The following is a 48,342-nucleotide window of genomic DNA, read 5'->3' on the forward strand; positions in this document are numbered from 1 at the left end:
TCTGGTGTGTCGCCCAGAACCGTTGCAATATTCATGTTATTGGTAACCACCAGCAGCCATCCGCGGGCTAGAGGACCCGTGCTGCCGACGCTGCGCTTGCGGTTCGTGCCCCGCCACCCTGCCACCCCGCCGCTGGGCGGCGTGGTCCCCATAATTCGTTGGGGAAGAAATGAACCATGCCCGAAAACGATTTTCTCAATCCACGCCGGACCATCGATCCGGAAGATGCCGCGCTGGAAGCACCGCCGCGCGCGCCTTTCGTAGAGCTGGGGCTGGTCAGCTGCTTCAGCTTCCTGCGTGGTGCGTCGGACGCGGTGGATCTGGTGCTGACCGCGCGGGCACTGGGATATGATGCCATCGGAATTGCCGACGCCAATACCATGGCGGGGGTGGTGCGCGTGCATACCGAGGCGAAAACGCTTAAATTAAGGCCTGTTATCGGATGTAGGATAGAAACGGTCGAAGGTCTGGCCTTCCTCGCCTATCCCACGGACCGTGCCGCCTATGGCCGGCTCTGCCGCCTGATCAGCGCCGGCCGGATGGGTACGCTGGAAGGCGAATGGCAGGAGAAGGGGGTGTGCGAGATCAATCTCGCCATGCTGGCCGCTCATGCCGAGGGGGTGCAGTTAATCCTGCTTCCTCCACGCGATCTGGATCGACAGGTCTCCATCGCCGTGGATGGCAAGGAGGAAGTCCTGCCTTTCCCGGATCTTCTGGCGCATCTGGCCGCCCTGCTGCCCACGCTGCGCCACATTGCAGCCAGCTTTCTCTACCTGGGGGACGACATGGCCCGGATATCGCGGCTCGATGCGCTGGCACAGGCGAACGGAATGACGATCCTCGCCACCAACGACGTCCATTACCACGCGCCCGACCGGCGTCCCTTGCAGGACGTGATGACCGCGATCCGGCACAAGACCACCGTGGCCGCTGCCGGGCATCTGCTGCACCCCAATGGCGAACGCTATCTGAAACCGCCCGAGGTGATGGTCCACCTGTTCCGGCCTTGGCCTCATGCCATCAAGGCGGGGCGCGAACTGGCCGATTCCTGCCGTTTTTCGCTCGACGAGCTGCAATATGAATACCCCGAGGAGGCCTATCCCGACGGCATGACGCCACAGGAATATCTGGAGGTTCAGACCTGGTGGGGGGCGGAGGGGCGCTATGCAGTCAAGGGGGCGCGCAGCCAGGTTCCCGAAACGATCGTCGATACGCTGGAGCGTGAACTGGCGCTGATCGCCAGGCTGGATCTCGCGCGCTATTTCCTGACCATCAAGGAAATCGTCGATTTCGCCCGCTATGGCGTCGATCCGCCGATCCTGTGTCAGGGGCGGGGCAGCGCGGCCAATTCCGCCGTGTGCTATTGTCTGGGCATCACCAGCGTCGATCCCGCCAAGCACCAGTTGCTGTTCGATCGCTTCATCTCCGAAGAGCGCAAGGAACCGCCCGATATCGACGTGGATTTCGAGCACGAGCGGCGCGAGGAGGTGATCCAGCATATCTACCGCCGCTATGGTCGCCATCGCGCAGGTCTGTGCGCCACGGTCATCCACTATCGCCCGCGCATGGCGATCCGCGAGGTGGGTAAGGCCATGGGGCTGACCGAGGATGTCACCGGCGCGTTGGCGCGCACCGTATGGGGTGGGTGGGGCAAGGAGATCAGCGACCGCCACGCCGCTGAAACCGGCATGGACGTGCGCGATCCCCACCTGAGGCGGGTTCTTAAACTTACTCAGCAAATGATTGGCATGCCAAGGCATTTGAGCCAGCACGTCGGCGGGTTCATTCTCACCGAAAGCGCGCTCACCGAAACCGTGCCGGTGGGCAATGGCGCCATGCCCGATCGCAGCTTCATCGAGTGGGACAAGGACGATATCGAGGCGCTGGGCATTCTGAAGGTGGACGTGCTGGCGCTGGGCATGCTGACCTGCATCCGCAAGTGCCTGAACCTGCTGGAAGATCACCATGACCGCCATCTGACGCTCGCCACCGTCCCGCGCGAGGACCCGGAAACTTATGCCATGCTGCGCAGGGGCGATTCCCTGGGCGTGTTCCAGGTGGAAAGCCGCGCCCAGATGAACATGCTGCCGCGCCTGCGCCCGACGCAGTTTTACGATCTGGTCATCCAGGTCGCGATCGTGCGGCCCGGCCCGATCCAGGGCGACATGGTCCATCCCTATCTCAAGCGCCGCCGCGGGGCGGAGCCGGTGGTGATCCCCGCTCCCAGCCCCGCGCATGGCCCGCCCGACGAGCTTTCCAGCATCCTGGAGCGGACGCTGGGGGTGCCGATTTTCCAGGAACAGGCGATGAAGATCGCGCTCGACGCGGCGCGCTTCAATTCGGCCGAGGCCAACCGCCTGCGCAAGGCCATGGCCACCTTCCGCAGCCGGGGTATGGTGGACGAATTGCAGGACATGATGGTCGAACGCATGGTTACACGCGGTTACGACCGCGAATTTGCACAGCGCTGCTTCAACCAGATCCGCGGTTTCGGCGAGTACGGCTTTCCCGAAAGTCATGCCGCCAGCTTCGCGCATCTGGTTTACGTGTCGAGCTGGCTGAAATGCCACCATCCCGCCGCCTTCGCCTGCGCCCTGCTCAATTCGCAGCCGATGGGCTTCTATGCCCCGGCGCAGATCGTGCGCGATGCGAGGGAGCATGGCGTCACGGTGCTGCCCGCCGACGTCAATCATTCCCAGTGGGACTGTACGCTGGAGGGGGCGAACGATCATTCCTCGAACGGGGCGGGGGAGGATCGGGGGCGCTTCGACCGGCATTGGACGCTGCGCCTGGGCCTGCGCCAGATCGACGGCCTGCCGGAAGCCGTGGCGGCACGGCTGATTGCCGAACGCGAGGCCAATGGCCCCTATGCTGACGTCACGGCGCTGCGCGATCGTGCCCGCATCGGCCCGGCGCATGTGGAGCGGCTTGCCGGCGCGGATGCCTTCGGATCGCTCGATCTGTCGCGGCGTCAGGCGCTGTGGGACGCGCGCAGCCTGGTCGCTGCCGGCGAGCTGCCGCTGTTCGCCCATGCGCGCGAGCGGGAGGAGGGGGCGGAGAAGAGACGCGTCCTGCTGCCCCACATGCCGCTGTCCGAAGAGGTCGTCGCCGATTACCAGACCACCCGTCTCAGCCTGAAAGCGCATCCGATGGCCTTCCTGCGCGCCAGCCTCGCCGAACGCGGTTTCGTGCGCGCCTGCGACCTCAGGGCGCGCAAGTTCCGCAGTATGGTCCATGTTGCGGGCGTAGTGCTGATCCGTCAGCGCCCCGGCAGCGCCAAGGGGGTGTGCTTCATCACGCTGGAGGACGAGACCGGGGTGATCAACCTGGTGGTATGGCCCGATCTCAAGGAGAAGCAGCGCCGCGTGGTGATGGGCAGTCGGCTGATGGAGGTTCGCGGCCGGGTGGAATATGACGACGAGGTCATCCACGTCATCGCCCAGCACATGACCGACGCCAGCCACGAACTCTACCGCCTGTCGGAAGAGATGTTGCAGGCCCCGATCGCGCGGGCCGACCATTGCAACAACCCGCTGCCCAGCAAGCTCAATCCGAGAGACGATCTGCGCGAAGGGGCCGACGATCCCTATCGCCCGCCGGTGGAACCGTGGCAGGAACCGCGCGCTGGAAACCGCGAATGCGGATGGCACGATCCCAATTCGCGCGGCCATCCGCGCGATGTACGGATCATTCCCCGGTCCCGCGACTTTCACTAGCGAATGCCCCGAAGGAAATCTCTGTTCTCCCGCCGCCTGGGGCGTTTCAAGGGCGACCGCCGGGCGATGGCCCTGCTGCTGCTGCTCGCGGCACTCCTGATCGGCAGGACTTGGCTGAATGAGCATCCCGGCGACAATCCCTGGGCGCCGCTGGACCTGAGAGACAAGCCGGGCTGGGCGACGCCCACGAAATTCGGGGAAATGCGCGACGATACGGAGCTGTGCCGGGCCGTGCTTGATCGATCGCAAGTCGCGTTCGAGGCGCTTGAGCCCCAAGGGCAGGGCGAATGCGCCCGGCCGGACCGGACCCGGCTCGGCGACTATCCCCTGGCGCCCGACACCCCGCCCACGACCTGCCCGGTCGCCGCCGCGCTTTCGCTATGGAAAAGCGACACGCTCGACCCGGTGGCGCAGGACGTTTTTGGAAGCGATATTGCTGAAATAGAGCATCTTGGCGCTTATTCCTGCCGCCGGCTCTATGGACGGTCGGAAGGGGCATGGAGCCAGCATGCGACCGGAAATGCCATCGATATTGCGGGCTTCGTGCTTGCCGACGGGACCCGGATCAGCGTGTTGGGCGACTGGGAGGGGGACGACGAGAAATCAGCATTCCTGCGCCGGGCCCGCGATGGGGCCTGCGCCGCATTCTCTATCGTGCTGTCTCCGGACTACAACGCGGCGCACCGCGATCACTTCCATCTCGACATGACCGCGCGCTGGAACGGCGTATGCCGATAATCGATCGGTCGAGCAATCAGCTTTCGAACGCGTAGCCTGCGGACCGAACGGTCCGAACGGGATCCTTGGTCCCCTGCATTTCTATGGCCTTGCGCAAGCGGCGGATATGGACATCGACTGTGCGAAGCTCAATCTCGCTCCCTGTGCCCCACACACCGTCCAGCAGCTGGCTGCGGCTGAACACGCGACCCGGGCTCTCCATGAAGAACTTGAGCAGGCGATACTCCGTGGGACCAAGCTGGAGCATCTGTCCGCGCCTGGTGACCTTGTGAGCCACGGGATCGAGCACGATATCGCCGACCTCCACGGTCTCTCCGGCCAGGGCAGGGCGGATGCGCCGCATGACCGCCGCCACCCGCGCCATCAACTCGCGCGGAGAGAACGGCTTGGTGACATAATCGTCCGCGCCAGTGTCGAGTCCGCGAATGCGGTCCTCCTCTGCCTCGCGCGCAGTCAGCATGATGATCGGCACATGGGCGGTGGCCTTGTCCCGTCGCAGCCGGCGGCAGACCTCGATCCCGCTCGTCCCCTCGATCATCCAGTCCAGGATGACGAGATCGGGCGTATCCTCGGCCGCAAGCATCAGCGCTTCGTCGCCGTCCGGGGTGGACCGGACGTCATAGCCTTCGTTGCGAAAACGATAATCGAGCAGCTCCAGGAGAGCCGGATCGTCTTCAACCAGTATCAGTTTGGCAGCCGCCACGTACATGCCCTCTTTTGGACGATGATGTCCGCGCTGTCGATATGACGGGCAGGCTACGCTTTTGTGTCAGCTTTCCTGGACGCGTTCGTCTTCCGAAGGATACACCCCGGTGGCCGCAAAATGCACCATTTCCGCGACATTGGTGGCGTGATCTCCCACCCGTTCGAGATTGCGGGCGACGAACAGCAGTTGGGCCGCGCTGGTAATGGTGGACGGATTTTCCGTCATATGGCTGACGAGATTGCGGAAGATCGAATTGTAGAAGGCATCTACCTTCTCATCCGTGGCGATGACGTCCAGCGCCAGCTGCGCGTCGCGTGCAGCGTAGGCGGTGAGTACGTCGTGGACCATTTCCGTCGCGATTTCAGCCATCGCAGGCAGCAGGGTCAGCGGCTCGAAATGCTTGCGTTGCGCGTCGATCCGCCTGCTGGCGCGCGCAATGTTCTTGGCATAATCTCCAATACGCTCGACCACGCCTGCGATCTTCAGTGCCGCGATTACTTCTCGCAGATCGTCGGCCAGCGGCGCCCGGAGCGCGATGATGCGCACCGCGAGCTTGTCGACCTCGTCTTCCAGCGCGTCGATTTTCTTGTCCCCGAGCATCGTCTGCTCAGCCAGCGCATCGTCGCCGCGCACCAGCGCTTCCATCGCGTCCTGCACGGCGTTTTCCGCCAGACCACCCATTTCGGCAATCAGTCCGCGAAGACGGGTGATGTCCTCGTCGAAAGCCTTAACCGTGTGTTCCATGCGATCAGCCATAGCGTCCAGTAATATAGTCTTTGGTACGTTCTTCTATCGGATTAGTGAAGATTTCCCGCGTTTTTCCGTATTCCACCAGCTTGCCGAGGTGGAAGAACGCGGTGCGCTGGCTGACCCGCGCCGCCTGCTGCATCGAATGGGTGACGATGGCGATGGCGTAGCTACCCCGCAATTCGTCGATCAGTTCCTCGATCCTGGCTGTGGCGATGGGGTCAAGAGCGGAACACGGCTCGTCCATCAAAATAACTTCGGGGTCTACAGCGATGGCGCGCGCAATACACAGCCTCTGCTGCTGGCCACCCGAGAGCGCGGTGCCGCTTTCGGTAAGGCGGTCCTTCACCTCATTCCACAGGCCCGCGCGGGTGAGTGATTTCTCGACGATAGCATCCATCTCGTCGCGGGTCTGGGTGAGGCCATGGATGCGCGGGCCGTATGCGATGTTCTCGTAGATCGATTTTGGAAAGGGGTTGGGCTTCTGGAACACCATCCCGACGCGGGCTCGCAACTGGACCACGTCCATGCCCGATCTGTAGATATCTTCCCCGTCCAGCTCGATACAACCTTCGACGCGCGCCGACGGGATGGTATCGTTCATCCGGTTGAGCGTACGCAGGAAGGTCGATTTTCCACAGCCTGAGGGGCCGATCAGCGCCGTGACGTAACGGGTCGGCACATCTAGCGAAACCTGATCGATGGCTTTCTTCGGCCCATAGTAGACATCCACATCGCGAGCGCGCAGCTTCACCTCCGTGCTGTCGGATTGCTCGGTATCGGGATGGTAGACTGTCACCACTTCTTCTCGAACTTGTTGCGCAGATAGATGGCAAAGCCATTCATCGCGAGGAGGAACAGCAGCAGCACCACGATAGCGGCACTCGTGCGTTCGATGAACCCTCGATCCACTTCGTCGGACCAGAGGAAAATCTGAACCGGCAAGACCGTGGCGGGCGATGTGAACCCCTGGGGCGGGGCGGCGATGAAGGCGCGCATTCCGATCATTAGCAGGGGAGCTGTCTCCCCTACGGCGCGGGCCATGCCGATGATCGTGCCGGTTAAAATGCCGGGGAGCGCAAGGGGCAGGACGTGATGGAAGACAACCTGTACCGGCGAAGCCCCGATGGCGAGTGCGCCGTCACGGATCGACGGGGGTACGGCCTTGATCGCATTGCGGCCCGAAATGACGATGACCGGCATGGTCATAATCGCAAGAGTGAGGCCTCCGATAACGGGCGCAGATCGCAGATGCGGAAAGAGCCCAAGGAACACGGCAAGGCCGAGCAGACCGAAAATGATCGACGGTACGGCCGCAAGGTTGTTGATTGATACCTCGATAATGTCGGTCCAGCGGTTCTTGGGCGCGTATTCTTCCAGATACAGAGCCGCCAGAACACCGATCGGGAAGGCGAGGGCGAGGGTTACGATGATGGTAAGGATGGTTCCCTTGAGCGCGCTCCATATGCCGACCTGCTGGGGATTGGTGGCGTCCGACCTCGTCAGAAAACCAAGGTCCCAGTTTTTCGAGATGGTGCCGTTCGCGCGCATTTCCGCCGCGAGCGCACGCATCTCCGCCGAGCCCTCACCCGAATAGCCCGCAGCAAGGTCAGGCGTCGCGGGGAGCCCGAAGTCCTGCCGCTCGCCTATCAGTGACGGATCGTCGATGATCTCTTCGGCGATTGTGCGCCAAGCATCGCCATCGACCTGTGCGGCAGCGGCGGGCGGTAGGGCGCCCACGACCGCGGACTGGACGATTTCCCTCACGCCTTGATACTCCAGGTTCTGGATCGCCCTGGCGCGCGTCAGGTCGGCGGGCGGGGCCGTTAACGCGGCGCGGGACAGATCGATCGGAACCGTGACCTCGACCCGCTTGAATCCGCCGATACCGTTGATGAGCATCGTGCCGAGCAGGAAAGCGAGGACGACCAGCGAGAACACCACCGCCGCCAACCCCGCCATTTTGAAGCGTTTTTCCGCTCGATAGCGGCGCGTCAGGCGACGGCGGAATGCGTCGTCCTGCTTGGAAACGTGCCCCGTCTCGGGGTCTGCTGCGAGCGCTGGATTTGCGATCTCATTCATAAGCTTCGCGGAACCTCTTGACCACGCGCAGGGCGATGAAATTGAGCGCCAGCGTCACCAGGAACAGCACGAAACCCAGCGCGAAGGCGCTGAGGGTCGCCGGATGGTCGAAACTGCCCTCGCCCGTCAGAAGGGCCACGATTTGGACCGTCACGGTAGTCATGGCCTGCAGGGGATCGGCGGAGAGCCGGGCAGCGGTGGATGCGGCCATCACCACGATCATCGTTTCGCCGATGGCGCGGCTGATCGCCAGCATCACGCCGGCCACGATACCGGGCAGGGCGGCAGGCATCAGAACGCGGCGGATCGTCTCCGATGTCGTCGCCCCCAGCGCGAGGCTTCCATCGCGCATCGACTGGGGTACGGCGGCTATGCTGTCGTCGGCCATCGACGAGACGAAGGGGATGATCATCACCCCCATCACCACGCCGGCCGCCAGCGCACTCTCGCTGGAGGCGTTGGAAATGCCGATGGCCACGGCCGCGTCCCGCACGGCGGGCGCCACGGTCAGCGCGGCGAAATAACCGTAGACCACGGTGGGGACACCCGCCAGTATCTCGAGCGCGGGCTTTATCAAGGCCCGCGCGCGTGCGCTGGAATATTGCGTCATGTAGACAGCACTAAGCAGGCCGAGCGGAATGGCCACGATCATGGCGATGATCGCACCGATATAGAGCGTGCCCCAAAAGAGGGGGATCGCGCCGTATCGCGATCCATCGACAAAAGCCGGATCGCTCATCGAGTCGGGCGCCCAGAAGGTGCCCAGCAGGAAGCTGACCGGGTCAACCATGCCGAAAAAGCGGACCGTCTCGAAAACAAGGCTGGCGAAAATCCCGAGGGTGATCAGGATAGCCACGAGCGAGGCCGCGATCAGGATCAGCATCACCATCCGCTCCACCCGCTTGCGCGCGGTGAAATCTGGCTTGATACGCAGCCAGGCGTAAGCGCCGCCGGCGAAGGCGATCAGGAAGGCGAGCGTGTAGCCGATCACCTGATAGCGGCCGATGGCGTGACGGAAGGCGTCCACGAGGGGGGCAGCCCGGGGATCGAAGACGGCGAGGGCGTTTCCGCTGGCGACGCTGCGTGCCTCCTCCAGAATGCGCTCCCTGGTGAAGCCGAAGCTGGGCAACCCCTGCGCCGCCGGATCGGCGAGCACCGATTGCATCACCAACTCGGGCGCGATCGCGGACCAGAGGGCCACGAAAACGAGCATCGGCAAGACGATCCACAGGGCGACATACCAGCCATGATAGCTGGGCAGCGCCGCCAGACGCACGTTTCCATCCTTGCTGAAGCCCCACGCACGAGCACGCGCCGCGAGCCAGCCGGCCAGCCCGAGGCCGACCGCGATCAGGAGGAGAAGACTGACGGACACGTCTTAGTCGAGTTGCGAGCCATCGAGGGTGGTCAGATTATCGATGGTCGCGACGTTGCGCGCCATCGCATCCGGCGGCGAAGCGACAAGGCCCATCTTCGCCAGCGGTCCGTCGCGATCCCACATCTGCGCCCATTCTTCGAGAAAACCGCGCAGGCTGGGTATAGCGTCGAGATGAGCCTTCTTTACATAGAGGTACAGCGGGCGGGCACCGGGGTAGCGGAAGGACGAAATTTCCTCGTAGGTCGGCTTGACGCCGTTGACCGAAAGCGCGTTCAGGCGCTCCGCATTCTCCTCGAGATAGGAATATCCGAAGATACCCACCGCGCGCGGATTGTTCTCGATCTTCTGGACGATCAGATTGTCCTGCTCGCCTTGGTCCACGTAATTGCCGTCGGAACGGATTTCGGTGCAGACCCGGTCATGCTCCTGTGGGTCGCTTTCCTTGAGAGCCGACATTGCGGGATCAGCATCGCAGCCTGCCATCAGGATCAGCTCCTCGAGCGCGTCGCGCGTGCCGGATGTCGAGGGCGGTCCGTATACCAGGATGGGTTCGTTGGGCAGAGACGGGTCCACGTCGGACCAGTTCTGCGCGGTCTGTTCCTTGCCATAGGGCCGCGCGGCCAGCGCCCGATAAAGCAGCGCCGGGGTGAGGTTCATGTCGATCCCGCCCTTGGCGGAAGCGATAGCGATGCCGTCAAGGCCGACCTGAATTTCCAGAATGTCGGTCACGCCCGCATTCTGACACGACTGGAATTCGGATTTCTTCATCCGCCGCGATGCGTTTGCGATATCGGGGGTGTCGGAGCCAAGCCCCGCACAGAACAGCTTGATGCCCGCGCCGCTGCCCGTCGATTCGATCAGCGGTGCGCTGACGTTCGGATCGGATTTCACCAGCTCTTCTGCCACCGCCTTGGCGAAGGGGTAGACCGTGGAGGATCCCACGGCGCGAATCGAATCGCGCGACGCGTTCCCTCCGCAGGAGGCGAGCGCGAGGGTGCTCGCGCAGAGCAGGGCGGTGAAGGTTTTCTTGATCATGAGACTCACATCCGTTTGCCTGCCCCAAGAGCGACTGAATATGACTCATTTGCGACAATCGGCATCCCAGCGCTCACGAATCTCTCTTCAGGTTAGAGGCAGGGCCACAGTGACAGTGGTTCCCGTTCCCACGACGCTGTCGATGGACAGGCGCCCACGGTGCCTTTCGACGATATGTTTGACGATCGCCAGCCCGAGGCCCGTTCCCCCGGACGCGCGGCTTCGACCGGGGTCGGTACGATAGAAACGACGCGTCAGGTGAGGCAGATGCTCGGGCGCTATGCCATCGCCTTTGTCCACTACGCTGAGGGTGGCGCGGTCCTCTCCCGATCGTTTCAGACCGACCGAGACCGGGGCGGTGCCGCCGCCGTATTTCAACGCATTGTCGACGAGATTGCGTACCAGTTGCTCCAGCTGCTGGCTGTCGCCCCGCACCTGGATGCCTGGGTCGATCGCCAGAGCCAGCTGCCTGGCATGGTCGGTCCCAGCCGCGTCGCGCGCCGCGCGTTCCGTGAGGATCGACAGTTCGATTTCTTCTACCGGAAGATCGTGCTTTTCCGCCTCGATACGGGAAAGCGACATGAGATCTCCGACCAGCGACTGGAGCCGCCGCGCTTCGCGCTGGATGGTCGATAGGAACTTGTCCGCTGTCTCCTTCTCGAGATGGTCCGATTCCTCGCGCAAGGTCTCGACATATCCGATGATGGAAGACAGCGGCGTGCGCAATTCGTGGCTCGCATTCGCCACGAAGTCGGTGTGAGCGCGGCTGATATCCGCCTCGGCGGTGCGATTGATGAATTCGATGATCCCCAGTTCGCCGGGCAGCGCCTTGCGATTGACCCGCCAGATATCCTTGCGGCGGGTGAGACCGCTGATGGTGACCCCGCCGGTCTCGCCGCTTTCCACCAGCTTCACGGCCTCCGGATCGCGGAGCGACATACGGATGTCCTGGTCGAGCAGGTGAGCGCCGAACAATCGGCGTGCGGAAGCGTTGGCCACCACTACGCGATCACGGCGGGTTATCAGCACCGGATTTTCCGAAAGTTCGAACAGTTCGCCCATCTGGTGGGTATCGAAAGCACGGGCAGCGGGTGCTGAGGTGCGCTTGGGCGGGGCAACGCCGACGATCCAGAGCGATCCGACCCAGATCACCAGGGTCAGCGCCGCCAGGCCTATGGGAAGGCCGGCAACGCCCAGAATCACGCAAACGATCAGGGCCAGAACCGCCGCGCTCAGGGGAAAGGGTTTGCCTCGCAACATTCTGGCGAGCGCCTAGCGCCTGTTTCGGGATCGCGCCACCATCCTTCGGCAAGCTGGTGACCCCTACGGGAATCGAACCCGTGTTTCAGCCGTGAGAGGGCCGCGTCCTGACCGCTAGACGAAGGGGCCACGTCTCGGCTTTTGCCGGCACGGGCCGATCATGCCAATGGTGACCCCTACGGGAATCGAACCCGTGTTTCAGCCGTGAAAGGGCCGCGTCCTAACCGCTAGACGAAGGGGCCATCCCGTTGCCGGGCCGTGGCAAGGCGCGCCCCCTAGGCGGCTACGCTGCCGCCGTCAAGCGCCCCCGTACCGATAAGCCTCAATCAGCCCAGGCGGCGTCTTCCAGCAGCAGCTCGACCCGGGGGACATTGCCCCAATCGTCGAGCTTCGCCCGGCCTGCAAGCCACAGGCGGCGGCCCTGTGCGGCATGGAGTAATTGCTGCCCCATTTCCGTTGCCGCCGACCGAAAGGCTATCGCCTTGAAGCTGCGCCCGTCTTCGCCGTGGCCAATGATCCTGACGTGATCGCTGCCGACCACATCGGCCTTGATTAGCCGCACCGGGCCGACCGCCACCTTGGGCCCAGGCCAGCCGACGCCGAATGGGCCCGCCCCCTCGAGATGGTCGACAAGTTCGGTGGTCATGCCACCCGGCGCAATGGCGAGATCCAGCAACATTTCGCGTCCTTCCGCCGAACGGGAAATCGCGGCCGAAAGTGTCTCATCGAGAAATGCGTGGAACGCGTCCAGGCTCTCGGCAGCCACGGTCAAACCAGCCGCCATCGCGTGCCCTCCACCGGCAACCAAAAGCCCCTTGTCGCGCGCCGCCAGGATCGCCGCTCCCAGATCCACTCCGGAGATGGAGCGCCCAGAGCCCTTGCCCGTCGGTCCGTCCATGGCGACGACCACCGCTGGCTTCCCGGTCTTTTCCTTGATCCGACCGGCCACGATACCGATCACCCCGGGGTGCCAGCCTTCGCCGCTCAGCAGCAGCACGCTGCGATTGCCCTGCGCCGCCAGCTGTTCCTCGGCAGCCTCCTGCACGGCGGCCTCGATCGCGCGCCTTTCCTCGTTGAGCACGTCGAGCTTGGCGGCGATGGCGCGGGCCTCTTCGGGGTCGCGCGTGGTGAGAAGACGAACGCCCAGGGTCGCTTCGCCTACGCGCCCGCCGGCATTGATTCGCGGGCCGAGCGCGAAGCCAAGATCGCTGGCGATGGGCGCGCGGCTCAATCTACTCGCATCGATCAGCGCGGCCATGCCGATGTTCCCCCGTCGGCCCATGATCTTGAGCCCCTGAGACACGAAGGCGCGGTTCAATCCCTTCAGAGCCGCAACGTCCGCCACCGTGCCCAGCGCGACCAGATCGAGAAGACCCATGAGATCGGGCTCCGGTCGCGAATTGAAAAAACCTTTCCGACGAAGGGTTCGCACCGTGGCGATTGCCAGGAGGAACGCCACGCCAACCGCGGCGAGATGGCCATGCGCGGCCCCGTCGTCGCTTTCGTCGAGACGATTGGGATTCACCATCGCCACTACTCTGGGCAATTCGGCGCTGCATTTGTGATGATCGACGACGATTACGTCGATCCCGGCTTCATGCGCTTGCGACAGCGCATCATGCGCCATCGCGCCGCAATCGACGGTGACCACAAGGCTGCTTCCGCGCTGGCCCAAGGCAACCAGAGCCTCTCCCAAAGGGCCGTAACCCTCCAGCAACCGATCGGGGATGTAGTAATCGGCTTCGTGCCCCAGCATCCGCAGAAGGCGGATCAGGACCGCGGCGCTCGTCGCACCGTCGACGTCGTAATCGCCGTAAATGGTTGTCTTTTCCCCGGCGACAACAGCTTGGGCAAGCCGCTCTGCCGCTACGTCCATATCATTGAAAAGGCTGGGATCGGGCAAGAAATCGCGCAGCGTGGGATGGCGGTGCTTGTCCACATCCTCCGCAGCAACTCCGCGGGCGAGGATGAGCTGCTCGAGAATGTCGTGGTCCAGGCTGGCCGCTCCCGCGCCCAGTGCCATATTGCCTCCTCGCCAGCGCCAGCGGCGACCGGACAGGGACCGCTCGACGCCGAATACGGAAAGAGAAGCGGGGGAACTCAACATATATCCGGATTAGCATGAGCCAGGGGTGGGCAGAAGGCTTTGGCGCTTGACAATCGACAGCACAATCCGTCGCATGAGGACATGGCTTCGCCGCTACTCATCCTATGGCACAGCAGAACGGGCGCCAGCGGGGCGATGGCCCAAGCCGCCGCGGATGGGGCTGGGGAGCGCGCCTGCCTGTTGTCCTGCGAGGAAGCGACCGAGAACCAATTCCTATCTGCGAAAGGCTACCTCTTTTGTTGCCCGGAAAATCTCGCGGCCATGAGCGGCGCGATGAAAGAGATGTTCGACCGCCTCTATTACCCTTTGCTCGGGCGCATAGAGGGCCGCGCCTACGCCACCATCATCGCCGCAGGCAGCGATGGCACCGGCGCGCAGGCACAGCTCGATCGGATTGCGAAGGGCTGGCGTCTCAAGCGCGTCGCAGAACCCCAGCTCATAAATTTTTCCGCGCAAACTCCAGAGGCGATCCTGGCGCAAAAGACCGTTCCCGAGGGGGTGCTGGCAACTTGCAAGGAACTGGGAGAAAGTCTCGCCGAGGGCCTTGCGCAAGGAATATTCTGAAGGATCGCTGTCAGGCCGGTTCCAGCGCAGACATCCACCAATCGGAAAAATCCTCTTTTGCTCTGGATGTATAAGCCAGCTTTCGCGCTTTCTTCTTAACTTCGGGCAGCGGCGGGAAGAGCCCGAAATTCACGTTCATGGGCTGGAATGTCTCGGCATCCGCATCCCCGGTGATGTGAGAGAGCAGCGCGCCCATCGCGGTGGTGCGGGGCGGGGCGGTCCACTCGCGTCCGCCCAGCTCGTCCGCCGCTATCAGGCCCGCCATCAGCCCTACCGCAGCGCTTTCGACATAGCCTTCGCACCCGGTCACCTGCCCGGCAAATCGTATATGCGTTGCGGATTTGAGGCGCAGTTGCCGGTCGAGCACCCGCGGGGAATTGAGGAACGTATTGCGGTGCAAACCACCAAGGCGGGCGAACTCCGCCTTCTCCAGCCCCGGGATTGTCCGGAAAAGCCGGACCTGCTCGGCATATTTGAGCTTGGTCTGGAAGCCGACCATATTCCATAGCGTGCCGAGCGTATTGTCCTGCCGCAGTTGGACCACGGCATGCGGCCAGCGCCCTGCGGGGTGTTCTTCCGTCGCCCAATGCGGATTGTCGAGTCCTACCGGCTTCATGGGCCCGAACCGCAAGGTATCTACGCCGCGCGACGCCATCACCTCGATCGGCATGCAGCCTTCGAAATAGGGCGTGTTTTCCTCCCATTCGCGGAATTCGGTTTTCTCGCCATCCATCAGGCCCTGATGAAAAGCGAGGTATTGTTCCTTCGTCATCGGGCAGTTGATGTAATCCTTGCCGCCCTTGTCCCATCGCGCCGCCATCCAGCAGATGTCCATGTCGATGCTGTCGCGATGAACGATAGGAGCGATGGCGTCGAAAAAGGCGAGGCGGTCCTCACCCGTGAACGACACAATGCTTTCTGCGAGGCTCTGCGCGGTGAGCGGCCCTGTTGCGACGATGGTGTGCCCCGCCTGGGGCAATTCATCGATTCTCTCGCGGACGATCTCGAGATTGGAGAGAGAGTGAAGTTCCCTCTCCACGGCCGCCGAAAAAACGTCACGGTCGACTGCCATGGCGCTTCCGGCGGGCACGCGGGCTTCCTTGCCGGCCCGCATGACGAGACTGTCGAGCAACCGCATCTCATGATGCAGAAGGCCGACGGCGTTATTCTCGTGATCGTCGGAGCGAAAACTGTTCGAACAGACAAGTTCGGCAAGGCCGTCACCCTGGTGCGCTGGGGTGGTGTCGCCGCCGCCGCGCATTTCGGAGAGGCGGACGCGGAACCCGCGCCGCGCGAGCTGCCAAGCTGCTTCGCTGCCGGCGAGCCCGCCGCCGATGATATGTATATCGTGGGTCATGGATGCGCGGTCCGTACCCCTTGCAATGGGGTGCCATCAAGCCTTAGCTGCCGAGATGCCGCGGCGCGCCCTTATCGATCATCGCCCCTGGTTGCTGGCAAGCCTCGTCGCATCCATCAGCTATTTCTTCTTTCGGGACAATCCGGTCCCGGGCACCTACCTGATTGCCTGGAAGGGGGCTGGCGTAGCCTCGCTCGCGATCTACGCCGCCAGACGAGGTAAGGGGGCCGACGGTTGGCTGATAACCCTCGTCCTGATTCTGGGCGCGCTGGGAGATATGGCCCTTGAGCTCGATCTGGTGGCGGGCGGGGCGTTTTTCGGCGCGGCGCATCTGGTCGCGATCATCTTGTTTCTTCGCAATCCTCGTGCACGCAGAAGCGGCAGCCAATGGGCGACCGCTATCGTGCTGGCGCTGGCGACGCCGATCATCGCGGCACTCCTCAGTCTGCCCGATCCGCAGTGGCCGCTGGCGGTTGGTTACGCGCTCGCTGTGGGTCTGATGGCGGCAGCGGCCTGGCTGAGCCGTTTTCCGCGGTACAAAGTCGGAATAGGTGCCGTTCTGTTCGTTTTCAGCGATCTTCTGATCTTCGCAGGCGAAGCGGATCGGATACCCGAGGACGTCTCCTGGTGGCTGGTCTGGCCGCTCTACTACAGTGGCCAGTTCCTCATAGCGACGGGGGTCGTCCAGCAGCTGCGACGGGATCGGCGAACACACTGATCCAGACCCGTTGGTGCAATCGGATCAGTCGCTGTCCGGTTCATCCTCCAGATTGTCATCGGAGTGCGCGGCGGTGTGAGGCACCGTCGGGTTCATGCTGCCCCCACGTTCGGTGATTTCCTCCGCGACGGCTTCTTCGGCTTCGTTCTCGGGCTCGGCGGTCTCGTCGATCAGAGCTGCGCCGACGATGTGCTCACCCTTGGCGACATTGAAGATGCGAACGCCCGAAGACCCCCGTCCTGAGATAGAGAATCCCTTCAAAGCGTCGAACCCATCGGGGAGCAGGTGGCGAAATTCGATCGGCAGGCGTATGAGTTTGGCCTGATCGGTAACCAGCATCAGCTGCGAATTGTGCGTTACAGGGAAGCTCGCAACCACGGGTCCGTTGCGGTCCGGCTTGCTGCTGGGTTCGCCGATGTTGGTGAGACCCTGACCCCCGCGCCCGATCGTGCGGTACTCATAGGCCGACGATATCTTGCCGTAGCCATTGGCCGTGATGGTGAGGATGAACTCCTCGTTCGCCTCCATTTCCGCGACCGTGTCTTCGTCCAAGGTGTGCGTGGCCTCGTTGTTCTTCCAACGCGCGGCACGCAGATAGGCCTCACGCTTCTCGCTATTCGCGTCCAGCTTATCCAGCACGGCCATCGAAACGACTTTCGCGCCGTCCTTCAAGGTCATTCCGCGCACGCCAATGCCGGTGCGGCTCTTCGTCTCGCGCGCATCGGTCGCGGCGAAACGGATGGCCTTTCCGGTGTTGGAGGCGAGGAAAATCTCGTCTTCCTCCTTGAGAAGCTCGACGCCGATCAGCCGGTCGCCGCTGCCCTCTACGAACCCCATGGCATATTTGCCATTGGAAGGGACGTTGGTGAAGGCATCCATCGAATTCCGGCGCACCATTCCCTGTTCGGTCGCGAAGACGATGTTCAGCTTGTCCCATTCGCCCTCGTCCTCCGGCAGGGGAAGCACGTTGGTCACGCGTTCCTCATTGCCCAGCGGCAGCAGATTCACCATTGGACGGCCCTTTGTCTGTGGGCTGCCTTCGGGCAATTTCCACACCTTCTTGCGATAGACCCGGCCCTCATTGGTAAAGAAAAGCACCGGGTTGTGCGTGGAAGTTACGAAGAGTTCGACGACGGCGTCCTCGTCTTTGGTCGCCATGCCGCTGCGGCCTTTGCCGCCGCGCGCCTGCGCCCGGAATGTCGAAAGCGGCGTGCGCTTGATATAACCATCATGGGTAACGGTGACGACCATTTCGTCACGCTCGATCAGGTCTTCGTCATCGAGCCCATCCCACGCCGGCGCGATTTCGCTGACGCGCGGAGTAGCATAGAGGGTTTTTATCTCCTCCAGTTCCTCGCGCATCACGCCGTAGAGCTTCACGCGGTCAGCCAGAATAGAGAGATATTCCTCGATCGCCGTTGCGAGCTCTTTCAGCTCGTCGCCGATCTCGTCGCGACCCAGCGCGGTGAGGCGGTGCAACCTCAGGTCGAGAATGGCCTTCACCTGCCGCTCGGACAGGCGATAGGTTCCGCCATGCTCGTCGGAGCTCGGCTCGATCGCTTCCACCAGCGCAATGTATTGTGCGATGTCGCCAATCGGCCACTCCTTGGCGAGGAGCCTCGACCGGGCCTCTGCCGGGTTCGGTGCCTGGCGGATCATCGCGACCACCTCATCCAGGTTCGATACCGCCACGACAAGGCCCAGCAAGATATGCGCGCGTTCACGGGCTTTGTTGAGCTCGTACTTCGTCCGCCGCGAGATCACATCCTCGCGGAAATGGATGAACGCCTGGACGATGTCGCGCAGTGTCAGGGTTTCCGGTCGGCCGCCCCGTATGGCCAGCATGTTCGCCGGAAAGCTCGCCTGAGCGGGCGTGTGCCGCCAGATCTGATTGAGTACCACTTCCGGAGTGGCATCGCGCTTGAGATCGACGACGACGCGCATTCCCTCGCGCGAGCTTTCGTCGCGGATATCGGCAACGCCTTCGATCCGCTTGTCCTTCGCCGCTTCGGCTATCTTCTCTACGAGGCCCGATTTGCCCACCTGGAAGGGTATGGATGTCAGGACAATTGACTGGCGATCGCCACGGCCATCTTCGATCGCATGGCGGGCGCGCTGCAGGACGGAGCCGCGTCCGGTGGTGTATGCCGAATGGGCGCCATGGTTGCCGAGAATGATCGGCGCGGTGGGAAAATCGGGCCCCGGGATGATGGCGAAAAGCTCTTCGCTGGTGATCGCGGGATTTTCGATGAAGGCAAGGCAGCCGTCGATAACCTCGCCCAGATTGTGCGGCGGGATATTGGTGGCCATGCCCACCGCGATCCCCCCGGCGCCGTTTACCAGCAGGTTGGGGAAGCGGGCTGGCAAGACGGTCGGCTCCCGCCGGCTGCCGTCGTAGTTGTCGGCGAAGTCGACCGTATCCTTGTCGAGGTCGTCCAGCAGGCTGTTGGCGACGCGGGCCAGCCGGGCTTCGGTATAGCGCATGCTGGCCGGCGGATCCGGATCGATGCTGCCGAAATTGCCCTGACCATCGACCAGCGGAAGCCGCATGGACCAGTCTTGGGTCATCCGTGCCAGAGCGTCGTAAATGGCGGAGTCGCCGTGCGGGTGGTAGTTACCCATCACGTCACCGACGATCTTTGCGCTCTTGCGATAGGGGCGACCGGCGACGAAGCCACCCTCCTGACTGGCGAAAAGAATACGGCGATGAACGGGTTTCAATCCGTCGCGCACATCCGGTAAAGCGCGGCTGACGATCACGCTCATCGCGTAATCGAGATAGCTGGTCTTCATCTCATCGACGATGTCGATGCGGGCGTATTCCTCACCACCCGGTACGGGCGGATCTATCAGGTCGGTTTCGTCGCTCAATTTCGGTGTTTTCGATTGTTGCGGGCTTTGGCCCCGGATACCTCAGCTCTCTAGGCCATATGCGGCCCGAAGGCCACCTGAAGGGCGGGGGCGGGGCGGACTGCCAAGCCTTTTTCCACATTTCCCGCGTCATTCGACCTGAACGGGCGGAACGCAGGACGTTCAATCGGCATTCAACCCCCGAAACGTATCCACGTTTGCAATGCATGGCTGTTCGGGGCAATCGCGTCAGCCAGCAAGCGGGCAGCCTTGCCTGCCCATGTTTGAAGATCACGGAGAGAGTTTTATGCCATATCGTCAATCCGCAAGCCGCCGCCTGCTTTCGAACGCCGCTGCTGCCACTGCTTTCCTGGGCATGGGGGCCTTTGCGGTGGCGGTGCCGACTGCGCCGGCTGCCGCCCAGAAGAAGGAAAAGGCGCCAAAGGCGGAATATTCCAAGGAATTCATCGCGGCCTATCAGGCCTTTGAGGCTACGAGGAAGGCTGAAACGCCTGACGTGGCGGCGCAACAGGCTGCTTTGTCGCCCTTGCTAGCGGTGACCGCTTCTCCGGACGAAAAGCTTGCAGCAGGTCAGGCGGCGTTGAACGTGGGCACCGCGACCAAGGACATGCAGCTCCAGTTGCGGGGCGCCAAGATGATGCTCGACAGCGGCAAGTTGCCGCCTGAAAGCGCGGGACAGGTGAATTTCGTCGCCGGCCAGCTATCGTATAATCTGGAGGATTTCGCGGGTGCTCGAAATTATGTGCAAGCGGCGATGGACGCCGGTTTCGAGAACAAGGATGCGCCAACGATCATCACTGAATCCTATTTCCGTGAAGGGGATTATGCGGGGGGCCTGAAGCACCTCGGGGATCTGGTGGCGGCTCGTCGTGCTGCTGGGCAGCCGATTCAAGAGGATTGGGTCAAGCGTGCCGTGTCGATCGCCTATCAGAACAAGCTCAACGACGAAGCTCTCAAGTGGTCGCTCATGTATGCCAAGGAGTTTCCGAACCAGACGAGCTGGGGCGATGCGATTGCCATTGCCATCAACTCGAACCAGTTCGACAAGCCCGCCATGCTCGATATTCTTCGCCTGGCGCGCCGGACTGACACGCTGCGAACGGGCAACATGTATCTTGAATACGCTGAGGCCGCGGATGCCCGTAAGCTTCCTCAGGAGGTTGCAAGCCTGCTCGATGCCGGCACCGCCGCGGGCACTATCAGCCCCGACACAGCCATTGTTCAAGAATGGCGCAAGCAGGCCGCTACCCGTATCGCCGCCGATAAGAAGGATCTGCCGAGCCTGATTAGCGATGCAAATTCATCGGGCGCGAAACTGGTAACGGTCATGGCCGCGGCGGATGCACTGCTCAGCTATGGGCGTGGCGCAGAGGCGGAAGCCATGTATGCCAAGGCGCTTCCGCTGGCCGGTGCGAACGCGCCTACCGTGCTGACCCGCATGGGGATCGCTCAGATCGATCAGGGCAAGTACGGCGAGGCCGAGACGACCTTCCAGCGGGTACAGGGCGCGCGCCAGGCGATTGCCAATCTGTGGGCGCTTTATGCCACACAGCAGGCCTCCTAAAACCTTACACCATTGAAGAGATTGGGGCGTCGGGCAGCTTGTCCGGCGCCCCTTTCGTTATCGCAGGCGTTTTACGTAATAGTGATTGTCGTCACGCCGCTCGATGCGGAATTCGTCGAGCTGCTTGAACATGTCCGACAGGCGCTTGAAGCCGAAATTGCGGACGTCGAAACTGGATCGGTTTCCGGCGATCTGGCCGACCTCGCTCATTTCCGCCCAGCCTTCGTCGTCGCGCTTGGCGGCCTTCCAGGCCGAACCGATCAGCTCGACCAGATCGGTATCGACCGGCGGTTTTTCCTTTTGTCTTGAAGGAGCTGCGCCGCCATTATCATCCTTGGCCGCAGCTATCAGCGCGTCGATGTCGATAAAGCGGGTGCACGCGGACTTGAAGGCTTCGGGGGTCTTTTTGCTCGACCCGAAGCCGTAAACCAGCAGCCCGTCCTGCCGCAGCCGCGTGACCAGTGGGGTGAAGTCGCTGTCGCTGCTCATGATCCCGAAGCCATCCACTTTTCCCTGATACAAAAGGTCGATGGCGTCGATCGTCATGGCCATGTCAGTGGCATTCTTGCCGGTGGTGAGATCGAACTGCTGCTGGGGGCGAATGCCGTATTTGTTGGTAATCTTGTCCCATTTGGACAGACCCTGCTTGGCAAAGTTCCCGTAGGCTCTTCTGATGTTTACCTGGCCAAGCTCGGCCATCACCGTAAGCACGGGATCGATCCCGGCGGGACTGGTGTTGTCCGCGTCAATTAGGAGGGCGATGTTCTTCTGTTCGTCGGGCATGCGGGCTCAATGGGGGTGGGAAGGGCACTTGGCAACGGCGCAAACCATGTCGATCACCCGCTTGATCGCTTATCCGAATGTGTTGAACTCTCCGGAATCCTCGTCGAGAACATGCAGGATCCCATCCGAAATCGCGAAGAACGCGCCGTGAAGCTTGAGCGATCCGCGCCGCTCCTTTTCTGCAACGCAGGGGAAGGTCCTGAGGTTGGCTAGGCTCACCTTGACGGCGGCATGTTCCATCGCCCGTTCGGCTTCGCGCCCGGTAGTGCCGAGCTCGCGCGCGATCGGCTCACGCACCTCGTCGAGCAGGCCGATCCACTGCGCCACGAAGCCGCCTTCGCCGGGCTCGGCGCCGTGCATCGACTGGGTAAGCGCCGCCTGGCACCCGCCGCACATGCCGTGGCCCATCACCATGACATGCTTCACCTTGAGGAACTGGACCGCGAATTCGAGCGCGGCCGAAACGCCGTGCTGGCCGGGCGTGGTCTCGAATGGAGGAACCATGGCCGCGACATTGCGGACCACAAAGATTTCGCCGGGATCGACATCGAAGATCTGCGCCGGGTCCACCCGACTGTCCGAACAGGCGATGACCATGGTCTGCGGGGACTGGCCTTCGCGCAGTTCCTCCCACCGGTCATGCTGGTTGTGCCAGGCACCGCTGCGAAAGCGGGCGTATCCTTCAAGCAGCCCTTCGTATGATTTTTCCATGAGCGCGCAAATGCCGCGCGGCATTGCCTATGGCAAGTCCGGAACCTAAGTGGACCCGCATGAACGATCTTTCGAGCGCTCCCGAACCTATTGGCGAACGTCCTGCGCGTCAGCGCAAGCCCGACTGGATCCGGGTAAAGGCGCCCGTCAGCGAAGGCTATCACGAAACGCGCCGCCTGATGCGCGATCTGAAGCTCAATACTGTGTGTGAGGAAGCGGCCTGCCCCAATATCGGGGAATGCTGGACCAAGAAACACGCCACGGTGATGATCCTGGGCGATGTCTGCACGCGCGCCTGCGCCTTCTGCAATGTGAAGACGGGCATGCCGCGGATGGTCGATCCGATGGAGCCGGAAAACGTCGCCATCGCTGCGGGCAAGATGGGGCTGGAGCATATCGTCATCACCAGCGTGGATCGCGATGACCTTCCCGACGGCGGGGCGGGGCAGTTCGTGAAGGTGATCCAGGCGCTGCGCCGCGAAACGCCGAACACCACTATCGAAATACTGACGCCCGATTTCCGCAACAAGATGCGCCCCGCAGTGGAAGCGATCTGCGAGGCGGGGCCGGACGTCTACAACCACAACTTGGAAACCGTCCCCCGGCTTTATCCCACGATCCGCCCCGGCGCGCGCTACTATTCCTCGCTCCGCTTGCTGGAGGAGGTGAAGCGCCACGATCCCGTGATCTTCACGAAATCCGGGATTATGCTGGGGCTGGGAGAACAACGTCTGGAGGTCCATCAGGTTATGGACGACATGCGCAGCGCCGACATCGATTTCATCACCATGGGCCAATATCTCCAGCCCACCCCGCGCCATGCGAAGGTGGAGGATTTCGTCACGCCCAAGGCCTTTGCCGCTTATGGCGCCATCGCCCGGGCCAAGGGTTTCCTTCAGGTCGCATCGAGCCCGCTGACCCGCTCAAGCTATCACGCGGGCGACGATTTCGCCCAGATGAAGGCTGCCCGCGAGGCAAAGCTGGCCAAGCGGCCCGTTGAAGCCGCAAAGTAAGCACCAAAGCCGCAGCGTCCATGCCCGGAATTCGCGAACAGACCATTTCCCGCTACAGCGCCGAACAGATGTTCGACCTGGTGGCCGATGTCGGCCGCTATGGCGAGTTTCTGCCTTGGGTGGTGGCGACGCGCGTCAAGTCGGACAGCGAGACGGAAATGATCGCGGACATGCTGGTGGGCTTCAAGGCGATTCGCGAGAAATTCACTTCACGCGTTATCAAACAACGCCCGACCAGCATCCATGTGCATTACATCGACGGGCCGCTGAAGGATCTGGACAACAGCTGGACCTTCAAGCCGCGCGAGGATGGAGGGTGCGCGATCGACTTCTGCGTCGATTTCACGTTCCGCAATCCGGTGTTCGAGGCGCTGGCCGGCCAGTATTTCGATCGCGCCTTCCGCCGCATGGTGGAAGCATTCGAGCGGCGCGCAGATGAACTCTACTCGTCTCCCGCCGCGACAGCAGACTGATCCGGTAACAGCAATTCCAGCGCCCATAGCGCTGCCTGCTTGCGGATGGCGGAGCGCGATCCGCCGTCGAAAAGCTTCATTTCGCCATCCGGCTCGCTGTCGTCGTCGCGCAGCGCGCGGGCGAAAACCACCGTGCCTACGGGTTTCAGGTCGGTGCCGCCGCCCGGCCCGGCGATCCCGCTGACGGCCACCGCCACATCGGCATCACACTTGTCCAGCGCGCCCTTGGCCATGCCCCAGGCACAGGCGATCGAGACCGCGCCGAAGGTTTCGATGAGATCGCTCGCCACACCCAGCGATTCGATCTTGGCTTCATTGGAATAGGTCACGAATCCTCGATCCAGCACTGCGGACGAACCAGGAATCTCGGTGAGCGCGGCCGCCACCAGCCCGCCGGTGCAGCTCTCCGCCAGGGCGATCTTCCTTCCCTGCGCAGCGTTCTCTTCAACGACCCTGCGAGCGAGATCGACAATATCGGGGGGAAGGAGGCTGTCTGACATCTAATCTGGCTCCGGGAACTACTGCGTCTTGCCGGTCTTGCCCGGTTGACGTTCGGCGGGCTTGTCGCGTTCCATAATCTCGAACAGAAAACCCGCGATCTTGGCCAGGTTCGTAACCGGGAGCGGGTCGAACAGGCGCAGTCCCTCTTCGATATCCGCGCAGCTGGCCGGTTTGATCTCCTTCGCGATGGAGGCGGATATCATGCCATCGACGAAGGGGCGCAGGCTTTCATCCGGAAGCATTTTCATCGCGCGGAATGCATCTGCCTGGCCAGCCTCTGCCGCTTTCCTCTCGCCAAGGCCGACCACCACCTCGCGAGCCTTAGGCCATGTCCCATCGGCTGCGGACATGAAGCGTTGCTGAAGCCGGCCCTCGTTCCGCGCCAGGAAGCCATCCGGCGCAAGCCGGGCGCGGCAGGTGGTGGCGAAACTTTCGAACGCGATTGGCAGCACATAGGTGACAGCCACCTCCATCTGCTGACGGTCGAGGCCCTCCATCTGAGCATGGGCGGGGACGCAGGTCGCGGCCAGAAGGGGGGCGGCCAGAAGGGGGCGAAGGTTCAAAACGGTCTCCTTGTCAGGCCGGTGCCAGTGTAACTACGGCGTGCGCCGCGATTCCCTCGCCGCGCCCGGCAAAACCCAGACCCTCGGTGGTGGTGGCCTTCACCGAGACCCGCGCCATGTCAACGCCCAGCAATCGTGCGATCCTTTCGCGCATGGCGGGGCGATGCGGTCCGATCTTGGGGGCTTCGCAGATGATCGTGCAATCCGTATGAGCAAGCGTGAAGCCCTGCGCGCGGGCCAGCTTGATCGCATGGTCCACGAACAAAGAGGAAGCGGCGCCGCGCCATTGCGGATCGGACGGGGGGAAATGCGTGCCGATATCGCCCTGGCCCAGAGCGCCTAGGATCGCATCGACCAGCGCGTGAAGCAGCACATCGGCGTCGCTGTGCCCGGCCAGTCCCCTGTCATGCGGGATCAGTACGCCGCCCAGCCACAGCTCTTCGCCTGCGGCGAGGCGGTGAACGTCGTAGCCAAAGCCGACTCGGACGGTGGCGGGTGCCGGGCCGGGGGCCAAAGCGGGTGGAGGCCGGGTTTCTTCTCCGAAATCCTCGGCAAAGGTGAGCTTGGCAAGGCGGCTGTCACCCGCCACCAAGACGATATCGCCGCCGGCAGCCTTCAGCACCTGCGCATCGTCGCCCGCATCGCTGGCGCCCTGCCAGCCGCGATGCGCGGCGAGTATATCGGCAAAGCGAAAAGCCTGCGGGGTCTGGACACGGCGCAGAGTCTCGCGCTTGGCACGCTCGGCCATGAAGCCCTCGGCCTCTACAACGAGGCTGTCGACCACGGGGAGAACGGGGATGGCGCCGGGCGTCGTGGCCAACGCATCGCGAAGTCGCGCGATTACCGCCGGGGGCAGGTCGGGGCGGGCGGCATCGTGGATCAGGACATGGGGCGGCGCGTCATCGGCCAGCGCTTCCAGCCCGGCCTTTACGGACGCTTGCCGGGTCGCGGCGCCCGCGACCAGACGCAGCTGCTCGATCCCCAAGAGCGCGGATTTGGCTTGAACCTCCCCATCGACCGGAATCACCACTACGACCGGGCTGGCTCCGGCCTGCCGCAGCGCCTCTACGGAATGACGGACCAAGGGCTTTCCGCGCCAGCATGCGAACTGCTTGGGCACGCCAAGTCCGGTTCTGCTGCCTGTGCCGGCGGCGACCACGATCGCGGCGAAGGGTGGGAAGGGCGGGGCTAGAAGCATCGCCGCGCCGGGCTAGCCGCTTGCCCGGATTGCTGCAATGCACTAATGCGTGCCCAAATTTTAGGCATATCGACCGGCTATGAACCCTCTTCCTTTTCCGCCCCCCATGGCTCCCATACGCGTCGGATCCGTTTCAATCGCGACGCCGGTGGTTCTCGCGCCGATGACGGGCGTGACGGATTTGCCGTTCCGTCGGCTCGTGCGCCGCTATGGCTCAGGGCTCAACGTGACCGAGATGATCGCCAGCGAAGCCGCAATCCGCGAAACGCGTGTGTCGGTGCAGAAGGCGGCCTGGGACCCGGCGGAAGAGCCGGTGTCGATGCAACTTGTCGGATGCGATCCGGTCTCTATGGCAGAGGCGGCCAAATTGCAGGAAGGCAATGGCGCCGCGATCATTGATATCAATTTCGGGTGCCCGGTTCGCAAGGTCGTGGGCACGCTGGCGGGCAGCGCGCTGATGCGCGAAGTGCCGCTGGCGGTGCGGCTGATGGAAGCGACCGTCAAGGCGGTGAAAGTGCCCGTCACCGTCAAGATGCGGATGGGCTGGGATCACCAAAGCCTCAACGCACCCGAACTGGCGCGCATCGCGCAGGATCTGGGCGTGCAGATGATCACTGTCCATGGTCGCACCCGCAACCAGATGTATTCGGGCAGCGCGGACTGGGCCTTCGTCCGCAAGGTCAAGGACGAGGTTTCAATCCCCGTGATCGTCAACGGCGACATCTGCGGCGTGGAGGACGCGGCCAGGGCGCTGGAGCAGTCGGGCGCGGACGGGGTGATGATCGGGCGCGGGGCTTACGGCCGTCCTTGGCTGCTCGGGCAGGTAATGCACTGGTGGAAAACCGGCGAGCGCCGCACGGAGCCCGGTATTGCGGAACAATATGGTGCGCTCACCGGCCATTATCGCGACATGCTGGATCATTACGGCGAGGACGTGGGCGTGAAGATCGCACGCAAGCACTTGGGTTGGTACACCAAGGGGCTGCCGGGATCGGCCGAATTCCGTAACAAAGTCAACTTCATAGCCGACGCTTCCGAAGTTCTTTCGGAGCTTGAGCGGTTCTACGAGCCGTTCCTGCTGCGGCAGGCGGCGTGAGCGATCCCACAGAGGGTCCCGATGCGGCCACCCAGATTAACGGCCTTATCTTCGCCCTCATCGTGATCGATGCCGGGGGGCGTATCGCGCAGGTCAATCCGGCGGCCGAAGACCTTCTGGGACGCAGCGCCTCTCGCATGGTGGGGCAGAACGCGATCGAACTGCTGGGGCTGAGCGACCCGAGGGTGACCGAGGGGGTCCAGCGGGCCGACGCGCCGCTGGTGGCGCGTGATATCCTGATGGCCGGACCTGCCGGAGAGCGCCGCGTGAACCTCACCAGCTCGCCCTTGCACAGCCACCCCGGTTGGCACGCCCTGACGCTCAGCGATGCGGGGCCCGGGCATGAGGCCGACGAGGATGTCAGGCCTGAGCTGCGCGCCCCGGGCGTTCTGGCGCATGAAATCAAGAACCCGCTGGCTGCGATACGCGGCGCCAGCCAGTTGCTGGCCCGCCGGTTGGACCAGCGCAACCGGCCGCTCGCCAAGATCATCGCAACGGAGGTGGACCGCATCGCAGGGCTCATCGACCGCATGCAGCAGCTCGGGAGTTCGGCCGTGGTCGAGCCGCAGGCCTGCAACCTCCACGCCTGCATCCGCAACGCGATGGCGACCGTCCGGGTCGGGTGCGGCAACGCGGTCGAGCTGGTTGAGGAATTCGATCCCTCGCTGCCGCCTGTCTCTGCGGACCCCGCCGCGCTCGAGCAGGTGCTCATCAATTTGATCGCTAACGCCTGCGATGCCGTGAATGGCTGCGCGGCGCCGCGCGTGGAGGTTAAGACCCGCTTCGTCAGTGGGTTGGTCTTCAACGTGATCCGTTTCGGCAAGGCGACCCGCCTTCCGGTCGAGGTAGTTGTGACCGATGCCGGCCCCGGCGTCGATCCGGCATTGCGCGATCACATCTTCGAGCCCTTCGTCAGCAGTAAGTCCAAGGGCCAGGGTCTGGGGCTGGCGCTGGTGCGCAAACTGGTGCGCGACATGGGCGGGCGAATTGCGCATGAGCGCGACGAGCGAGCCGGGCTCACCCATTTCCGCATCAACCTCGCCATTGCGGAGACATCGGCATGAGCGCGCAGATCCTTCTGGTCGAGGACGATCGCTCTATCGCCGCCGTTATCAGCGAAGCTCTGCGCGAAGAGGGGCACGAGGTTACGCATTGCACTGCCGTGGCGCGGCGCGATATCTTGCTGGCGGAACGCCAGTTCGACGCGATGCTGACCGATGTCATGCTGGAGGATGGGGACGGTCTCACCAGCATGGGCGCCGTCCGCGAGCGCGCGCCAGACATGCCGGTGATCGTGCTGTCCGCGCAGAACACCCTGGATACCGCAGTCCGCGCGAGCGAGAACGAGGCATTCGAATATTTTCCCAAGCCCTTCGATCTCGACGAGCTGGTCCGCGCGGTCGGCCAGGCGGTTGCGCCCCGCCGCCCCAGGGGCGGCAATGCGGCGGAAGATGAAACCAGCCTGCCGTTCATCGGTCGCAGCCCCGCCATGCAGGGCGTCTACCGCATGATCACCCGCGTCCTACGTAACGATCTGACCGTTTTGGTGACTGGCGAATCCGGCACCGGCAAAGAGCTGGTGGCCGAGGCGATCCATCAGCTCGGACATCGCCGCAGCGGTCCGTTCGTGGCCGTGAACGCGGCGGCGATCCCGCGCGACCTGATCGAAAGCGAGCTGTTCGGTCATGAAAAGGGCGCCTTCACAGGTGCGGTCGGTCAGGCGATTGGCAAGTTCGAGCAGGCGCACGGCGGAACGCTGTTCCTAGACGAGATCGGCGATATGCCGCCCGAGGCGCAGACCCGTCTCCTGCGAGCGCTGCAATCGGGGCGCATACGTCGCATCGGCGGGCGTAACGAGCTTGCCGTCGACGTTCGCATCGTGGCGGCGACCAATCGCGCGCTGGAGCCCATGATCGCCCAGGGGCAGTTTCGCGAAGACCTGTTTTATCGCCTGAACGTCATCCCGATCCATCTGCCCCCCTTGCGCGAACGGCGCGAGGACATCGGCGCGCTGGCCCGCCATTTCCTGGGCCAGGCTGTCGAGGAAGGCCTGCCCGCCCGCTCGATTACCGACAGCGCGGTCGATCTTCTATCCGCCAGGCAGTGGCGGGGGAATGTGCGCGAACTGCGCAATGCCATTCTCCGACTAGCCGTTCTTTCGCGTGACGAGGCGATCGATTCCGCAACGATCCGCGAGACACTGATCGGTCGCGATGTGGAAGGACACTACCCGACGGTAAAAGGCGGGATTGCCGGGGCTCTTTCGGACTGGATCGACGACGTCAGCCCGGCGGAGGGAACTGTCTATCACGAAGCGCTGGCCGCGCTCGAACGGCCGCTGTTCGACCATGCCCTCCGGCAGACAGGCGGCAATCAACTCGCCGCCGCGCGGTATCTCGGAATAAATCGAAACACCCTCCGAAAACGTCTGAAGGACCTAGAAGGTGGCCATTCCGAGATGAAATGAGTGGACCAAGCGGTCGAATGTGGTCAATTCCCCTTGCGAAAAAGACACAGTAGTGTCGTATTAACGCAACGATGGCGTCCAGAGCTCGAACAGGAATGGTCCAGTCGCCGCGCTGGTTGCGGCGCGCGATCGTGACGTCGCGCCGTTCGAATGTTTTTTTCTGGGTGGAGGTGCTGTGCGGCATCGCCCTGGTTGGCATGGCAATCGGTGCCTATCTGAGCTTCTCCGCCGTGCCGGAGGGATCGGAGCTTTTGCCTACCCGTCTGGTGGCCACGTTGCTCGTAGGATCGTTGCTCCCGGCCATCGCACTGCTGATGTTGCTGGGGCGACGGCTGGCACTGCGTCGCGCGGCGGGCAGTACCGCCAGGCTCCATGTCCGCCTGGTCTTCCTGTTCTCCCTCATCGCGGCCGTCCCTACGCTTCTTGTCGCCGGATTTGCCGCGGTGCTCTTCCAGTCCGGCGTGGATTTCTGGTTTTCAAACGAATCGCGCGGGTTGATGAGCAACGCCAATCAGATGGCGGAAAGCTATTACACTCAGAACCAGGAAGACGTCGCCAACCACACCATCGCGATGGCGAGTGATCTCAAATATTATCTCGAACGTGTCTCCATCGTCAGCGACAACTGGCCGACGCTGTTCCGCTATCAGGCCGAAAATCGCGACATCACGGAAAGCGCGATCCTCCAGGCGCAGGACGATGGCACCTTGCGGACCGCCTTCGTCTATGGCCTCAGCGAGGATAACGATCCTGCCGCCTTCGTGCAGCGAGCCATGCCGCAGCTCGCGTCCGGACAATTGGTCGTCGTCGAAGGTAACCCGCAGCGCATCGAGGCCGTGTCCCCCATCGATCGCGAAGCCGGGATCTATCTTTACGACGCCCGCGGATCGGAAGCGGGGTCCTTCCGCAGCTGGGAGGCGGCAAAGGCGATCGCCTCCACCTACGACGTGGTGACACAGCGCGCACGCGCTCTGCAATTGCGGTTCAACTTGGCGCTGTTCTTCGTCAGCCTCGCCTTGGTCGGGTTTGCGGTGTGGTTCGCCCTGCGCTTCGCGGACCAGCAGGTCGAACCGCTGACCGACCTTGTCCTTGCCGCGCGCAAGGTCGGCGCAGGGAATTTCGCGCTGCGGGTAGAGGGCCGCACAGGCGGTGACGAAATCGGCCTGCTAAACCGAGCCTTTAACCGAATGACCGCGCAGCTCGAAAAACAAACCGATGCGCTGGTGGGGGCGAACCGCCAGCTTGAGGAGCGGCGCGGCTTTATCGAAGCGGTGATTGAATCCGTGAGTGCGGGTGTGCTGTCGCTGGATCGCGGAGGTCATATCTTGCTGATGAACGCGCCGGCGGAACGAATGCTGATCGGGCCGGACCGCGAGCGGCCCCACCCGCTCCATATCGATGCCATCGCCCCGCAGATTGCCGCCATGGTGGAGGCGGGGCTCAAGCAGGGCGTGGTGAGCCATGCCAAGGGCGGGGGGGAGTTGGCCACGCTGGCAGTGAAGATCGCACCCGAGCGGGAGGGCCACGTCGTCACCTTCGAGGATATAACGCGCCAGCTGCTCGACCAGCGACAGGCGGCATGGTCGGACGTGGCGCGTCGCATCGCGCACGAGATCAAGAACCCGCTCACTCCGATCCAGCTCGCGACCGAGCGTCTGAAGCGTCGCTATCGCAAGCAGATTAAGGAGGATGGAGAACTGTTCGACGAACTCACGAACACCATCGTGCGGCAGGTGGGCGACCTACGTACCATGGTTGACGAGTTTTCCTCCTTCGCGCGCCTGCCCAAGCCGGTATTCCGGGCGGAAGATGCGCTCGACCTGGTGCGGCAATCGCTATTCCTCCAGGAAGTCGCCAACCCTCAGATCGATTATGCGCTGGCGGGCGATACCGAGGGCAAGATCGCGCTTCACTGCGATCGCCACCAGCTAGGCCAAGCGATGACCAACGTCCTCAAGAACGCGGCCGAGGCGATCGACGCGCGGATGCGCGACGCACCGCTGGATTATCGAGGCCGGATCTCCGTGACGCTGGAATGCGATGCCGACATGTGCACCATCAAGGTGGAAGATAACGGCATTGGGCTGCCCAAGGACCGGGAACGCATCGTGGAACCCTATATGACCACGCGCGAGAAGGGCACGGGGCTGGGCCTCGCGATCGTGAACAAGATCGTCGAGGAACATGGCGGCGACATGACCTTTGCCGCGCGCGACGAAGGGGGAACCCGCGTTGTTCTTCGCTTTGCGCGCGCACCACAACGAACGATCACACAGCAGCCTACGTCCGCCGATGCGGAGCGCGTGTAGGCATGACTCGGGAGCTGAAATGAGTTTGGAAATACTCGTTGTTGATGACGAACGCGATATCCGCGACCTGGTCGCGGGCGTGCTGAGCGACGAAGGTTACTCGTGCCGGACCTCTGGGGACAGCGAAGGCGCCCTGCAGGAGATCGATCGCAAGCGGCCCAGCCTGGTGCTGCTGGACGTGTGGCTGCACGGCAGTCCGATGGATGGGTTGGAGGTTCTAGACGCGATCAAGCAGCGCGAGCCCGATCTGCCAGTCATCATCTTTTCCGGCCATGGCAATATCGATACCGCCGTCTCCGCCGTCAGCCGCGGCGCCATGGACTTCATCGAAAAGCCGTTCGAAGCCGAAAAACTGCTTCACCTGGTGGAACGCGCGACCGAAACCGAGCGGCTTCGCCGCGAAAACAGTCGGCTGAAAAGCGCGGTGCCCCAAGGGGAGGAATTCACCGGCAATTCGGCGGCGATCAACACCGTGCGCGCCACGCTGAAGAGAGTCGCCGGGACGGGCAGCCGCGTGCTCATCACCGGGCCAGGCGGTGCGGGTAAGGAGGTCGCGGCGCGGCTGCTGCACGCCTGGAGCCCGCGAGCGGACAATCCCTTCGTCACCGTCAATTCCGCCCGGATCACGCCCGAACGCTTCGAACACGAACTGTTCGGGGAAGAGCAGGATGGGCGGCTACTGCGGGCGGGGCTTCTCGAACTGGCCGACGGCGGCACGCTCTATCTCGACGAGGTGGCCGACATGCCGCTTTCCACTCAGGCGCGTATCCTGAGGGTGCTCACAGAACAGAGCTTCGTGCGGGTCGGCGGAACACGTCAGATTGGCGTCGACGTGCGGGTGGTTTCTTCGACCGCGCGCGATCTCGCGGCCGAAATGGAGGAAAAGCGTTTTCGCGAAGACTTGTTCTATCGCCTGAACGTGGTCCCGGTGACCATACCCTCACTGGCCGAGCGCCGGGCGGATATACCCGTTCTGGCGGAGCATTTCTTCACCCGCTACGCTGCGGAGCAGGGCCTGCCGGCGCCGCAGATCAGCGACGATGCGCTGGCCGCTCTGCAGGCCTATGACTGGCCCGGAAATGTCCGCCAACTGCGCAATGTGGTCGAACGCGCGATTATCCTTACCCCGCGCGACAGGCTGGAGACGATCGAGACCGAGATGCTCGCCGGCGAGGTGACGGATGGGAAGGGCGGCGATGGTGCGGCGCTGACCTCGCTTATGGGTGCTCCGTTGCGCGAGGCGCGCGAGAACTTCGAGCGCGAATACCTGTCGGTTCAGATAAGGCGGTTCTCCGGAAACATCTCCAAGACCGCCAGCTTCATTGGGATGGAGCGCTCCGCCCTGCATCGAAAGCTGAAGCTGCTGGGCATGGTCGATCGCAAGGGGAGCGGGAAGGACAATTGAGTTTGTCGCGCGATAGGGAACGCAGTTGCGAAAAGACGGTTGGCGAAGCGAAGCTTTATGCCCATAATACGGGCTGAATTCGGATGTTCTGTGTGGTCGTCATCACGCGGGGCTCCAGATTGCAAGGGCCGGTAATGGCCTTCGCCAACAAGAGGACTGTGAGATCATGCCCAGCGAACGAACTTTGAGTGCCCGGCCGCGCGCGCCAAAGCCCGAAGCGGAAGCTAGCGACGAAAAGAAGGCAACTGCCGCCCCCGCGAAATCCGGATCCGGAAAGCAGCAGAGCCTGCAGGATGCGTTTCTTAATCTGCTGCGCAAGACGAAGACCCCGGTCACGATGTTTCTCGTAAAAGGGGTGAAGTTGCAGGGCATCGTCACCTGGTTCGACAATTTCTCGATCCTGCTTCGCCGCGACGGGCAATCGCAGCTGGTCTACAAGCACGCGATCTCCACGATCATGCCCGGCACGCCCATGGATGCCGACCAATTTTCCAGCCAGCCGCAGACTAGCAAGCAACGCCTTTTGCAGGACGTGTTCCTCGGCCGGGTGAGCGAGGTCGAGGCTCAGGTGACCATGTTCCTCGTCAACGGCGTGATGCTGCAGGGAAAGATTGCCGCATACGACCTGTTCTGCATGCTGCTGGAGCGCGAAGGCTATGTGCAGCTGGCCTACAAGCACGCCGTTTCGACCATCCAGCCTGCCGTGGCGGTCGACCTCAGCGAAGAATTCGAGGAAGACGACAGCTGAATTTCGGTGAAGAAACCGCCGGCGAGGTAACGCGCGGCGCACGCACCCTGGTCGTTTGCCCCGACATCCGGGGCGAACGCTACGATCTGGCCGCCGACGAACGTCTGGATGAAGCCCGGGGCCTGGCCTTGGCGATAGGCTTGGTGATCGCCGATTCGATCGTCATCCCGGTGCGCGACGTGAAGCCGAACACGCTGTTCGGGTCCGGCCAGGTGGAAAACATCGCGATTGCCTGCGAGCAGAATGCGATCGATCTCGTCACCGTCGATGGCGCGCTCTCTCCGATCCAGCAGCGCAATCTCGAAGATAAGCTAAAGCGCAAGGTCATCGACCGCACCGGACTGATACTGGAGATCTTCGGCGAACGCGCGGCCACTGCCGAAGGGCGGCTGCAGGTCGAACTGGCCCATCTCGATTACCAGCAGAGTCGTCTCGTGAGGAGTTGGACCCACCTGGAGCGCCAGCGCGGTGGCTTCGGTTTCCTCGGCGGGCCGGGCGAAACACAGATCGAGGCGGATCGTCGGATGATCCGACAGCGGATGGGCCGCCTGCGCCGCGAACTGGAGCAGGTCCGCCGCACACGTACGCTCCATCGCGAGCGGCGCGAGCGTGCGCCCTGGCCGGTGATCGCGCTCGTCGGCTATACGAACGCCGGAAAGTCGACGCTTTTCAACCGGCTCACCGGAGCGAACGTCATGGCGGAAGACCTGCTCTTCGCAACGCTCGATCCCACCATGCGCGGCATTGAGCTACCTGGTGTGACGAAGGCCATTCTTTCTGATACGGTCGGTTTCATTTCGGACCTGCCGACCCAGCTTGTGGCGGCCTTCCGCGCCACGCTGGAGGAAGTCACGGCTGCCGATGTGATCTGCCATGTCAGAGACATGTCGAGTGAGGCGGCCGAAGCGCAAAAGGCCCAGGTCATGGCGGTTCTCGAGGATCTGGGCGTCGCTGGAAACGAGGACGGGGAGGGGGACATTCCCATCCTCGAAGTCTGGAACAAGTGGGACGCCCTGACCGCCGAGCAGATGGACGAACTCGCCCCTTTCGCGTCCGATTCGCGGGACGTGGTTGCGGTTTCGGCCCTGACCGGGGATGGTGTCGAGGATCTCGAAACGCATTTGGGCGCCATGCTGACCAGTTCCGCCCAAACCATAGAGGTGGAAATTCCCGCGGCCGACGGCCGCCGCCTAGCTTGGTTGCATGCGCATGGTGAAGTGCTGTCCGATCGCCCCGTCGATGGAGACGACAGCGTGCGCACCATCAGGGTGCGTCTGAACGCCAAGGAACTCGGCCAGTTCGAAACCTTGAGCCCGGCCTGACCCTCACTCGCTCGCCTTGACCGCCTGCCAGAGCTCCTCCTGGGCCTGAAGGTCGAGGCAGGCAAAACCCCCGTCGGCGCGGTCTTCCATAGCGCGATAGCGCCGCTCGAACTTTGCGTTCGCGGCGCGCAGCGCCTCCTCCGCATCCACGCCATAGCTGCGAACGAGGTTCACCGCGGCGAACAGCAGATCGCCCGCTTCTTCGGCAATCTGCTCATCCTGCGCCTCTTCCAATTCGGCGATTTCCTCGATCACCTTGGCCTTCGGCCCTTCGCGATCGGGCCAGTCGAACCCGTCGCGGGCGGCCCTCTTCTGGAGTTTGTGTGCCCTTTTCAGCGCCGGCAGCGCCAGTGCGACCCCATCCATCGCGCTTTCGAAGCCCCCTTGCGACCGCTCTGCCGCCTTCAGATCTTCCCAACGCGCTTCGTCCATCGCGCCTGACTGATCGCCGAAGATATGGGGATGCCGCGCTTCCATCTTGTCAGAAATCGCGCGTGCTACGTCTTCGAAACGGAAAGCTCCCGCTTCTTCAGCCAAGCGGGCATGGAACACCACCTGAAGCAGCAGATCGCCCAATTCACCGCGCAGATCGCCCAAATCCTCGCGAGCAATAGCATCGGCGACTTCGTACGCTTCTTCAATTGTGTAGGGTGCAATGCTCGCAAAGTTCTGGGCCAGGTCCCACTCGCAGCCATGCGCGGGATCGCGCAGCTGGGCCATGATCGAAAGCAGACGTGCGAGTTGATCGGTACGGTTTTCCATCGCACCCGTATTTGATGAGCGCGTGGTCGGGCGCAAGGCCGCCGTGGGCATTGCCCGCCATAGTGTTCGTCCTTATGCGAGGCGCAACATGGGGTCGCGCTCAATCTTCTCGATATGCTGGCTGGTTTGCACGGGCGCACTGGCCGATACTGCCGTGGCTCAGGAGAGCGATCCTTCGGCGGTCGAGGCGGATACGATCATCGTGACCGGGCAGGGACTGCGCGAGGCGCCATCCGTCGAGGCGTATGATTCGATCGTCATCAATCGCGATACGCTGGTCTCGACTGCCTCGGGTCGGATCGAGGATGCACTGTCGGACATCGCCGGTTTTCAGCAATTCAGGCGGTCGGACAGCCGGACCTCCAATCCGTCCGCCCAAGGGGCCACACTGCGCGCATTGGGCGGCAACGCGACGAGCCGCGCGCTGGTGCTGCTCGACGGGGTCCCCATTAGCGATCCGTTTTTCGGCTATATTCCGTTCAGTGCCATCGCGCCGGAGCGGCTATCGCAGGTTCGGGTCACGCGGGGAGGGGGAAGCGGTCCGTTCGGAGCGGGTGCACTCGCGGGCACGATCGAGTTATCGAGTGCGCAATTTGATCAACTTGATCCGGTCTCACTCGGTTTGCTCGCTTCGGATCGCGAGGATACCGAGGCCACTCTTACCCTGGCCCCCAGGCTGGGATCGGGTTTTGCCACCATTTCCGGGCGCTGGGATCGGGGAAGGGGGGTTTTCACCACCCCCCCGAGCCAGCGCGTGGAGGCGACAGCGCGTGCGGCCTATGACAGCTGGTCTTTGTTCGGCCGCGGCGTCGCGCCGTTGGCCGATGGGCTGGAGTTGCAAGCTCGCATCCTGACGTATGACGATGCACGCACCCTTCGTTTCGAGGGCGCCGACAGCACCTCGTCCGGGACCGATGCCAGCCTGAGGGTCGTCGGCACGGGAAGCTGGGCCGTGGACGTGCTGGGCTACGTCCAGATGCGCAATTTTTCCAATGTTGTCATCAGTTCGACCAGGTTCGTTCCTGTCCTGGATCAGCGGAATACCCCTTCCACCGGGTTGGGGGGCAAGATCGAAGTGCGGCCGCCGATCGGTGACCATCATACGCTGAGGATCGGTGCGGATTACAGGCGCTCCAGCGGGCAGCTGTCTGAGTTGGCGCTGAGCGCATTCAGCGGCGCCGTCACCGCACGCCGCGCAGCCGGGGGACGCAATAGCGACCTCGGCGTTTTTGTGGAGGATGATTGGCGCAGCGGCGATCTCACTCTGACCGCCGGGCTACGCGCCGACCGGGTGTCGATCTCGGACGGGTTCTTTCGCGAGCTTTCGAGTAACGGCGCGGTGAACAGCGATGTCCGTTATGCAGACCGAACGGAATGGATCGCATCCTATCGCATTGGCGGCCGTGTTCGGCTTGCCGACACCCTTGGAGTCCGGGCTGCGGGCTACACTGGGCTTCGCCTGCCGACCCTTAATGAGCTGTATCGGCCATTCACGGTTTTTCCCGTTGTAACCCAGGCGAATGCGGAGCTTTCCACAGAACGTCTCGAGGGATTCGAGATCGGGACCGACTGGCGGCCAATGGACCATGGACGGGTGTCAGTCACGGCCTTTGCGAACCGGGTGCGCGATGCGATTGCCAATGTGACCATCGCGGAAAACTTGCGGCAGAGGCGCAACGTCGATGCCATTGCGGCGCGGGGCTTGGAGGTGGACGGGTCGCTCGAGATCGATCGATGGGAATTGCGGGGATCCCTTGCGCTGGTCGATGCCACGGTGGACGCATCGGGACCAGCAGCCTTCCTGGATGGGCGGCGACCGGCCCAGACGCCGCGTGTTTCGGGCAGCTTTTCCGCCTCTCACGCGATCTTTGATGACGGCGAGTTGAGCGTGACGGTTCGCCATATAGGCGATCAGTTCGAAGACGATCTCGGCGTCGATGAACTCCCGGGGTTCACTACGATCAGCGCTTATGCTGCTATCCCAGTGCTTCCAAACACCTCGTTAGTTGCGCGCATCGAAAATCTCACGGACGTGGATATCGTCACGCGAAATCAGGGCGGTTCAATAGACCTGGGGGTGGGCCGCACCATCTGGCTCGGGTTCCGGTGGAGCGCCAACCGTTAGAACGATAATATATATTATGTAAAATATGGAGAGGTCAACCTCGGATCAGGTCGAAGACCAAAAACGCCGCGAGGAATATGGAACCCCAAGCCAGCGCCATGACCAGTCCCTTCCGCAGCGACAACCGGTGCGAGGCCAATGCCGACCCGGCAAGTACCAGAAATCCGACGACGCTAATCAGCTGGACCCAATCGTGTTCGGTCATCCGTGCCACACCAATCCGTCGTAGCCGACCTCTACACCGGACGGAACTTCGCGGCACAGCGTCTGATAATCCATGCTCTTGTCGAGATGGGTCAGGATAAGCTTCTTGGCCTTCGTGCGCTTCTGCAAATCCAGCGACATGGCCAGATGCGCGTGCGTGGGATGATCCTTGCGGCGAAGGCAATCGCACACCAAAAGATCCGCGCCGCGGAAGCAGCTGACCATCCTGTCGGTAATCTCACTGAAATCCGTTGCATAGACCACGGACTTGCCATCGCACTCGAAGCGGAACGCAGTGCTTTTGGCCGGACCGTGCGGCATCTCGACCCAGTCGATCTGGAAACCCACCAGCAATTTCATGCCCAGCGGCTTGAGTTCGACCAGCGTCGGATAGCCGTGCTGACCTTCGAAGATGTAGTCGAACCGTCGCCGCAGACGCGCCACTGTTCCTTCGCTGGCAAAACCCGGTAGCGGGTTGCTGCGATCGTAACGCATGACGCGAAGGTCATCGATGCCATGGCAATGGTCCGCGTGGTCGTGCGTCCACAGGACCGCGTCCACCCGCCCGATATCATGGCGCAGCAACTGGGCGCGCAGGTCGGGAGAGGTATCGACCAGAATCCTTTGTCCAGCTGCGTTCTCGATCATGATCGAGACCCGCGTGCGGCGGTTCCTGGGTTCAGCGGGGTCGCAGGCGCCCCAATCGCCCCCCACGCGCGGCACGCCCGTCGACGTGCCGGAGCCGAGCATCAACAGCTTCACGCAGCAACCCGGCTGAAAAGCCTCTGGAAATTGGCGCTGGTCTTGGTGGCGAGCTCTTCGACGCTCTGCCCTCGCAGTTCTGCCAGGAAGCGCGCGGTATCAACCACGAATGCCGGTTCGCATGCCTTCCCGCGATGCGGCACCGGGGCGAGGAACGGGCTGTCCGTTTCGACCAGAAGCCTGTCGTCGGGTATCGTTGCGGCGAAATTGGCCAGATCCTTGGCGTTCTTGAAGGTCACTATGCCGGAGATAGAGATGGTCAGACCCAGGTCCAGCACGCGCGTTCCGAAATCGGCGGAAGCGGTGAAGCAGTGGATCAGCGCGGGGAAGCGGCCCTTCCCCATCTCGTCGTCCAGTATGGCGATCGTATCGTCTTCCGCATCGCGCGTATGGATGATGACGGGAAGTTGCAGCTCGCGCGACACCCCGATGTGACGGCGAAACAGGGCCGCCTGCGCCTTCCGGTCCGAATGCTCGTAGAAATAGTCTAGCCCGGTCTCGCCCAGACCGACAACGCGGGGATTTTGCGCAGCCTCCGCCAGATCTTCCTCGGTAAGATCCAGATGGTCATCCGCGTGGTGCGGGTGGATGCCCACGCTAGCATAGACGTCCTCTTCGCGCTCGGCCGTGGCGACGACTTGGCCCCATTCGCTTCGCTTGGTCGAAATATTGAGGAATGTTCCCACCCCTGCCGCGCGGGCGCGATCGAGCGTGGCCTGCTGATCCTCGACCAGCCCCTCATACTCCAGATGGCAGTGACTATCGATCAGCATCAGGCATCCTCGGCTTGCGGCATTTCCAGGCGCGGAAACTGCGGCGCTGGCGGTTCGACGCGAAATCCGCTGGCCAGGAGATCGGAATACCATCCCTCCTCCGCGAGGTGAGCATAAGTCCGCCGGTCCGCATCGACGCCCAGCATGTCGAGAACCGCGCCGGCCTTATCCGGGATGACAGGTTGGATCGCGATTGCCAGATCGCGGATCGCCACGAAAAGCGTCTGGAGAACGGTTTTCATCCGTTCGCCGTCGGTCTTGCGAAGGGTCCATGGCGCCTGCTCGTCGACATAGCGATTACATGCCCAAACCGCCTGCATCCAGGCTTCGATCCCCTGGCTGAACGCGAGAACGCCGAATTCGCGCGGGAGATCAGTCGCGCACGAACTCCTGACCAGATCGAGAAGCGCCGTATCGGGCGCATCGGGAATGAGTTCACCGAGCTCGCCCGACATGTTCTTGGCAATCATGGAGAGCGTGCGCTGAACCAGATTGCCGAAGCTGTTGGCGAGTTCCGCGTTGCACCGCGTGATGATCGCTTCGGCCGAATAGCTGCCATCCTGGCCGAAGGCGACTTCGCGCATGAGGAAATAGCGCAGGTTCGCCACGCCGAAACGGTCGGCAAGTTCGACAGGGTCGGTCACGTTACCGAGCGATTTCGATTCCTTCTGACCCCGATTGAGGATGAACCCGTGGGCAAAGACTTTCTGCGGCACTTCCAGTCCGGCACTCATCAGGAAAGCGGGCCAGTAGACGGTGTGGAAGCGAACGATATCCTTGCCGACAAGATGGAGATTGGCCGGCCAGAACTTGCGCCATTCTTCCGTATCATCCGGGTAGCCAAGGCCGGTGATGTAATTGGTGAGCGCATCGACCCACACATACATCACATGGCCCTCGCTGCCCGGCACCTTCACGCCCCAATCGAAGCTGGTGCGGCTGACCGAAAGATCTTTGAGCCCACCGGAAACGAATGCCAGCATCTCGTTGCGACTGCGCTCAGGCTCGCAGAAACCCGGTGTGTTCAGGAGCTCGACGAGGCGGTCCTGATACCGCGACAGACGGAAGAACCAGCTTTCCTCGACCGTCCATTCCACCGGGGTTCCCTGGGGGGAGAGCTTGGTATCGCCCTCACCTGCCACCAGCTCGCTTTCGTCGTAATACGCCTCGTCGCGGACCGAGTACCAGCCATCGTAGCGGTCAAGATAGAGATCGCCTGCACGTTCCATGGCTTCCCAGATCGCCTGGCTCGCCCGATGATGATCCGGCTCGACGGTTCTGATGAAGCGATCGTAGCTGATGCCCAGGGCTTCATCCATGCTGCGGAAATAGCCCGACATCTCGTCGGCCAGCTTACGCGGCGTGCGTCCCTGCTCTTCCGCCTTGCGGGCCATTTTCAGGCCATGCTCGTCGGTCCCGGTCTGGAACCGGACCTCCCTGCCCTGCAGACGTTGAAATCGGGCGATCACATCGGCGGCAATAGCCTCGTAAGCATGGCCGATATGCGGCTTGCCATTGGGGTAGTTGATCGCGGTGGTGAGATAGAAAGGGTCAGCCATCGGCGGGTTCGCTAGCTTCCGCTGCGCTTGCGAGCAAGTTGCCGATTTCCATGGCCAGCAAGCCAGGATCGAAATTGTAGGTCACGAATTCGTTGGTCAGCTCGATCAGGCCGGCATGCGCTGCGATGCGCGCACCGGCCCTTGCCCTAGATAGATCCTCGACATTTTCCAGCATGATGGCGCGGGCAAGGTCCAGGATCGCCCGCACGCGCTCGCGGTCGGGACGATTGCCGATCATACCTGCCAGCTCTCCGCGAGTCGCGAAACTGCGATCGCCCTCATCACGCAGCTTGCGCATCGCCTTGGCGGGCTTGGCCAGCCCCATCTCCAGGAACGCGAGAGCAGCACCTGGAGAGCCGGACGCCGCGGCGATTGCAGCCTGCCGGTCGTCAACATGGGCTTGCGGCGCCTCGGCGGAAAGGATCGTGTCGAGTTCGGACGAAGAAAGGGCCGGAAAACGCAGGGTCCGACACCGTGAGCGAATGGTCGGCAAGAGTCGGGCCGGGCTGTGGCTGATCAGCAGAAATACCGTTCCCACAGGCGGTTCTTCCAGGCTCTTCAGCAAGGCATTGGCTGCATTTCGCTCCATGTCATCGGCCGGATCGATGATCACTGCTCGTCGCGCACCTAGAGTGGGCCGTGTGGTGAGGCGCTGTTGCAGGGCGCGGATTTGCGCGATGCGAATGCTACGTGCCCGCTCGAACGCCTTGCCGTCCTGACGTTTGCGCTCTTCCTTGTCGTCCTTCGATCCATAGGTGATGGTGAGGATATCGGGATGGCTTTCGGCTTCGCCGGCGGCACCAACCAGTTCGCGAGCGGCGGCGCAGGCAAAACGCGCTTTCCCCAGTCCGGAGGTCCCCGTGAGGAGCCATGCGTGATGCATCCGCTCGCCCTCCATCGCCCTGTGCCACGCTGACCACGCTTGTTCGTGTCCGCTCAGCATCAGCCAGGATCGCCCAGAACAGTCTCAATCGCGTCCAGCACGCGGCGATGCACGGTTTGCGGATCGGCATCCCCTTCGACCAAGGCGAAACGCTCGGGCGATTGCTGCGCAAAGCTGTCGAAGGCGCGCCCCACCGCCTCATGATATTCGGAATTACGGCCCCCGATCGCGTCGCTGTTCTGGCCGTCGCGTAAGGCAAGTCGCTTGGCGACGCTCTCTCCCGGAGCGCGCAGGAGAATGGTCAGATCGGGGAGGAGACCGCCGCTGCCCACCTTGTGAAGACCCTGCACCGCAGAATCGCCAAGACCCCCTGCCATGCCCTGATAGGCGCGGCTTGAATCGAGGAAACGATCGGCAATCACCCACTGTCCCCGATCCAGAGCGGGAAGGATCAGTTTATGAACATGATCGGATCGTGCGGCAGCGAACAGGAGCGCCTCGGCCTGGACACCCCAACCTTCGCCCGGCGGGTGTAGCAGAAGTGTCCGGATGGCTTCGGCACCCGGGGTGCCGCCCGGTTCGCGGGTCAGCAGCACGTCGAGGCCGCGCTCCGTCAGGGCCTCGCCCAGGAGGCGGGTCTGGGTTGATTTTCCCGTGCCCTCCCCCCCTTCGAAGACGATGAAGCGGCCTTTCTTCGTCATGTGATCCAGCTTCGGATGCCGTTAAAAACGCGCTGGATCGGCGTGGCCACCGCCACTGCCCTGTCTGCCACCAGAGGCAGGGAACTGACCTGCCGTCCGTCGATCGAGATAACGAGATCCGCGACATGCTCGCCCTTTGCGATGGGCGCCTGCAAAGGGCCCTCGTAACGGATTTTCAGCTCGGGCCGGCCCCCGCCACCCTTCCGAAGCGCGACCCTGATCGGCGAACGCGTGACCAGCCCCACATTGGACAGGCCCCCGTTCTGTACCTCGGCATTGCCTATGGTCTCGTCTTTCTTGAAAAGGGGATGGCTGTCAAAAGCCTGGAAGCCCCATTCGATGAAGGCGGTAGCAGCCTGATTGCGCTGACGCCCAGTGGGGGACGCTGCCACGACCATCACCAGGCGCCGCCCATCGCGCTCCGCGCTGCCCAGAAAGCCGTAGCCTGCCTGGTTGGTGAAGCCGGTCTTGATCCCATCCGCGCCAGGAACCTTGCCGCTGATGGGGTCGTGATTGACCTGCTGTATTCCGTTGTATGTCAGCCGGCGGACACCGACGAAATGGCGGTAGTATTCCGGGTGGCGCGTGATCATCGCCGATGCCAGCGTCGCCAGATCGCGCGCGGTCACGAAGGTGTGGCCCCCGTCCATCCACCCGTTGGGCGTCCCGTAATGGCTGTCCGCCATTCCGATCTCTTGCGCCTTCCGGTTCATCGCTGCCAGCCAGGCCGGTACGGAACCCGCCGCTGCTTCGGCCAGCACCACGGCGCCATCGTTGGCCGATACAGTCGTTATGCCGTGAAGTAACTGGTCGATCGTAACCGGAGCATTCTCGGCAAGATACATGGTCGATCCCACGGCATGCCAATCGCGAAAGGTGTCGGGGCGCATGCCGGTCACCTGTTCGCGAAACAGCTTGCCCTGCGACAGCCATTCAAAGGCGAGGAACGTTGTCATGACCTTGGTGATCGACGCCGGCATGAAGCGCCGATTCTCTTCGCGCGCAAACAGCGTCTGCCCGCTCGACAGATCGACCAGCAATGCGATCGGGGCATCTTCCTCGTTGGGCGGAGTGGGGACGGCCGACGGGGTTGCAGCCGAGGCGGAAAGTCCGGTCAGCAGGGCGGTAAGGCCTAGGGCGAGACGGAACGTCATGCGTGCCCCTTACGCACTCGGCGGCGCGGTGGCGAGGTCCCCGATCCGTTATCGACTGCCCTGTTCCTACCGGATTTCATCAGCCAGCAGGCCCACGCTCATCGCGTAGTAGTTCGAGCAGTTGTATTCCAGGATCACGCGATAGTTGCCGGTAAGCAGCCATGCGGGGCGCCCAGAGCCGTCGGGCTGGAAAAGCGACGCCATCACATCGTCGCCGAGCGCCGTCTGCGGCTGCACACCCAGTGCGCGCCATTCGCGCACCGTCTTGAACTGGCTGTGCCGCATGTGAACGCGCGGGCACACGGGCGCGTTCAATTCGCTGGCGTAGCGATCGGTATCGAACCCGGCCGGCACGGATGCGCGCACGCCCCATGGCTGGCCGCTGCGCCATCCGGCGTCGCGGAAGTAATTGGCGATGGAGGCCAGCGTGTCCGATTCGCTGTTCATGATGTCAGCGCGTCCGTCGCCATTGCCGTCAACGGCGAGCCGCAGATAAATGCTCGGCAGGAATTGCGGATTGCCGAAGGCGCCCGCCCAGCTCCCTTTCAGTTCAGACCGAGAGAAACCGCGGTCGGCGATCTTGAGCAGATCGACGAACTCGGTCGCGAAAAGCTCGCGCCGCCGACCTTCCCAGGCCAGCGTCGCCAGCGCCTGCGCCAGATCGAAACCGCCCATCACATTGCCATAGGCCGTCTCGTGGCCCCAGATCGCAACCAGTATCTCGCCTGGGACGCCATATTCCGTTTCCACACGCCTGATGGTCGAGGCGTTGGACGCCAGCGCGCGCCGCCCGCCGGAGATGCGGGCGTTGTCGACATGGGTGGCGATGTAAGGGGCAAGCGGCGGAAAACCGCGTCCGCTGGAACTGCCAGGCTGACCCTGATCCAGCTCGATCACGCGCGCGCTGGGCGTGAGACCCGCCGTCATCCGTGAGATCGTTGACTCGCTGACCCCCTCGGCGCGGGCGCGGGCCTGAAGAACCTGCAGATAGGCGTTGAATGACATGTCCTGTGCCGTCGCAGGCAGGGATAACGTGGCGAGCAGGGCCGCCGTCAAAAAAGCGAAAAATTTCATGACTGCATTGTCGCTTTCGACGGTGGTGACGGCAAGCTTTTTGATCGCCGGTTTCGCACGGAACGCCGATGTTGGTGCAATCGAAACGGGTGACACGGGGAAAATTGCGGGCTAGCTGCACCCAACGGACAGGTGGCCGAGTGGTTTAAGGCAGCGGTCTTGAAAACCGCCGTGGGTTCACGCTCACCGTGGGTTCGAATCCCACCCTGTCCGCCAATAACCGATCGTGGCCAATGTTCTCAGGCGGCCTCGCCGAACTGATCGATGGGCGAATCCTCATCGCTCGCATCGTCGATCTCGTTCTCACGCCTTTCGGGCGCGCCGAAACGGAAGATCATGCGGTCTTCGTGGATGCCGCCATCGCGATCGCCTTCATTGCGATCGGGCAGGCCCTGCGGATCGTCGTCGATCTCATATTCCATGTGCCAATCTCCTCACCGAACCAACCGCGCCGTGGCGCTTGCGGTTCCGGCAATTTGCGGCCGGTGACAGGTTTTTACGACGAAATGGGGACAACGGCGACCACGATGGTCCGTGGCCGCATATCAGCGCCCCTTTGCGACGATATCGTCCATCATTTCGCGCAGCTTGGGATCCCATTCGGTGCGTAGCTCCTTGATCTTTTCGAGCAGCGGCTCGTTCTCCCAAGGCGGAATGTCCAGACGATAGAGGTCGGCCACTTCCTGCATCGAAGTGCGATCGCGTTCTTCGAAAGCTTCGGCCATCGCAAGGGCATCCTGGTGATCGACCCCCAGCGCCTCGAAGGCGGATCGGCCCATGCGCAAGGCGGCATCATAGGTTTCGCGAATGATGTCGCGGCAGCCCATCGCCCACAGATGATAGACGTGGTCCCGATCCTTCGCCCGCGCGATGACGTGAAGGTCCGGAAAATTGCCGACCGCATACCGCACCAGCCGATCGATCTGCTCGCGATCGTCCAGCGCCACGATCAGCAGCCTGGCGCGGGCGATCCCTGCGCTTGCCAGCAGATCGGGCCTGGTCGCGTCGCCGAAATAGCTCTTGGCGCCGAATTTCTTGAGCTGCTCTATATGCTCGCTGTCGTAATCGATCACCGTCGCGCGATGGCCCGCTACATCGAGCATGCGATCGACGATGCCCCCCACCCTGCCCCGGCCCGCGATGATGATCGGGTTCTCCTCGTCGATGCTGTCGGCTTCGCGCTCCGGCGATCCGCAATAGGCGGGGGCGATGATCTTGTCGTAGAGGATGAAGAGGAATGGCGTGATCAGCATCGTCAGCGCGGTCTGCAGCAGAAGCAGTTCGGCAAGGTCCGGCGGTATCACGCCGTTGCCGCGCGCGTAGGAGATGAGGACGAAGGCAAATTCCCCCGCCTGCGCCAGGCTGAGCGCGAAGAGCCAGCCCATCTGGCGGCGGATCCCCGCCATCCGCGCGATCAACAAGACCACCGCGATCTTCACTGCCACGATCACCAGCGACCAGAACACCACCTCCTGCCAGCGCAGGACGACGACGGCGAGATCGATTCCCGCCCCGACGGTGATGAAAAACAGCCCCAGCAGCAGGCCCTTGAACGGCGCAATGTCACTTTCCAGCTCGTGCCGGTATTCGCTGTTGGCCAGCACCACGCCCGCCAGGAACGCGCCCAGCGCGGGCGACAGGCCGACCAGCGTCATTAGCAGCGCGATCCCGATCACGAAGACCAGCGCCACGGCGGTGAACATCTCGCGCAGGTTGGCCATCGCGATGAATCGGAACGCGGGCCGCACGAGATAGGCGCCCGCCAGAACGACCGCGCCGACGGCGGCGAGCGTGGCGATGGCCGCCAGCCAGGCGGGCGCATCGGCCAGCAGGTTGAGGCCCCCGTGCGCGGCCTCAACTTCGGTGCTGCCAGTGCTTCCTGCCACTCCGGCCACGGCCAGCAGGGGGATCGCCGCCAGCATGGGTATCACCGCGACGTCCTGCATCAGCAGGACCGAAAAGCTCGCCTGCCCTCCCTCGCTGCGCAGCAGCCCCTTCTCGGTCAGCGACTGCACGACGATGGCAGTCGAACTGACCGTCAGGATCATCCCGATGACCAATGAGGTCTGCCAGGGAAGACCGTAGATGTAAGCGATTCCGGAAATGGCCGCGATGCCGAGCAGGATCTGCCCGCCGCCGAGGCCGAGCAAGCGCCCGCGCATGGCCCACAGCTTCTTGGGCTCCAGCTCCAGCCCAACGATGAACAGCATCATCACCACGCCGAATTCGGCGAAGCCCTGCAACGCCTCCACATCGACGCGCAGCGCCCTCAGCAGCGGCCCGATGGCCACCCCGGCAAGGAGATAGCCGAGCACGGAGCCGAGCCCGAACCGGCTTGCCAGCGGCACCGCCACCACCATGGCGACCAGGATCAGGAAGGCGAGGATCAGAAGACCGGCCATGGCTCTAACTCCCCGGCGGGCGGATCATTCCACCCGGACGCCGCCCTTTACCACCGCCTGCACCGATTGGACCACCTCGGGATCGCGCAGCGGGTCGCCGTTCACGGCCACGATATCGGCCCATGCACCGGGTGCGATCGTGCCGACGTCGCCCGTCTGGCCCAGTGCATCGGCGGCGTTCACGGTTGCCGCGCGGATCGCCTCGATCGGCGTCATGCCGAAGCGCACCATGACTGCGAACTGGCCGCCCACGGTTTCGTGCGGCATCACGCCCGCGTCGGAGCCGAACACCATCTTCACGCCCGCGCGGTGCGCCTTGCCGAAATTGTCGCGCTGCGCCTGGGACACGAGCCGTTCCTTGGCGAGGTTCTCTTCCAGCACGCCATTCGCCTTGCCTTGGCTGAGCGTGTATTCGGTGTTGAAGATATCCATCGAAAGATACGTGCCGCGTTCCTTGGCGAGGCGGATGCCCTCCTCGTCGATGAAGCTGGCATGTTCGATGGTGTCGAAC

General features: G+C 63.0%; 42 protein-coding genes and 3 tRNA genes. 16 read left to right on the forward strand and 29 right to left on the reverse strand.

Translation table 11 applies throughout. The features are described from left to right. Positions 1 to 176: 176 nt before the first annotated feature. Positions 177 to 3,716, forward strand: coding sequence for an error-prone DNA polymerase (locus tag ACFDTG_RS06440; RefSeq protein ID WP_375290194.1), 3,540 nt, complete (start codon positions 177 to 179; stop codon positions 3,714 to 3,716). A 3-nt stretch (positions 3,717 to 3,719) separates the two neighbouring features. Continuing rightward, positions 3,720 to 4,454, forward strand: a complete 735-nt coding sequence (locus ACFDTG_RS06445; protein WP_375290195.1) for an extensin family protein — start codon at positions 3,720 to 3,722, stop codon at positions 4,452 to 4,454. A 16-nt stretch (positions 4,455 to 4,470) separates the two neighbouring features. Here the strand turns inward: ACFDTG_RS06445 and phoB are convergent, their stop codons facing one another. The 10 genes from phoB to recJ form a co-directional block, all read right to left on the reverse strand. After that, complete coding sequence (gene phoB, locus ACFDTG_RS06450) at positions 4,471 to 5,157, reverse strand: phosphate regulon transcriptional regulator PhoB (protein ID WP_375290196.1); 687 nt, start codon at positions 5,155 to 5,157, stop codon at positions 4,471 to 4,473. Positions 5,158 to 5,223: 66 nt separating this feature from the next. After that, positions 5,224 to 5,904: a phosphate signaling complex protein PhoU gene (phoU, locus tag ACFDTG_RS06455; RefSeq protein WP_375290197.1), complete on the reverse strand. Its 681-nt coding sequence runs from the start codon at positions 5,902 to 5,904 to the stop codon at positions 5,224 to 5,226. 4 nt (positions 5,905 to 5,908) lie between these two features. Then, positions 5,909 to 6,706, reverse strand: a complete 798-nt coding sequence (gene pstB, locus ACFDTG_RS06460; protein WP_375290198.1) for a phosphate ABC transporter ATP-binding protein PstB — start codon at positions 6,704 to 6,706, stop codon at positions 5,909 to 5,911. Further along, positions 6,703 to 7,989, reverse strand: a complete 1,287-nt coding sequence (gene pstA / locus ACFDTG_RS06465; RefSeq protein ID WP_375290199.1) for a phosphate ABC transporter permease PstA — start codon at positions 7,987 to 7,989, stop codon at positions 6,703 to 6,705. The genes pstB and pstA overlap by 4 nt, the downstream gene beginning before the upstream one ends. Beyond that, complete coding sequence (pstC, locus tag ACFDTG_RS06470; RefSeq protein WP_375290200.1) at positions 7,982 to 9,364, reverse strand: phosphate ABC transporter permease subunit PstC; 1,383 nt, start codon at positions 9,362 to 9,364, stop codon at positions 7,982 to 7,984. Before pstC ends, pstA begins: the two co-directional genes overlap by 8 nt. 3 nt (positions 9,365 to 9,367) lie before the next feature. Continuing rightward, positions 9,368 to 10,402 carry a substrate-binding domain-containing protein gene (locus ACFDTG_RS06475; protein WP_375290201.1) on the reverse strand — a complete coding sequence of 345 codons (1,035 nt, stop codon included), beginning with the start codon at positions 10,400 to 10,402 and terminating at the stop codon, positions 9,368 to 9,370. Positions 10,403 to 10,489: 87 nt separating this feature from the next. Further along, on the reverse strand, positions 10,490 to 11,662 hold the full coding sequence (locus ACFDTG_RS06480) for a sensor histidine kinase (RefSeq protein ID WP_375290202.1): 1,173 nt from the start codon (positions 11,660 to 11,662) through the stop codon (positions 10,490 to 10,492). A 54-nt stretch (positions 11,663 to 11,716) separates the two neighbouring features. Further along, positions 11,717 to 11,791 (reverse strand) — tRNA-Glu (locus ACFDTG_RS06485). Positions 11,792 to 11,829: 38 nt separating this feature from the next. Further along, positions 11,830 to 11,904, reverse strand: a tRNA-Glu gene (locus tag ACFDTG_RS06490). Positions 11,905 to 11,984: 80 nt separating this feature from the next. Beyond that, a complete protein-coding gene (gene recJ / locus ACFDTG_RS06495) occupies positions 11,985 to 13,769 on the reverse strand; it encodes a single-stranded-DNA-specific exonuclease RecJ (RefSeq protein ID WP_375290203.1) in 1,785 nt (594 codons plus the stop codon). Positions 13,770 to 13,850: 81 nt separating this feature from the next. On the opposite strand from recJ, the gene ACFDTG_RS06500 reads away from it, so the two are divergent. Then, positions 13,851 to 14,333 (forward strand): flavodoxin family protein, encoded by a 483-nt coding sequence (locus ACFDTG_RS06500; protein ID WP_375290204.1) that lies wholly within the window; start codon positions 13,851 to 13,853, stop codon positions 14,331 to 14,333. Between the two features lie 10 nt (positions 14,334 to 14,343). On the opposite strand, the gene trmFO is transcribed toward ACFDTG_RS06500, so the two are convergent. Then, entirely contained in the window at positions 14,344 to 15,690 is a 1,347-nt protein-coding gene (gene trmFO, locus ACFDTG_RS06505) for a methylenetetrahydrofolate--tRNA-(uracil(54)-C(5))-methyltransferase (FADH(2)-oxidizing) TrmFO (protein WP_375290205.1), read from the reverse strand. A gap of 55 nt (positions 15,691 to 15,745) precedes the next feature. Here trmFO and ACFDTG_RS06510 point away from each other — a divergent pair, with 55 nt between their 5' ends. Next, positions 15,746 to 16,408, forward strand: coding sequence for a lysoplasmalogenase family protein (locus tag ACFDTG_RS06510; protein WP_375290206.1), 663 nt, complete (start codon positions 15,746 to 15,748; stop codon positions 16,406 to 16,408). A gap of 24 nt (positions 16,409 to 16,432) precedes the next feature. Here ACFDTG_RS06510 and gyrA read toward each other — a convergent pair whose 3' ends face one another. After that, positions 16,433 to 19,279, reverse strand: coding sequence for a DNA gyrase subunit A (gyrA, locus tag ACFDTG_RS06515; RefSeq protein ID WP_375290207.1), 2,847 nt, complete (start codon positions 19,277 to 19,279; stop codon positions 16,433 to 16,435). A gap of 286 nt (positions 19,280 to 19,565) precedes the next feature. On the opposite strand from gyrA, the gene ACFDTG_RS06520 reads away from it, so the two are divergent. Next, the gene (locus ACFDTG_RS06520; RefSeq protein ID WP_375290208.1) at positions 19,566 to 20,843 is read left to right on the forward strand and encodes a hypothetical protein; all 1,278 of its coding nucleotides are present in this window, start codon (positions 19,566 to 19,568) and stop codon (positions 20,841 to 20,843) included. A 57-nt stretch (positions 20,844 to 20,900) separates the two neighbouring features. On the opposite strand, the gene ACFDTG_RS06525 is transcribed toward ACFDTG_RS06520, so the two are convergent. Both ACFDTG_RS06525 and ACFDTG_RS06530 read right to left on the reverse strand, forming a co-directional pair. Then, positions 20,901 to 21,626: an NYN domain-containing protein gene (locus ACFDTG_RS06525; RefSeq protein WP_375290209.1), complete on the reverse strand. Its 726-nt coding sequence runs from the start codon at positions 21,624 to 21,626 to the stop codon at positions 20,901 to 20,903. 69 nt (positions 21,627 to 21,695) lie between these two features. Continuing rightward, positions 21,696 to 22,337: a carbonic anhydrase gene (locus ACFDTG_RS06530; protein WP_375290210.1), complete on the reverse strand. Its 642-nt coding sequence runs from the start codon at positions 22,335 to 22,337 to the stop codon at positions 21,696 to 21,698. Between the two features lie 59 nt (positions 22,338 to 22,396). Between ACFDTG_RS06530 and lipA the strand changes: the two genes are divergently transcribed. Together lipA and ACFDTG_RS06540 are read left to right on the forward strand one after the other, a co-directional pair. Next, positions 22,397 to 23,350 (forward strand): lipoyl synthase, encoded by a 954-nt coding sequence (lipA, locus tag ACFDTG_RS06535; RefSeq protein ID WP_375290211.1) that lies wholly within the window; start codon positions 22,397 to 22,399, stop codon positions 23,348 to 23,350. Between the two features lie 20 nt (positions 23,351 to 23,370). After that, positions 23,371 to 23,823, forward strand: a complete 453-nt coding sequence (locus tag ACFDTG_RS06540; protein ID WP_375290212.1) for a type II toxin-antitoxin system RatA family toxin — start codon at positions 23,371 to 23,373, stop codon at positions 23,821 to 23,823. On the opposite strand, the gene ACFDTG_RS06545 is transcribed toward ACFDTG_RS06540, so the two are convergent. From ACFDTG_RS06545 to ACFDTG_RS06555, 3 genes are read right to left on the reverse strand one after another with little or no spacing between them, the layout of a single operon-like run. Beyond that, positions 23,793 to 24,323: a CinA family protein gene (locus tag ACFDTG_RS06545; protein WP_375290213.1), complete on the reverse strand. Its 531-nt coding sequence runs from the start codon at positions 24,321 to 24,323 to the stop codon at positions 23,793 to 23,795. The two genes, ACFDTG_RS06540 and ACFDTG_RS06545, sit on opposite strands and share 31 nt — an antisense overlap. Positions 24,324 to 24,341: 18 nt before the next feature. After that, on the reverse strand, positions 24,342 to 24,887 hold the full coding sequence (locus ACFDTG_RS06550) for a hypothetical protein (protein ID WP_375290214.1): 546 nt from the start codon (positions 24,885 to 24,887) through the stop codon (positions 24,342 to 24,344). 13 nt (positions 24,888 to 24,900) lie between these two features. After that, positions 24,901 to 26,085: a bifunctional 2-C-methyl-D-erythritol 4-phosphate cytidylyltransferase/2-C-methyl-D-erythritol 2,4-cyclodiphosphate synthase gene (locus tag ACFDTG_RS06555; RefSeq protein WP_375290215.1), complete on the reverse strand. Its 1,185-nt coding sequence runs from the start codon at positions 26,083 to 26,085 to the stop codon at positions 24,901 to 24,903. A gap of 79 nt (positions 26,086 to 26,164) precedes the next feature. Between ACFDTG_RS06555 and dusB the strand changes: the two genes are divergently transcribed. The 7 genes from dusB to hflX all read left to right on the forward strand — a co-directional run bounded on the left by dusB (position 26,165) and on the right by hflX (position 35,432). Further along, entirely contained in the window at positions 26,165 to 27,181 is a 1,017-nt protein-coding gene (gene dusB / locus ACFDTG_RS06560) for a tRNA dihydrouridine synthase DusB (RefSeq protein ID WP_375290216.1), read from the forward strand. Further along, on the forward strand, positions 27,178 to 28,245 hold the full coding sequence (locus ACFDTG_RS06565) for a nitrogen regulation protein NR(II) (protein ID WP_375290217.1): 1,068 nt from the start codon (positions 27,178 to 27,180) through the stop codon (positions 28,243 to 28,245). The genes dusB and ACFDTG_RS06565 overlap by 4 nt, the downstream gene beginning before the upstream one ends. Continuing rightward, complete coding sequence (locus ACFDTG_RS06570; protein ID WP_375290218.1) at positions 28,242 to 29,648, forward strand: sigma-54-dependent transcriptional regulator; 1,407 nt, start codon at positions 28,242 to 28,244, stop codon at positions 29,646 to 29,648. The genes ACFDTG_RS06565 and ACFDTG_RS06570 overlap by 4 nt, the downstream gene beginning before the upstream one ends. A 71-nt stretch (positions 29,649 to 29,719) precedes the next feature. Beyond that, positions 29,720 to 31,957, forward strand: a complete 2,238-nt coding sequence (locus ACFDTG_RS06575) for an ATP-binding protein (RefSeq protein WP_375290219.1) — start codon at positions 29,720 to 29,722, stop codon at positions 31,955 to 31,957. Positions 31,958 to 31,976: 19 nt separating this feature from the next. Beyond that, complete coding sequence (locus tag ACFDTG_RS06580) at positions 31,977 to 33,362, forward strand: sigma-54-dependent transcriptional regulator (RefSeq protein WP_375290220.1); 1,386 nt, start codon at positions 31,977 to 31,979, stop codon at positions 33,360 to 33,362. A gap of 166 nt (positions 33,363 to 33,528) precedes the next feature. Next, on the forward strand, positions 33,529 to 34,110 hold the full coding sequence (gene hfq / locus ACFDTG_RS06585; protein ID WP_375290221.1) for an RNA chaperone Hfq: 582 nt from the start codon (positions 33,529 to 33,531) through the stop codon (positions 34,108 to 34,110). A gap of 47 nt (positions 34,111 to 34,157) precedes the next feature. Further along, positions 34,158 to 35,432 (forward strand): GTPase HflX, encoded by a 1,275-nt coding sequence (gene hflX / locus ACFDTG_RS06590; protein WP_375290235.1) that lies wholly within the window; start codon positions 34,158 to 34,160, stop codon positions 35,430 to 35,432. A 3-nt stretch (positions 35,433 to 35,435) separates the two neighbouring features. Here hflX and mazG read toward each other — a convergent pair whose 3' ends face one another. Then, on the reverse strand, positions 35,436 to 36,194 hold the full coding sequence (gene mazG / locus ACFDTG_RS06595; RefSeq protein WP_375290222.1) for a nucleoside triphosphate pyrophosphohydrolase: 759 nt from the start codon (positions 36,192 to 36,194) through the stop codon (positions 35,436 to 35,438). An 88-nt stretch (positions 36,195 to 36,282) separates the two neighbouring features. Here mazG and ACFDTG_RS06600 point away from each other — a divergent pair, with 88 nt between their 5' ends. After that, a complete protein-coding gene (locus ACFDTG_RS06600; RefSeq protein ID WP_375290223.1) occupies positions 36,283 to 38,319 on the forward strand; it encodes a TonB-dependent receptor plug domain-containing protein in 2,037 nt (678 codons plus the stop codon). A gap of 34 nt (positions 38,320 to 38,353) precedes the next feature. On the opposite strand, the gene ACFDTG_RS06605 is transcribed toward ACFDTG_RS06600, so the two are convergent. The 8 genes from ACFDTG_RS06605 to ACFDTG_RS06640 form a co-directional block, all read right to left on the reverse strand. Next, positions 38,354 to 38,524, reverse strand: a complete 171-nt coding sequence (locus ACFDTG_RS06605; RefSeq protein WP_375290224.1) for a hypothetical protein — start codon at positions 38,522 to 38,524, stop codon at positions 38,354 to 38,356. Beyond that, positions 38,521 to 39,285 carry an MBL fold metallo-hydrolase gene (locus ACFDTG_RS06610; protein ID WP_375290225.1) on the reverse strand — a complete coding sequence of 255 codons (765 nt, stop codon included), beginning with the start codon at positions 39,283 to 39,285 and terminating at the stop codon, positions 38,521 to 38,523. Before ACFDTG_RS06610 ends, ACFDTG_RS06605 begins: the two co-directional genes overlap by 4 nt. Continuing rightward, positions 39,282 to 40,058 carry a TatD family hydrolase gene (locus tag ACFDTG_RS06615; RefSeq protein ID WP_375290226.1) on the reverse strand — a complete coding sequence of 259 codons (777 nt, stop codon included), beginning with the start codon at positions 40,056 to 40,058 and terminating at the stop codon, positions 39,282 to 39,284. The genes ACFDTG_RS06610 and ACFDTG_RS06615 overlap by 4 nt, the downstream gene beginning before the upstream one ends. Then, positions 40,058 to 41,617 carry a methionine--tRNA ligase gene (gene metG, locus ACFDTG_RS06620; protein WP_375290227.1) on the reverse strand — a complete coding sequence of 520 codons (1,560 nt, stop codon included), beginning with the start codon at positions 41,615 to 41,617 and terminating at the stop codon, positions 40,058 to 40,060. The genes ACFDTG_RS06615 and metG overlap by 1 nt, the downstream gene beginning before the upstream one ends. Beyond that, positions 41,610 to 42,560, reverse strand: coding sequence for a DNA polymerase III subunit delta' (locus tag ACFDTG_RS06625; protein ID WP_375290228.1), 951 nt, complete (start codon positions 42,558 to 42,560; stop codon positions 41,610 to 41,612). Before ACFDTG_RS06625 ends, metG begins: the two co-directional genes overlap by 8 nt. Beyond that, the gene (tmk, locus tag ACFDTG_RS06630; protein ID WP_375290229.1) at positions 42,560 to 43,201 is read right to left on the reverse strand and encodes a dTMP kinase; all 642 of its coding nucleotides are present in this window, start codon (positions 43,199 to 43,201) and stop codon (positions 42,560 to 42,562) included. Before tmk ends, ACFDTG_RS06625 begins: the two co-directional genes overlap by 1 nt. After that, positions 43,198 to 44,355 carry a D-alanyl-D-alanine carboxypeptidase family protein gene (locus ACFDTG_RS06635; RefSeq protein ID WP_375290230.1) on the reverse strand — a complete coding sequence of 386 codons (1,158 nt, stop codon included), beginning with the start codon at positions 44,353 to 44,355 and terminating at the stop codon, positions 43,198 to 43,200. The genes tmk and ACFDTG_RS06635 overlap by 4 nt, the downstream gene beginning before the upstream one ends. Positions 44,356 to 44,421: 66 nt before the next feature. After that, positions 44,422 to 45,429 (reverse strand): lytic transglycosylase domain-containing protein, encoded by a 1,008-nt coding sequence (locus ACFDTG_RS06640; protein WP_375290231.1) that lies wholly within the window; start codon positions 45,427 to 45,429, stop codon positions 44,422 to 44,424. 126 nt (positions 45,430 to 45,555) lie between these two features. Between ACFDTG_RS06640 and ACFDTG_RS06645 the strand changes: the two genes are divergently transcribed. Further along, positions 45,556 to 45,645, forward strand: a tRNA-Ser gene (locus ACFDTG_RS06645). Between the two features lie 23 nt (positions 45,646 to 45,668). On the opposite strand, the gene ACFDTG_RS06650 is transcribed toward ACFDTG_RS06645, so the two are convergent. From ACFDTG_RS06650 to ACFDTG_RS06660, 3 genes are all read right to left on the reverse strand, one after another. Then, the gene (locus ACFDTG_RS06650) at positions 45,669 to 45,851 is read right to left on the reverse strand and encodes a hypothetical protein (protein ID WP_375290232.1); all 183 of its coding nucleotides are present in this window, start codon (positions 45,849 to 45,851) and stop codon (positions 45,669 to 45,671) included. 123 nt (positions 45,852 to 45,974) lie between these two features. After that, complete coding sequence (locus ACFDTG_RS06655) at positions 45,975 to 47,831, reverse strand: monovalent cation:proton antiporter-2 (CPA2) family protein (RefSeq protein WP_375290233.1); 1,857 nt, start codon at positions 47,829 to 47,831, stop codon at positions 45,975 to 45,977. A gap of 24 nt (positions 47,832 to 47,855) precedes the next feature. Further along, on the reverse strand, positions 47,856 to 48,342 hold a 487-nt coding region (locus ACFDTG_RS06660; RefSeq protein ID WP_375290234.1), incomplete at its 5' end, for an amidohydrolase family protein.

Origin of the sequence: Qipengyuania sp., assembly GCF_042095715.1 — a bacterium.
GTDB lineage: Bacteria > Pseudomonadota > Alphaproteobacteria > Sphingomonadales > Sphingomonadaceae > Qipengyuania.

Excerpts from the sequence above, each read along its gene's own strand:
- ACFDTG_RS06445 (WP_375290195.1), top strand. The coding sequence starts at position 3,720 with ATGCCCCGAAGGAAATCTCTGTTCTCCCGCCGCCTGGGGCGTTTCAAG.
- ACFDTG_RS06440 (WP_375290194.1), top strand. The coding sequence starts at position 177 with ATGCCCGAAAACGATTTTCTCAATCCACGCCGGACCATCGATCCGGAA.
- ACFDTG_RS06650 (WP_375290232.1), bottom strand. The coding sequence starts at position 45,851 with ATGGAATATGAGATCGACGACGATCCGCAGGGCCTGCCCGATCGCAAT.
- mazG (WP_375290222.1), bottom strand. The coding sequence starts at position 36,194 with ATGGAAAACCGTACCGATCAACTCGCACGTCTGCTTTCGATCATGGCC.
- recJ (WP_375290203.1), bottom strand. The coding sequence starts at position 13,769 with ATGTTGAGTTCCCCCGCTTCTCTTTCCGTATTCGGCGTCGAGCGGTCC.
- hfq (WP_375290221.1), top strand. The coding sequence starts at position 33,529 with ATGCCCAGCGAACGAACTTTGAGTGCCCGGCCGCGCGCGCCAAAGCCC.
- ACFDTG_RS06475 (WP_375290201.1), bottom strand. The coding sequence starts at position 10,402 with ATGATCAAGAAAACCTTCACCGCCCTGCTCTGCGCGAGCACCCTCGCG.
- ACFDTG_RS06615 (WP_375290226.1), bottom strand. The coding sequence starts at position 40,058 with ATGCTGATCGATAGTCACTGCCATCTGGAGTATGAGGGGCTGGTCGAG.
- ACFDTG_RS06525 (WP_375290209.1), bottom strand. The coding sequence starts at position 21,626 with ATGCCCGACGAACAGAAGAACATCGCCCTCCTAATTGACGCGGACAAC.
- ACFDTG_RS06520 (WP_375290208.1), top strand. The coding sequence starts at position 19,566 with ATGCCATATCGTCAATCCGCAAGCCGCCGCCTGCTTTCGAACGCCGCT.
- trmFO (WP_375290205.1), bottom strand. The coding sequence starts at position 15,690 with ATGACCCACGATATACATATCATCGGCGGCGGGCTCGCCGGCAGCGAA.
- ACFDTG_RS06480 (WP_375290202.1), bottom strand. The coding sequence starts at position 11,662 with ATGTTGCGAGGCAAACCCTTTCCCCTGAGCGCGGCGGTTCTGGCCCTG.
- tmk (WP_375290229.1), bottom strand. The coding sequence starts at position 43,201 with ATGACGAAGAAAGGCCGCTTCATCGTCTTCGAAGGGGGGGAGGGCACG.
- ACFDTG_RS06575 (WP_375290219.1), top strand. The coding sequence starts at position 29,720 with ATGGCGTCCAGAGCTCGAACAGGAATGGTCCAGTCGCCGCGCTGGTTG.
- dusB (WP_375290216.1), top strand. The coding sequence starts at position 26,165 with ATGAACCCTCTTCCTTTTCCGCCCCCCATGGCTCCCATACGCGTCGGA.
- pstA (WP_375290199.1), bottom strand. The coding sequence starts at position 7,989 with ATGAATGAGATCGCAAATCCAGCGCTCGCAGCAGACCCCGAGACGGGG.
- ACFDTG_RS06555 (WP_375290215.1), bottom strand. The coding sequence starts at position 26,085 with ATGCTTCTAGCCCCGCCCTTCCCACCCTTCGCCGCGATCGTGGTCGCC.
- ACFDTG_RS06600 (WP_375290223.1), top strand. The coding sequence starts at position 36,283 with ATGGGGTCGCGCTCAATCTTCTCGATATGCTGGCTGGTTTGCACGGGC.
- metG (WP_375290227.1), bottom strand. The coding sequence starts at position 41,617 with ATGGCTGACCCTTTCTATCTCACCACCGCGATCAACTACCCCAATGGC.
- ACFDTG_RS06580 (WP_375290220.1), top strand. The coding sequence starts at position 31,977 with ATGAGTTTGGAAATACTCGTTGTTGATGACGAACGCGATATCCGCGAC.
- phoU (WP_375290197.1), bottom strand. The coding sequence starts at position 5,904 with ATGGAACACACGGTTAAGGCTTTCGACGAGGACATCACCCGTCTTCGC.
- ACFDTG_RS06540 (WP_375290212.1), top strand. The coding sequence starts at position 23,371 with ATGCCCGGAATTCGCGAACAGACCATTTCCCGCTACAGCGCCGAACAG.
- ACFDTG_RS06500 (WP_375290204.1), top strand. The coding sequence starts at position 13,851 with ATGGCTTCGCCGCTACTCATCCTATGGCACAGCAGAACGGGCGCCAGC.
- ACFDTG_RS06635 (WP_375290230.1), bottom strand. The coding sequence starts at position 44,355 with ATGACGTTCCGTCTCGCCCTAGGCCTTACCGCCCTGCTGACCGGACTT.
- ACFDTG_RS06510 (WP_375290206.1), top strand. The coding sequence starts at position 15,746 with ATGCCGCGGCGCGCCCTTATCGATCATCGCCCCTGGTTGCTGGCAAGC.
- ACFDTG_RS06655 (WP_375290233.1), bottom strand. The coding sequence starts at position 47,831 with ATGGCCGGTCTTCTGATCCTCGCCTTCCTGATCCTGGTCGCCATGGTG.
- lipA (WP_375290211.1), top strand. The coding sequence starts at position 22,397 with ATGAACGATCTTTCGAGCGCTCCCGAACCTATTGGCGAACGTCCTGCG.
- ACFDTG_RS06570 (WP_375290218.1), top strand. The coding sequence starts at position 28,242 with ATGAGCGCGCAGATCCTTCTGGTCGAGGACGATCGCTCTATCGCCGCC.
- ACFDTG_RS06640 (WP_375290231.1), bottom strand. The coding sequence starts at position 45,429 with ATGAAATTTTTCGCTTTTTTGACGGCGGCCCTGCTCGCCACGTTATCC.
- ACFDTG_RS06530 (WP_375290210.1), bottom strand. The coding sequence starts at position 22,337 with ATGGAAAAATCATACGAAGGGCTGCTTGAAGGATACGCCCGCTTTCGC.
- ACFDTG_RS06545 (WP_375290213.1), bottom strand. The coding sequence starts at position 24,323 with ATGTCAGACAGCCTCCTTCCCCCCGATATTGTCGATCTCGCTCGCAGG.
- ACFDTG_RS06625 (WP_375290228.1), bottom strand. The coding sequence starts at position 42,560 with ATGCTGAGCGGACACGAACAAGCGTGGTCAGCGTGGCACAGGGCGATG.
- ACFDTG_RS06605 (WP_375290224.1), bottom strand. The coding sequence starts at position 38,524 with ATGACCGAACACGATTGGGTCCAGCTGATTAGCGTCGTCGGATTTCTG.